58 protein-coding genes (2 of these 58 cut by a window edge) are annotated in these 55,706 nt (G+C 57.6%); 31 read left to right on the top strand and 27 right to left on the bottom strand.

Features of this window, described 5'->3' with window-relative positions; genetic code table 11:
- The 7 genes in view from G5168_RS06495 to G5168_RS06465 are tightly spaced (at most 14 nt apart) and all read left to right on the top strand, a layout consistent with a single transcriptional unit that may run on beyond the window.
- Positions 1-1,049, top strand: partial view of an NAD(P)/FAD-dependent oxidoreductase gene (locus tag G5168_RS06495; RefSeq protein ID WP_216951914.1) — the 3' portion only. It extends 211 nt beyond the left edge of the window; 1,049 of the gene's 1,260 nt are visible here — the last part of the coding sequence; its start codon lies beyond the left edge, outside the window; its stop codon occupies positions 1,047-1,049.
- A complete protein-coding gene (locus G5168_RS06490; protein WP_421252008.1) occupies positions 1,046-1,828 on the top strand; it encodes a DUF1365 domain-containing protein in 783 nt (260 codons plus the stop codon). The genes G5168_RS06495 and G5168_RS06490 overlap by 4 nt, the downstream gene beginning before the upstream one ends.
- On the top strand, positions 1,828-3,084 hold the full coding sequence (locus G5168_RS06485) for a class I SAM-dependent methyltransferase (protein WP_421249724.1): 1,257 nt from the start codon (positions 1,828-1,830) through the stop codon (positions 3,082-3,084). The genes G5168_RS06490 and G5168_RS06485 overlap by 1 nt, the downstream gene beginning before the upstream one ends.
- A 2-nt stretch (positions 3,085-3,086) precedes the next feature.
- Positions 3,087-3,563 carry a DUF2878 domain-containing protein gene (locus tag G5168_RS06480; RefSeq protein ID WP_421236219.1) on the top strand — a complete coding sequence of 159 codons (477 nt, stop codon included), beginning with the start codon at positions 3,087-3,089 and terminating at the stop codon, positions 3,561-3,563.
- Positions 3,560-3,781 carry a TIGR02450 family Trp-rich protein gene (locus G5168_RS06475; RefSeq protein ID WP_421231403.1) on the top strand — a complete coding sequence of 74 codons (222 nt, stop codon included), beginning with the start codon at positions 3,560-3,562 and terminating at the stop codon, positions 3,779-3,781. Before G5168_RS06480 ends, G5168_RS06475 begins: the two co-directional genes overlap by 4 nt.
- Positions 3,738-4,280: a chalcone isomerase family protein gene (locus G5168_RS06470; protein WP_421252007.1), complete on the top strand. Its 543-nt coding sequence runs from the start codon at positions 3,738-3,740 to the stop codon at positions 4,278-4,280. The genes G5168_RS06475 and G5168_RS06470 overlap by 44 nt, the downstream gene beginning before the upstream one ends.
- A gap of 14 nt (positions 4,281-4,294) precedes the next feature.
- A complete protein-coding gene (locus tag G5168_RS06465) occupies positions 4,295-4,840 on the top strand; it encodes a DUF3833 domain-containing protein (RefSeq protein ID WP_421231401.1) in 546 nt (181 codons plus the stop codon).
- A gap of 66 nt (positions 4,841-4,906) precedes the next feature.
- On the opposite strand, the gene nqrM is transcribed toward G5168_RS06465, so the two are convergent.
- The 9 genes from nqrM to G5168_RS06420 all read right to left on the bottom strand — a co-directional run bounded on the left by nqrM (position 4,907) and on the right by G5168_RS06420 (position 12,769).
- Positions 4,907-5,131, bottom strand: a complete 225-nt coding sequence (gene nqrM, locus G5168_RS06460) for a (Na+)-NQR maturation NqrM (RefSeq protein WP_216951909.1) — start codon at positions 5,129-5,131, stop codon at positions 4,907-4,909.
- A gap of 9 nt (positions 5,132-5,140) precedes the next feature.
- Positions 5,141-6,181, bottom strand: coding sequence for an FAD:protein FMN transferase (locus tag G5168_RS06455; protein ID WP_216951908.1), 1,041 nt, complete (start codon positions 6,179-6,181; stop codon positions 5,141-5,143).
- 3 nt (positions 6,182-6,184) lie between these two features.
- Complete coding sequence (gene nqrF / locus G5168_RS06450; RefSeq protein WP_216951907.1) at positions 6,185-7,408, bottom strand: NADH:ubiquinone reductase (Na(+)-transporting) subunit F; 1,224 nt, start codon at positions 7,406-7,408, stop codon at positions 6,185-6,187.
- Positions 7,409-7,440: 32 nt separating this feature from the next.
- A complete protein-coding gene (gene nqrE / locus G5168_RS06445; RefSeq protein WP_227341212.1) occupies positions 7,441-8,037 on the bottom strand; it encodes an NADH:ubiquinone reductase (Na(+)-transporting) subunit E in 597 nt (198 codons plus the stop codon).
- A 3-nt stretch (positions 8,038-8,040) separates the two neighbouring features.
- A complete protein-coding gene (locus G5168_RS06440) occupies positions 8,041-8,673 on the bottom strand; it encodes an NADH:ubiquinone reductase (Na(+)-transporting) subunit D (RefSeq protein WP_033114212.1) in 633 nt (210 codons plus the stop codon).
- Positions 8,666-9,454 (bottom strand): Na(+)-translocating NADH-quinone reductase subunit C, encoded by a 789-nt coding sequence (locus G5168_RS06435; RefSeq protein WP_421172778.1) that lies wholly within the window; start codon positions 9,452-9,454, stop codon positions 8,666-8,668. Before G5168_RS06435 ends, G5168_RS06440 begins: the two co-directional genes overlap by 8 nt.
- Entirely contained in the window at positions 9,444-10,673 is a 1,230-nt protein-coding gene (locus G5168_RS06430; protein WP_005338642.1) for an NADH:ubiquinone reductase (Na(+)-transporting) subunit B, read from the bottom strand. The genes G5168_RS06435 and G5168_RS06430 overlap by 11 nt, the downstream gene beginning before the upstream one ends.
- A gap of 3 nt (positions 10,674-10,676) precedes the next feature.
- Entirely contained in the window at positions 10,677-12,020 is a 1,344-nt protein-coding gene (locus G5168_RS06425; RefSeq protein ID WP_421252006.1) for a Na(+)-translocating NADH-quinone reductase subunit A, read from the bottom strand.
- Between the two features lie 434 nt (positions 12,021-12,454).
- Positions 12,455-12,769, bottom strand: coding sequence for a BolA family protein (locus G5168_RS06420; RefSeq protein WP_421172780.1), 315 nt, complete (start codon positions 12,767-12,769; stop codon positions 12,455-12,457).
- Positions 12,770-12,973: 204 nt separating this feature from the next.
- On the opposite strand from G5168_RS06420, the gene G5168_RS06415 reads away from it, so the two are divergent.
- The 5 genes from G5168_RS06415 to G5168_RS06395 all read left to right on the top strand — a co-directional run bounded on the left by G5168_RS06415 (position 12,974) and on the right by G5168_RS06395 (position 17,850).
- The gene (locus tag G5168_RS06415; protein WP_421172781.1) at positions 12,974-14,107 is read left to right on the top strand and encodes a methyltransferase; all 1,134 of its coding nucleotides are present in this window, start codon (positions 12,974-12,976) and stop codon (positions 14,105-14,107) included.
- A 17-nt stretch (positions 14,108-14,124) separates the two neighbouring features.
- Positions 14,125-14,709: a YajG family lipoprotein gene (locus G5168_RS06410; protein WP_005349692.1), complete on the top strand. Its 585-nt coding sequence runs from the start codon at positions 14,125-14,127 to the stop codon at positions 14,707-14,709.
- Between the two features lie 2 nt (positions 14,710-14,711).
- The gene (locus G5168_RS06405; RefSeq protein ID WP_335830618.1) at positions 14,712-15,299 is read left to right on the top strand and encodes a peptidylprolyl isomerase; all 588 of its coding nucleotides are present in this window, start codon (positions 14,712-14,714) and stop codon (positions 15,297-15,299) included.
- 172 nt (positions 15,300-15,471) lie between these two features.
- Positions 15,472-16,851 carry an AmpG family muropeptide MFS transporter gene (locus G5168_RS06400; protein WP_421172782.1) on the top strand — a complete coding sequence of 460 codons (1,380 nt, stop codon included), beginning with the start codon at positions 15,472-15,474 and terminating at the stop codon, positions 16,849-16,851.
- A gap of 156 nt (positions 16,852-17,007) precedes the next feature.
- Positions 17,008-17,850, top strand: coding sequence for an outer membrane protein OmpK (locus G5168_RS06395; protein WP_216951901.1), 843 nt, complete (start codon positions 17,008-17,010; stop codon positions 17,848-17,850).
- Positions 17,851-17,947: 97 nt separating this feature from the next.
- Here the strand turns inward: G5168_RS06395 and G5168_RS06390 are convergent, their stop codons facing one another.
- On the bottom strand, positions 17,948-18,430 hold the full coding sequence (locus tag G5168_RS06390; RefSeq protein WP_216951900.1) for a YajQ family cyclic di-GMP-binding protein: 483 nt from the start codon (positions 18,428-18,430) through the stop codon (positions 17,948-17,950).
- 201 nt (positions 18,431-18,631) lie between these two features.
- Between G5168_RS06390 and G5168_RS06385 the strand changes: the two genes are divergently transcribed.
- Together G5168_RS06385 and G5168_RS06380 are read left to right on the top strand one after the other, a co-directional pair.
- On the top strand, positions 18,632-19,585 hold the full coding sequence (locus G5168_RS06385; protein ID WP_421252005.1) for a ketopantoate reductase family protein: 954 nt from the start codon (positions 18,632-18,634) through the stop codon (positions 19,583-19,585).
- 37 nt (positions 19,586-19,622) lie between these two features.
- Positions 19,623-20,183: a DJ-1 family glyoxalase III gene (locus tag G5168_RS06380; RefSeq protein ID WP_421252004.1), complete on the top strand. Its 561-nt coding sequence runs from the start codon at positions 19,623-19,625 to the stop codon at positions 20,181-20,183.
- 111 nt (positions 20,184-20,294) lie between these two features.
- Here G5168_RS06380 and G5168_RS06375 read toward each other — a convergent pair whose 3' ends face one another.
- Positions 20,295-20,501, bottom strand: coding sequence for a hypothetical protein (locus tag G5168_RS06375; RefSeq protein ID WP_245131523.1), 207 nt, complete (start codon positions 20,499-20,501; stop codon positions 20,295-20,297).
- A 131-nt stretch (positions 20,502-20,632) separates the two neighbouring features.
- On the opposite strand from G5168_RS06375, the gene dinB reads away from it, so the two are divergent.
- The 6 genes from dinB (at position 20,633) to rlmM (ending at position 27,248) form a co-directional block, all read left to right on the top strand.
- Entirely contained in the window at positions 20,633-21,688 is a 1,056-nt protein-coding gene (dinB, locus tag G5168_RS06370) for a DNA polymerase IV (protein WP_421231409.1), read from the top strand.
- Positions 21,689-21,754: 66 nt separating this feature from the next.
- Positions 21,755-23,896 (top strand): methyl-accepting chemotaxis protein, encoded by a 2,142-nt coding sequence (locus tag G5168_RS06365; protein ID WP_421252003.1) that lies wholly within the window; start codon positions 21,755-21,757, stop codon positions 23,894-23,896.
- Positions 23,897-24,180: 284 nt separating this feature from the next.
- Positions 24,181-25,101 carry a transcriptional regulator GcvA gene (locus G5168_RS06360; protein ID WP_005338622.1) on the top strand — a complete coding sequence of 307 codons (921 nt, stop codon included), beginning with the start codon at positions 24,181-24,183 and terminating at the stop codon, positions 25,099-25,101.
- Complete coding sequence (locus G5168_RS06355; RefSeq protein WP_227341196.1) at positions 25,094-25,723, top strand: alpha/beta family hydrolase; 630 nt, start codon at positions 25,094-25,096, stop codon at positions 25,721-25,723. Before G5168_RS06360 ends, G5168_RS06355 begins: the two co-directional genes overlap by 8 nt.
- 51 nt (positions 25,724-25,774) lie before the next feature.
- Positions 25,775-26,161: a DUF423 domain-containing protein gene (locus G5168_RS06350; protein WP_421252002.1), complete on the top strand. Its 387-nt coding sequence runs from the start codon at positions 25,775-25,777 to the stop codon at positions 26,159-26,161.
- On the top strand, positions 26,154-27,248 hold the full coding sequence (gene rlmM, locus G5168_RS06345; RefSeq protein ID WP_139405780.1) for a 23S rRNA (cytidine(2498)-2'-O)-methyltransferase RlmM: 1,095 nt from the start codon (positions 26,154-26,156) through the stop codon (positions 27,246-27,248). The genes G5168_RS06350 and rlmM overlap by 8 nt, the downstream gene beginning before the upstream one ends.
- A gap of 82 nt (positions 27,249-27,330) precedes the next feature.
- Here the strand turns inward: rlmM and G5168_RS06340 are convergent, their stop codons facing one another.
- From G5168_RS06340 to queF, 7 genes are all read right to left on the bottom strand, one after another.
- The gene (locus G5168_RS06340) at positions 27,331-27,789 is read right to left on the bottom strand and encodes a hypothetical protein (protein WP_043819010.1); all 459 of its coding nucleotides are present in this window, start codon (positions 27,787-27,789) and stop codon (positions 27,331-27,333) included.
- 117 nt (positions 27,790-27,906) lie between these two features.
- Positions 27,907-28,914, bottom strand: coding sequence for an isocitrate dehydrogenase (locus tag G5168_RS06335; protein ID WP_421231396.1), 1,008 nt, complete (start codon positions 28,912-28,914; stop codon positions 27,907-27,909).
- Positions 28,915-29,073: 159 nt separating this feature from the next.
- Positions 29,074-29,874 (bottom strand): flap endonuclease Xni, encoded by an 801-nt coding sequence (gene xni / locus G5168_RS06330; RefSeq protein ID WP_216958970.1) that lies wholly within the window; start codon positions 29,872-29,874, stop codon positions 29,074-29,076.
- A 135-nt stretch (positions 29,875-30,009) separates the two neighbouring features.
- Complete coding sequence (gene ppnN / locus G5168_RS06325; protein WP_019445906.1) at positions 30,010-31,365, bottom strand: nucleotide 5'-monophosphate nucleosidase PpnN; 1,356 nt, start codon at positions 31,363-31,365, stop codon at positions 30,010-30,012.
- Between the two features lie 148 nt (positions 31,366-31,513).
- The gene (locus tag G5168_RS06320) at positions 31,514-33,127 is read right to left on the bottom strand and encodes a GGDEF domain-containing protein (RefSeq protein WP_216951894.1); all 1,614 of its coding nucleotides are present in this window, start codon (positions 33,125-33,127) and stop codon (positions 31,514-31,516) included.
- A 79-nt stretch (positions 33,128-33,206) separates the two neighbouring features.
- On the bottom strand, positions 33,207-35,489 hold the full coding sequence (locus G5168_RS06315) for a hypothetical protein (RefSeq protein ID WP_421252001.1): 2,283 nt from the start codon (positions 35,487-35,489) through the stop codon (positions 33,207-33,209).
- 177 nt (positions 35,490-35,666) lie between these two features.
- Positions 35,667-36,515 carry an NADPH-dependent 7-cyano-7-deazaguanine reductase QueF gene (queF, locus tag G5168_RS06310; RefSeq protein WP_421252000.1) on the bottom strand — a complete coding sequence of 283 codons (849 nt, stop codon included), beginning with the start codon at positions 36,513-36,515 and terminating at the stop codon, positions 35,667-35,669.
- A 204-nt stretch (positions 36,516-36,719) separates the two neighbouring features.
- On the opposite strand from queF, the gene G5168_RS06305 reads away from it, so the two are divergent.
- A complete protein-coding gene (locus G5168_RS06305; protein ID WP_421251999.1) occupies positions 36,720-37,268 on the top strand; it encodes a SecY-interacting protein Syd in 549 nt (182 codons plus the stop codon).
- Between the two features lie 92 nt (positions 37,269-37,360).
- On the opposite strand, the gene G5168_RS06300 is transcribed toward G5168_RS06305, so the two are convergent.
- The 5 genes from G5168_RS06300 to G5168_RS06280 form a co-directional block, all read right to left on the bottom strand.
- Positions 37,361-38,146, bottom strand: a complete 786-nt coding sequence (locus G5168_RS06300) for a Zn-ribbon-containing protein (protein WP_421251998.1) — start codon at positions 38,144-38,146, stop codon at positions 37,361-37,363.
- 3 nt (positions 38,147-38,149) lie between these two features.
- Positions 38,150-38,446, bottom strand: coding sequence for a hypothetical protein (locus G5168_RS06295; RefSeq protein WP_064338557.1), 297 nt, complete (start codon positions 38,444-38,446; stop codon positions 38,150-38,152).
- 83 nt (positions 38,447-38,529) lie between these two features.
- Entirely contained in the window at positions 38,530-38,766 is a 237-nt protein-coding gene (locus tag G5168_RS06290) for a DUF2789 family protein (RefSeq protein ID WP_139473975.1), read from the bottom strand.
- A 74-nt stretch (positions 38,767-38,840) separates the two neighbouring features.
- A complete protein-coding gene (locus tag G5168_RS06285; RefSeq protein WP_100654341.1) occupies positions 38,841-39,140 on the bottom strand; it encodes a DUF3301 domain-containing protein in 300 nt (99 codons plus the stop codon).
- A gap of 111 nt (positions 39,141-39,251) precedes the next feature.
- Positions 39,252-40,292 carry a DUF3549 family protein gene (locus G5168_RS06280; protein WP_421251997.1) on the bottom strand — a complete coding sequence of 347 codons (1,041 nt, stop codon included), beginning with the start codon at positions 40,290-40,292 and terminating at the stop codon, positions 39,252-39,254.
- Positions 40,293-40,568: 276 nt separating this feature from the next.
- On the opposite strand from G5168_RS06280, the gene G5168_RS06275 reads away from it, so the two are divergent.
- The 6 genes from G5168_RS06275 to ptsG all read left to right on the top strand — a co-directional run bounded on the left by G5168_RS06275 (position 40,569) and on the right by ptsG (position 46,972).
- Entirely contained in the window at positions 40,569-40,904 is a 336-nt protein-coding gene (locus G5168_RS06275) for a YqcC family protein (protein ID WP_005338596.1), read from the top strand.
- On the top strand, positions 40,901-41,674 hold the full coding sequence (gene truC / locus G5168_RS06270; RefSeq protein ID WP_019445213.1) for a tRNA pseudouridine(65) synthase TruC: 774 nt from the start codon (positions 40,901-40,903) through the stop codon (positions 41,672-41,674). The genes G5168_RS06275 and truC overlap by 4 nt, the downstream gene beginning before the upstream one ends.
- A gap of 90 nt (positions 41,675-41,764) precedes the next feature.
- On the top strand, positions 41,765-42,205 hold the full coding sequence (locus G5168_RS06265; protein WP_421251996.1) for a flavodoxin: 441 nt from the start codon (positions 41,765-41,767) through the stop codon (positions 42,203-42,205).
- A gap of 530 nt (positions 42,206-42,735) precedes the next feature.
- Positions 42,736-44,055 (top strand): maltoporin, encoded by a 1,320-nt coding sequence (locus G5168_RS06260; RefSeq protein ID WP_302054505.1) that lies wholly within the window; start codon positions 42,736-42,738, stop codon positions 44,053-44,055.
- 91 nt (positions 44,056-44,146) lie between these two features.
- The gene (locus G5168_RS06255) at positions 44,147-45,118 is read left to right on the top strand and encodes a MalM family protein (RefSeq protein ID WP_266134125.1); all 972 of its coding nucleotides are present in this window, start codon (positions 44,147-44,149) and stop codon (positions 45,116-45,118) included.
- 423 nt (positions 45,119-45,541) lie between these two features.
- The gene (ptsG, locus tag G5168_RS06250) at positions 45,542-46,972 is read left to right on the top strand and encodes a PTS glucose transporter subunit IIBC (protein ID WP_005338586.1); all 1,431 of its coding nucleotides are present in this window, start codon (positions 45,542-45,544) and stop codon (positions 46,970-46,972) included.
- A gap of 270 nt (positions 46,973-47,242) precedes the next feature.
- Here the strand turns inward: ptsG and G5168_RS06245 are convergent, their stop codons facing one another.
- The 4 genes from G5168_RS06245 to map form a co-directional block, all read right to left on the bottom strand.
- The gene (locus tag G5168_RS06245; protein ID WP_005343775.1) at positions 47,243-47,626 is read right to left on the bottom strand and encodes a DUF3461 family protein; all 384 of its coding nucleotides are present in this window, start codon (positions 47,624-47,626) and stop codon (positions 47,243-47,245) included.
- Positions 47,627-47,753: 127 nt separating this feature from the next.
- Entirely contained in the window at positions 47,754-48,581 is an 828-nt protein-coding gene (gene dapD, locus G5168_RS06240) for a 2,3,4,5-tetrahydropyridine-2,6-dicarboxylate N-succinyltransferase (protein WP_005338581.1), read from the bottom strand.
- A gap of 174 nt (positions 48,582-48,755) precedes the next feature.
- Positions 48,756-51,392: a bifunctional uridylyltransferase/uridylyl-removing protein GlnD gene (glnD, locus tag G5168_RS06235; RefSeq protein WP_421251995.1), complete on the bottom strand. Its 2,637-nt coding sequence runs from the start codon at positions 51,390-51,392 to the stop codon at positions 48,756-48,758.
- A gap of 84 nt (positions 51,393-51,476) precedes the next feature.
- Complete coding sequence (gene map / locus G5168_RS06230; protein ID WP_216951883.1) at positions 51,477-52,265, bottom strand: type I methionyl aminopeptidase; 789 nt, start codon at positions 52,263-52,265, stop codon at positions 51,477-51,479.
- A gap of 371 nt (positions 52,266-52,636) precedes the next feature.
- Here map and rpsB point away from each other — a divergent pair, with 371 nt between their 5' ends.
- From rpsB to frr, 4 genes are all read left to right on the top strand, one after another.
- Complete coding sequence (rpsB, locus tag G5168_RS06225; RefSeq protein WP_204385178.1) at positions 52,637-53,365, top strand: 30S ribosomal protein S2; 729 nt, start codon at positions 52,637-52,639, stop codon at positions 53,363-53,365.
- Between the two features lie 104 nt (positions 53,366-53,469).
- Complete coding sequence (gene tsf, locus G5168_RS06220) at positions 53,470-54,351, top strand: translation elongation factor Ts (protein ID WP_005343781.1); 882 nt, start codon at positions 53,470-53,472, stop codon at positions 54,349-54,351.
- Between the two features lie 71 nt (positions 54,352-54,422).
- Entirely contained in the window at positions 54,423-55,157 is a 735-nt protein-coding gene (gene pyrH, locus G5168_RS06215) for a UMP kinase (protein ID WP_005343782.1), read from the top strand.
- Between the two features lie 48 nt (positions 55,158-55,205).
- Positions 55,206-55,706, top strand: the 5' portion of a protein-coding gene (gene frr, locus G5168_RS06210) for a ribosome recycling factor (protein ID WP_421172796.1). The gene runs 57 nt beyond the window's last position; only the first 501 of its 558 coding nucleotides appear in the window; it begins with the start codon at positions 55,206-55,208; its stop codon lies beyond the right edge, outside the window.

Here is a 55,706-nt window from a genome sequence, read left to right as displayed (position 1 = left end):
AGTTGCTGGCGCGGATTGGCATGGCGCGCCAACCGGCCGAGATGAGCTTCTCGGTAAAGAGCCCGGAGGGGCTGGAGTACAACGGCCACAATCTCGATACCCTGTTTGCCCAGCGCAGCAATCTGCTGAGTCCGCGCTTCTATGGCTTTGTCGCCGAGATCTTGCGGTTCAACCGGGAGGCGCGGGCCTGGCTGGCGGATGGTCAGCATCAGGGGGCTGGCCCCGAGCTGACGCTGGGGGATTTTTTGCTGGCGGGGGAGTTTAGCGACTACTTCGCCCGCCACTACATCTTGCCGATGGGGGCGGCGATCTGGTCATCGACCCTGGCCGATATGCGCGCCTTCCCCCTTGGCTTCTTCCTGCGCTTTTTTGCCAACCACGGCCTGCTGGATGTGGCCAATCGCCCCCAGTGGTACGTGATCCCGGGTGGCTCGCGGGAATATATCGGCCCCCTTACCGCGGGTTGGCAGTCGCAGATCCGACTCGCCTGTCCGGTGCAGAGCGTACGGCGGGACGCGGATGGCGTTGTGATCCAGAGCAGTTACGGCGAGGAGCGGTTTGACGAGGTGATCTTCGCCTGCCACAGCGATCAGGCGCTGGCGCTGCTGGCGGATCCCGGCGAGCGGGAGCAGGCCATCCTCGGCGACATGCCCTATCAGGCCAACGATGTCTGGCTCCATACCGATGCTCGCTGCCTGCCCACCCGTCGCAAGGCATGGGCCAGCTGGAACTATCAGCTCGATGGCAACGATGAGACACGGCCGCTGGTGAGCTACAACATGAACATCCTGCAGGGGGTGAACTCGCCGGAGCCCTTCTGCGTCAGCCTCAACCCCAAGGGCAAGGTGGATGAGAGCAAGGTGCTGCGCCGCTTCGTCTACCACCATCCGGTGTTCAATCAGGCCTCTATCGCCGCCCAGCAGCGGCGTGCGGAGATCTGCGGCCAGCAGCACACCCACTTCTGCGGTGCCTACTGGTACAACGGCTTCCACGAGGATGGGGTGCGCAGCGCGCTGGATGTCGCCAGGCGCTTCGGGGCCGAGCTATGAATGGCGCCACCGTGGCCACCGAACATGAGGGAGCCGACGAACTGGCTGGTGTTACCAGCGCCATCTGGCAGGGTTCGGTGCGCCACCGCCGTTTCGCGCCGCGGCCCCACGCCTTCTCCTACAGCCTCTTTATGCTGGGACTGGATCTCGACGAGCTGCCGCAGCTCGATCAGGGGCGCTGGTTCGGGGTGGAGCGCTCGGGGCTGCTCTCGTTTCACCGCCATGACTATCTCAAGGGCAGCGAGGGGAGCCTCAAGCAGGCGGTGTGGCAGAAGGTGAGCGAACTGGGGGGCGATGCCGACCCCGAGGGGCGGGTGCTGCTGCTCGGCAATGTGCGTTGTCTGGGCTTCTACTTCAGTCCGGTCAACTTCTACTTCTGCTACCGGCAGGGCGAGGCGCGCTATCTGCTGGCGGAGGTGTCGAACACCCCCTGGAACGAGCGTCACTACTACCTGCTGGATCTGGCGGCGCTGGCGCCCCATGACAAGGATTTTCACGTCTCCCCCTTTATGGGGCTGGCGATGCGTTATCACTGGCGGATCAGGCCGCCCGCGCAGGAGACACTGATCCATATCGAGAGTCATCCCGTATCCGGTGAAGCCAAGCTGTTTGACGCAACCCTGGCGCTCACTCGCGAACCCTTGTCGCGCAAGGGGCTGGTGGCCCTGCTGGCCCGCTGGCCCTGGATGACCATGAAGGTACTGCTCGGGATCTACTGGCAGGCCCTGCGTCTTTTTATCAAACGAACCCCGATTTTTACCCATCCGGAGAGCCGCTAATGGAACTTGCTCAATCAACCCTCTCTGCCTCTTTCATCGACAAGGGGGCAAGGCAACTGCTGCTCAATCTGCTGGGTCGCCTCGAACATGGCCAGCTGCTGCTGCGGGATGGCGGTGAGCGCCACAGCTTTGGCGTGGCGGGCACCGATCTGCATGCCGAACTGGTGGTGCAGGATCCGGCCTTCTATCGTCGCTTGTTGCTGGGAGGCAGCATCGCCGCTGGGGAAACCTGGGTGGAGGGGCTCTGGACCAGCCCGGATCCGGTGGCGCTGGTGCGGCTGCTGGCCCGCAACCTGACCCTGCTCGACTCCCTTGAGCGGCGCCTCGGCTGGCTCAGTTTCCCGTTCAATAAGGTGCGCCACTGGCTTAATCGCAATACCCTGACCGGCTCGCGCTCCAACATTGCCGCCCACTACGATCTCGGCAATACCCTCTATCAGGGGTTTCTCGACAGCCATATGCAGTACTCGAGCGCCATCTACCCGAGCGCCGACGCCACTCTGGAAGAGGGGCAGCAGGCCAAGCTGCGTACCATCTGCGAGCGGTTGGAGCTGGGCCCTGACGATCATCTGCTGGAGATCGGCACCGGCTGGGGCGGCCTCGCCGTCTATGCCGCCCACCACTATGGCTGCCGGGTGACCACCACGACTATCTCCCGGGCCCAGCATGACTACGCCAAGGAGTGGATTGCGCGGGAGGGGCTGGGGGATCGCATCACCTTGCTGCTGGAGGATTACCGCAAACTGGAGGGGACGTATGACAAGCTGGTCTCCATCGAGATGATCGAGGCGGTGGGGCACGCCTTCCTGCCCGACTATTTCCGCCAGCTGTCGCGGCTGCTCAAGCCCGGTGGCCGTCTGCTCATTCAGGCCATCACCATCGCCGATCAGCGCCATGCCCAGTACTTGCGCGGGGTCGATTTTATCCAGCGTTACATCTTCCCCGGTGGCTGCCTGCCGAGCGTCTCCCAGATGGCGGGGTTGCTGGCGCGTGAGACCGACATGCAGCTGGTGCGGTTGCACGATCACGGTCATCACTATGCCCGTACACTGGCTCACTGGTGCGAGCGGTTTCTGGCGTTGGCACCCGAGCTGCCCAAGCTCGGTTACAGCCAGGATTTCATCCGGCTGTGGCACTTCTACTTTGCCTATTGCGAGGGGGGATTCTGGGAGCGCAGCATCAGTCTGGTGCAGCTGGAGGCCGCCAAGCCGGGGCCCGCTGGCTGGTCGGGTGATGTGCCAGTAAGCGGTCACTGACCATGTGGCAGTGGGCTCACCTGCTGGGGTTCAACCTCTACTGGTTGCTGGCGGTGAAGTGGCAGCAGCCGGGCCCGCTGCTGGCAATGTTGCTGCTGCACTTTCTCTTCTCACCCAGCCGCCAGCGTGACTGGCGGCTGCTTCCCATCGCGGTCGTCGGCTGTCTGCTGGATGCCCTGCTCTGGCAGCTCGGCCTGTTCCGGTTCCCGTCCGGTTTTCCCCTCTGGCTGGTGCTGCTCTGGCTCGGTTTTGCCCTGACGCTGGCCCACGGTATGCGCTGGCTGCTGAGCTTGCCTCGCTGGCAGCAGGCGCTGTTTGGCGTATTTGGCGGCACCTCCTCCTATGTGGCGGGGGCCGCCATGGGGGCAGTAAACTTACCCTGGGGCATCTGGATCAGCACGGCGCTGCTGGCAGTGATCTGGATGTGGTGGTTACCCGTACTCCTGTGGGTAATGGTCAAGCTGGAGGGTGAGTCATGACAAACACCTTTTCGACCGACTCGTTGCTTTTTTCCAAATGGACCAAAGAGGGCCAGCATGAGCTCGCTGATCGCTTCTATCTGGTGGTTGCCTGCCAGCGGAACGCGAAAGGGGAGCTGATGCAGGTGGTGATGCAGGATATCAACACCCTGCAGGAACAGGAGATGGACTGGCATGAACTGGAAGACCCCAACCACTGGCATATGGGGTGGAATTAACCCGCTGATGCTGGCGTTTGCGCTCTTTGCTGCAACCGCAGTGCAGGCTTCTGCCGCCCCCTGGCAGCAGTTGCGCCCGGTCGGGCAGGGGGAGATGAACTGGGTCTGGTTCAAGCTCTACGATGCCACCCTCTACAGCGCGAGCGGGCGCTATCAGCCCGGTCACTATCCACAGGCTCTGACTCTCACCTATGCCCGATCCATCGAGCGGGAAGATCTGCTGAGCGCCACCGCCGCCGAGTGGCAGCGGCTAGGTCTTGGCACTGACGCCGAGCGTCAGCGCTGGCTCGGCCAGCTCGCTGCACTCTGGCCCGATGTGCAGGCAGGCGACAAGCTCACCTTCTATGTCGACAAGGAGGGGGCAGGCCACTTCTGGTGGCAGGAAAAACCCCTCGGCACTCTGGCCGATCCGCAATTCTCGGCCGCTTTTCTCGCCATCTGGCTGGCTGACAACAGCCGCGATCCCGCCCTGACACGCCGCCTGCGTGGCCAACCCTGAACATGGAGTTTCCAATGTTTTTCTATCGTGCATACCGCTGGTTGCTGTTGCTCCCTTTTTTGCTGCTGAGCGGCTGTGGTGCCAGTCTCGATGACTATCGGGGGCAGGGGCCAAGCTGGGATCTCGCCCGTTTCTTCAACGGTAAATTAGTGGCTCACGGCCTGGTAACCGACCGCAGCGGCGAAGTGACCAGTCGCTTTCGGGTCGAGATGGTGGGTCGTTGGAAGGATGGCAAGGGAGAGCTGTTCGAGCAGTTCTACTTTGATGATGGCCGCCAGCAGACCCGTACCTGGTATCTGAGCAAGGGGGTTGACGGTCACTGGCGAGGTACTGCTTCCGATGTGGTGGGGGAGGCGATGGGTAAAAGCCAAGGGTTTGCCCTCAACTGGCATTATCAGCTTGATCTGGCGCTGCCGGATGGCGAGGTAGTGCGGGTGAGCTTCGATGACTGGATGTATCTGCTGGACGAAGATCGTCTGATCAATCGTGCCGAGATCAGCAAGTTCGGTATCCATCTTGGCGAGGTGATCCTCTATATCGAACGTCAGCCTGACCGTTAACGCAAGATAACGCCCAGTAAAAAGCGCGCCGATGGCGCGCTTTTGTTTATCGAACAATCAGAGTCATCAGATGATGCGGTTCTCTTCCAGCATCTTGCGACGGGCCTCTTCCTTGGCCATCTTCTTCTTGCGATTGTCGCAGGGCTCGGGGCAGTCGCACTCTTTCTCGATGCCAACGCTTCCCAGACCGCCACAGGAGCCGGAGATGGATTTTTTCTGGAAGATATAGCCGATAGCCATGGCGGCTATCACCAGCATGAATACCCCGAAGGTGATCAGAAAAACCTGCATCTATCCTCCCTATTTCCTGACCAGATACTGTTTGAACGCATCGGAGTAGGCCTCTTCAAAGCCGTTGTCCGTCTTGGTGATCACGAAGATCGCCAGGCCGCGCTCTTTGGCATAGGCCAGGCTCTTCTCCGGTCCCATTACCATGAATACGGTCGCCAGCCCGTCTGCGGTCATGCAGGAGGGGTGGATCACGGTGACCGACACCATGCGGTGCTGGATTGGCTTGCCGGTGCGTGGATCTATGGTGTGGGAGAAGCGCTGGCCATCCATCTCATAGTAGTTGCGATATTCGCCCGAAGTGGCCACTCCGTTGTCACCCGGAACGATCACCTCCTGCACCGAACCGGCATTGGCTGTCGGCTTTTCGATGGCAACGCGCCAGGGGTGTCCCTTGCCGTTGACGCCATTGATCCGCAGCTCGCCGCCGATCTCCACCAGATAGTTGCGCGCACCCAGAGACTCCAGATACTCGGCCACCTTGTCGACACCAAAGCCCTTGGCAATGGCGGAGAGATCAACGTAAAGATCCGGGATGTCCTTTTGCAGGGTGTCGGCATCGACCGAAGTGATGACGTGCAGGTTGCCCAGGCCGGTCTTCTGACGGGTCTGGGTGATCAGCTCCTCTGATGGCATCTTGGTCGGCCGTTTGTCCGGACCGAAGCCCCACAGATTGACCAAGGGGCCGACGGTGACGTCCAGCGCCCCCTGGCTCTCACGGCCAATATGAATGGCTTCTGTAATGACCCGCGCGGTGTCCCGCGATACCACTACCGGTGTCGAACTGTGGTGCTGATTGAAGCGCGACAGTTCGGAATCGGGGCGATAGGTGGACATCTGATCGTTGACTCGCTCCAGCAGTACATCGACCTCGGCCTGAAACTTGGCTGCATCGCTGATGACGTTGTCCGCCACCTTGATGGAGTAGTAAGTGCCCATGGTGCTGCCGGTGATATGGATCTCCGGTTTCGACTGGACCGTGCTTTCCTGACCGCACCCTGTCAAGAAAAAGGCTAGCCCGAAGGCTAGCCAGGTCTTTACAACGCTGTTCATGGATTAACCACCAAAGTCATCCAGCAGGATGTTTTCGTCCTCAACGCCCAGATCTTTGAGCATGTTGATGACGGCTGCGTTCATCACGGGAGGTCCACACATGTAGAACTCGCAATCTTCCGGCGCTTCGTGGTTCTTGAGATAGTTCTCGTAGAGCACGTTGTGGATGAAGCCGGTGTAGCCATCCCAGTTGTCTTCCGGTTGCGGATCGGACAGGGCTACGTTCCAGGTGAAGTTCTCGTTCTCGGCCGCCAGCATGTCGAAGTCTTCGACATAGAACATCTCGCGTTTGGAACGGGCACCGTACCAGAAGCTCATCTTGCGCTTGGACTTCAGGCGACGCAGCTGGTCGAAGATATGGGAACGCATCGGCGCCATACCTGCACCACCACCGATGAATACCATTTCGGCATCGGTATCCTTGGCGAAGAACTCACCGAACGGACCGGAGATAGTCACCTTGTCGCCAGCCTTCAGGCTGAAGATGTAGGAGGACATCTGTCCCGGAGGGGCAGTCCAGTTGCTCGGGGGCGGGGTCGCGATACGCACGTTCAGCATGATGATGCCGAACTCTTCCGGATAGTTTGCCATGGAGTAGGCACGGATGATCGGCTCATCGACCTTGGACTCCAGCTCAAAAATCTTGAAGCGATCCCAGTCACCGCGATACTCCTCGGGAATATCGAAGTTCTTGTAGTAGACATGGTGAGCCGGCGCTTCGATCTGGATATAACCACCGGCGCGGAACGGTACGCTCTCGCCATCGGGGATCTGCAGCTTGAGCTCCTTGATGAAGGTGGCCTTGTTATCGTTGGAGATAACAGTACATTCCCACTTCTTCACCCCGAAGATCTCTTCCGGCAGTTCGATGTCCATGTCGCCACGCACGGTGACCTGGCAGGCAAGACGCTCGCCGTGACGGGCTTCACCCTTGCTGATGTGATCCAGTTCGGTCGGCAGGATGTCGCCGCCACCGGATTTCACCCGTACCTTGCACTGGCCGCAGGAGCCACCGCCGCCACAGGCGGAAGAGACGAAGATACCGTTGCCGGCGAGTACGCCGAGCAGCTTGCCACCGGCCGGGCTGGTCACAGCCTTGGCCGGGTCACCATTGATGCTGATTGTCACGTCGCCCGCGGTCACCAGCTTGGACTTGGCGAACAGAATGACTGCCACCAGTGCCAGCAGGATCACGGTAAACATGACCACACCCAAAATAATTTCCATCTATCGTTCCTTTCTGATTGCAGGAAAGCCGATTACAGGGAGATACCAGAGAAGGACATGAAGCCCAGCGCCATCAGACCGGCGGTGATGAAGGTGATGCCCAGACCACGCAGGCCTTCCGGAACATCGGAGTACTTCATCTTCTCGCGGATACCCGCCAGCGCAACGATCGCCAGCATCCAGCCTGCCCCTGAGCCCACGCCGTAGACCACAGACTCCACGAAGGTGTAGTCACGCTGCACCATGAAGGAGACGCCACCGAAGATGGCGCAGTTCACGGTGATGAGCGGCAGGAAGATGCCCAGCGCGTTGTAGAGAGCCGGGAAGTACTTGTCCAGCGCCATCTCCAGGATCTGTACCAGCGCTGCGATCACCCCGATAAAGGTGATGAAGCTCAGGAAGCTCAGATCTAGGTCAGGGGAGAGAGCTCCGGCCTTCAGCACGTAGTTGTAGATCAGGTTGTTGACCGGTACGGCGATGGTTTGCACCACGATAACGGCAATACCCAGACCCATGGAGGTCTTGACCTTCTTGGATACCGCCAGGAAGGTACACATCCCCAGGAAGAAGGAGAGTGCCAGGTTTTCGATGAAGATCGATTTAATCAACAGACTCAGATAGTGTTCCATACCTTAATCCTTCGCCTCCACCTGCTTGGGATCCTTGGTGCGCACGCCCCAGATGATCAGACCAATGATGAAGAATGCACTCGGCGGCAGCAGCAGGAGGCCGTTGGGTACATACCAGCCACCGTTGTTCACTAGCGGCAGCAGCTCGATGCCAAACCAGGTGCCGGAGCCCAGCAGTTCACGCACGGTCGCGACACTCAGCAGAATGGCGCCATAGCCCAGACCGTTACCGATACCATCTAGGAAGGAGGGGAGCGGCGCGCTCTTCATGGCGTAGGCTTCGGCGCGGCCCATCACGATACAGTTGGTAATGATGAGACCGACGAAGACTGACAGCTGCTTGGAGATGTCATAGGCATACGCCTTGAGCACCTGGTCAACCACGATAACCAGCGAGGCGATGATCGCCATCTGGGCAATGATCCGCACGCTGTTCGGGATCTGGTTGCGGATCAGGGAGATGAACAGGTTTGAGAAGGCGGTGACCGCCATGACCGCAAGGGTCATTACAAACGCTGTCTTCATCTGGCTGGTAACCGCCAGTGCGGAACAGACACCCAGCACCTGCAAGGCGATGGGGTTGTTGCCCAGCACTGGAGTCAACAGCAACTTCTTCATTTCGCTCTTGTCAGCCATTGTTGATTTCTCCTGCACGAACCTTGGCCAGGAAAGGACCGAAGCCCTTGGGACCCATCCAGAAGTCAAAGGTATGCTGTACACCGTTACCGGTCAGGGTAGCACCGGAGAGACCGTCGATCTCGTGCTCGGAGCCCGCCGGAGCGTGACCCTTGATGACGCGCAGCGCCGGCATGCCATCCTGATCGAACAGCTTCTTGCCGACAAACAGCTCGCGCCAGGCCGGATTTTCGATCTCGCCACCCAGACCCGGGGTTTCACCGTGGTCATAGTAGGTGATGCCCTTGATGGTCTGGCCATCAGCGGCAACGGCGACGAAGGCATACATGGTCGACCACAGACCCTGACCGTAGATGGGCAGGATGATGCTGTCGATCTTGCCTTCGGCATCCTTGGCGAAGAATACCGGGATCTGCTTGGAGATCTGACGCAGGCTGGCCTTGTCGTCAGCGGCGGCAAGACGGATGCTGCGGGCCGGATCTTTGGCTGCCTGCTTGGTGTCGAAGTTGTCGGCATCGCCGTCAACAAAGTCACCGGTCGCCAGATCCACCAGACGCGCTTCGATCTTCTCGCCATACAGTTTGGCCAGGTCGCGCTTGGCCACTTCGCTCACATCCACACCGGCTACGGCGAGAATGTTGCTCTGCTTGTCCAGCGCCTTGTTTTCCTGCTGGGTAGAACGCAGGCCCACAGCGGCAACGGATACCACGATGGAACAGGCCAGACACAGGCCGGTGACCACGCTGACGGTGCCGAGGGTTGAATCTTTATTAAACGCCACGAGCAATCCTCCGCTTGATGTTTGCCTGAGCGACGAAGTGGTCAAACAGGGGAGCAAACAGGTTCGCAAACAGAATGGCCAGCATCATGCCTTCCGGGAACGCTGGGTTGACCACGCGAACCAGCACGACCATTACGCCGATCAGGGCGCCATACCACCACTTGCCTTTGTTGGTAAAGGCTGCGGAGACAGGGTCGGTCGCCATGAAGGCCATACCGAAGGCGAAGCCACCCAGTACCAGATGCCAGTGCCACGGCATGTTGAACATGGGGTTGGTATCGGAACCGATGACGTTGAACAGCAGGGAGGTGGCGATCATACCGATCATCACGCCGGCGATGATGCGCCAGGAGGCGATGCGCATGTAGACGATCATGGCGGCACCCAGCAGGATCATCAGGGTAGAGACTTCACCGATGGAACCCGGCAGGTTACCCAGGAAAGCGTCCATCCAGCTGATAGCCTGGCCGGTAGCACCGTTGATCAGCGCCATCTGGCCGCCTTGGGCCCACTGGCTCAGGGCTGTTGCGCCGGAGAAGCCGTCAACGGCAACCCACACGGCGTCACCGGAGATCTGGCCCGGGTAGGCGAAGAACAGGAACGCACGACCAGCGAGCGCCGGGTTCAGGAAGTTCTTGCCGGTACCACCGAACACCTCTTTGGCCATCACCACACCGAAGGTGATACCCAGCGCAGCTTGCCACAGGGGCAGCTCGGGCGGCACGATCAGGGCAAACAGGATGGAGGTCACGAAGAAGCCTTCGTTGATCTCGTGTTTGCGCACCATGGCGAACAGCACTTCCCAGAAACCACCGACAAAGAAGACGGTGATGTAGATCGGGAAGAAGTGGGTGGCGCCAATCAGCATCTTGCTGCCGATACCGGCAACAGCCGGATCGAGGGAGGCGCCCAGCATGGTAGCCAGGGCATATTGCCAGCTGCTGGCACCAGCAGCCGAACCCATGTGGGCAATGGCGGCAATCGCCTGGTTACCAACGTTGTACATGCCCCAGAACATGGCCGGGAACACGGCCAGCCACACCATGATCATCATGCGCTTCAGATCGAGCGCATCACGAACGTGGGAGGCGTTGCGGGTAACGCTACCCGGGGTGTAGAACAGGGTGTACGCCGCTTCGAACAGGGCATAGTACTTGGCGTACTTTCCACCCGGTTCGAAGTGGTGTTCCATATTTTCAAGAAGTTGCTTGAAACTCATCGCTTAACCTTCCAGTTCAATCTTGGTCAGGCACTCACGCAAGATCGGGCCGTACTCTGTCTTGCCAGGGCAGACAAAGGTACAGAGCGCCAAATCTTCCTCATCCAGCTCCAGGCAGCCCAGTGCTTGCGCACCGTCGGTATCGCCGGAGACCATGTCCCGCAGCAGCAGGGTCGGCAGGATGTCGAGTGGCATCACCCGCTCATAGTTGCCGATAGGCACCATGGAACGGTCACTACCGTTGGTAGTGGTGGTGAAGTTGATCAGCTTGCCCTTCATCAGATGAGAGAGGGTGGTACGGGTGATAGAGAACTTGTTGGCGCTGGGGTTGATCCAGCCCAGGAACTCTTTCTCGCGACCTTCACCCAGCACGCAAACCTGATTGTGGTAGCGGCCCAGGTAGTCGTGAACACCTTCGGCTTTGGCACCACTCAGGATAGAACCGGAGATGATACGGTTTTCGTCGGCACGCAGCTCATTGTTGGTGAGCTGGCTGATGCAGGCGCCCAGACGGGTACGCAGCAGACGCGGCTTGAGCACGTTCGGGCCAGCCAGCGCGATCACCTTGTCAGTGAAGATCTGACCGGTGGTGAACAGCTTGCCGAATGCGATCACATCCTGATAGTTGATGTGCCACTGCACCTTGGTGCTGCTGACCGGATCCAGGAAGTGGATATGGGTACCCGGCAGACCGGCAGGGTGCGGACCGACGAAGATCTCTTCCTTGACCTGAGCCAAAGAGGAGTGAGGCAGACTGCCTTCGCCTTTACAGACGTAGACGGCGCCGTCGGTCAGGCGGGTCAATACGGCCAGACCATCGAGGAAGGCCTGCGGCTGTTCCTTGATAATCAGCTCGGCATCGGCTGCCAGCGGGTTGGTGTCCATTGCAGTCACAAAGATGGCGCGCGGGGCAGACGCTACCGCGGGGACTTTGCTGAACGGACGGGTACGCAACGCAGTCCACTGACCTGATGCGACCAGGATCTCTTGCACCTTGCTGCGCTCGAGCTTGGCCAGCTCGGCAGAGGCAAAATGCTCAAACGTCACCTGTTCATCGGAACCGTCGAGGTCGATGACCACAGACTGGAGAACACGTTTGGCACCACGGTTGATCTCTGAAACCACACCGGTGGCAGGAGCTGTGAATTTAACGCCCGGATTCTTCTTGTCTTCAAAAAGATCCTGACCTTTGATGACGCGATCACCTACTTTGACGAACATAGTAGGTCGCATCCCCACAAACTCCTCGCCCAGTGTCGCAACACGGGTGATGGCGGGGCCATCGTAGATTACTTGCTCTGGCGCACCCAGCACGGGGATGTCCAGTCCTCTTTTGATTGTAATCATACTTACTTGCACTACCGTTACGGGAGAGGTTGGTTAGCGCCGAGAAATACATCACGACGGGTGGTTGAATGAGTCGATGTTGTGGTTGTGCCAGGTGGGCAGGCTCAACAATTATTCAACATGCAGGCTCACTCAAAAGCGCTTGAGTTTACCACTTAAGGTGCATTTTCTGCCATGCCAAATGGGCAAAATCCCCGTGCCATCACAAAATTAACCTGCAATGAATAAGCCCCTGACACCTTGTAAGTAGTGGTTTTAAAGGTTTTTTTATTTCGATACCTCGATGGGGGTATTTGCCGTTGCCTCCACTATCAGCAAAAAGCCTTGATGTCGAAATATACCCCCTTGGATGTAGCCTTTTCGGGGCCAATGGGGGAAATATGTTTAATTTTTGTTGGCAGGTTCTCGAGGGGAATCCTGTGGTACAACCGGTTTCAGGAGAGTGACGGTTTGCCAACGCAGCTCGGGGTGCGCGGGGCGCGGCCTTTTTCCTGCCACTCGGTCTCTGTGTAGGTATGCAGTGCCAGTGCATGAACGGCACCGGCCAGCTCGTCGGCCAGCACCGAATTGACCTGACGATGACGGGCCAGCAGCCGCTGCCCTGCAAATTGCTCGCTGACGATCACCACCTTGAAGTGGCTCTCAGATCCCGGTTCCACACGGTGCATGTGGCTCTCGTTGATCACCTCCAGCACGGAGGGAGAGAGGGCGGCGGTCAGCTTGGCTTCAATCAGTTGTTGGATGGTCATCGGATCGGCTTCCAGAGTGAATGTCTGGCCATTCTATCGGCAGTCGCGGGATGGAATAAGCCCCCGTAAGAGGGAAATCACCCGTCAGTTGTCCCCTTGATGCGCATCGAACTGGTGAAATTCCTGCTCCTCGCTAGAATAGCGCCACTTTGCGTCGCCCCTGGCGCCTGTATACACGAATCAAGCCGAGGTTGGACTCTTCCTATGCAAACCCTTCTCGACACTCCCCATTGCCAGCTCACGCTCTACCGCTATCCGCGCCAGAGTCAGGAGACCCTGCAAGCCTGGGATGCGGCTGACGAATACCTGATCAACACCCTGGTGGAGTCTCCCCTCGAGCAGGCGGGCCCCGTCATCATCATGAATGACGGTTTTGGCGCGCTCGCCGCCTATCTGCATCCGCACTCCCCCTGCTGCGTCACCGACTCCTACATCAGTGAGCGGGCGACCCTGGCCAATTTGGCCGAAAACGGACTGGATGCGGGTGGTATCCGCTTGCAGGATGCGCTGGCACCGCTGCCCGATGCCCCAGCACTTGTGGTGATCAAGGTCTCCAAATATCAGGCTCTATTGGAGCAGCAGCTGCTGGCATTGCGTGCGGTGGTGACACCGGCAACCCGCGTTATTGCTGCCGGCAAGGCGAAGGATATTCATACCTCCACCCTCAAGTTGTTCGAGAAGTATTTGGGGCCTACCCGTACCTCGCTGGCCTGGAAGAAGGCGCGCCTCATTCACTGCGAGCCGCAGGCAGAACGTCCCGCGCTGGCCAACCCCTTCCCGACTGTCTGGCCGCTGGAGGGGAGTGGCATGCTCATCCACAACCATGCCAACGTCTTCTCGCGCACCAGTCTCGATATCGGTGCCCGCTTTATGCTGGACAACCTGCCCATCCACAGTGCCCGCAAGGTGATCGATCTGGGCTGTGGCAACGGGGTGCTGGGTCTGTCGCTGCTCGCCAAAGACAGCGAGGTGGAGGTGACCTTTATCGATGAATCCTATATGGCAGTCGCCTCGGCACAGCTCAACGTCGAGCACAATCTGCCTGATGCACTGCCGCGTGCCCGCTTTATGGTCAATAACTGTCTCGACGGGGTGGCGGTCGGCTCGGCGGATCGGATCCTCTGCAACCCTCCTTTCCATCAGCTACAGGCGATCACCGATCATATCGCCTGGCAGATGTTCAGCGATGCGCACCGGGTGTTGCCTCAAGGGGGTGAACTCTGGATAGTAGGCAACCGTCATCTGGACTATCACAACAAACTCAAGCGCTTGTTTGCCAACGCACAAGTCGTTGCGTCGAACAGCAAATTCGTTATTTTGAAAGCCATCAAACGCTAAAGCCAAAGGAAACCATGATGAAAAAGTCACTCTTGCTGCTGGCCGCCCTGATGCTGGGCGGGTGTGCCACTCATTGGCCGGAGACAGCGCTGCTCAATCCGCAGGTGATCCCCGCCAACCAGCAATACTACTCTGGCAATCGCATCACCATGGAAGGGGTAGACAAGCGTGAGGCTGCCTACGTCTTCTCCATCAAACATAAAGAGAAAGCGCCCGTGCTGGTCAACAGCGAGCGTCCGCTCAACCTGCTGATGGCCGAGCGGCTGGCCGAAGGTCTGCGCAGCCAGGGTCTGGAAGTGGGCAACAGTGGCACCACCAACCTGACGCTGGTGATTTCCAACGCCGCAGTCAATGTGGAAGAGAAGACCTTTACCTATGTCACCAAATCCCGCGTCAGCCTGCAGGTGATCGCCGATTTTCAGGGCAACCGTCTGACCAAGCAGTTCAACATGTCCTCCAGCAAGGAGAGCCCGAGCGAGCCAAGCATGGCCGACCTGGAGTCTACACTGAACCTGCAACTGGGTAGCGTGCTGCAGCAGATCATGGCGGATGACGCGCTGCGCGGTTACCTGAAAGGTCAACCGAACGGTGCAGGGGTCTGATGATGAAAAAACTCTGGTTGCTGGCCATGCTGATCGCCCCGCTGGCGTTCGCAGGCCCGAAAGTCAGAATGGAGACCAACCACGGCAATATCGTGGTGGAGCTGGCTCCTAAGCAGGCGCCCCAGACGGTGAAGAACTTCCTGCGCTACGTGGCTGATGGCAGCTATGACGGCAGTATCTTCCACCGGGTGATCCAGGATTTCGTGGTGCAGGGTGGGGGTTACAACCAGCAGTTCCAGCAGCTGCCGACTTATGAGCCGGTGGTCAACGAGTCGCGTGGCGGTCTGCCCAACAAGCGTGGCTCCATCGCCATGGCTCGCACCCAGGCGGTCGACAGCGCTACTCGCCAGTTCTACTTCAATCTGGTCGACAACAATAACCTCAACGCCGGTGGCGCCGCGGGTTATACCGTGTTCGGTCAGGTGGTGCAGGGGATGGAGGTGCTGGACAAGTTGGCCCAGGTACAGACCGGTTACAGCCCCATTTTGCGTGCCAATGATGTGCCGACCAGTCCCATCATTCTGAAGAAGGTGTTCTTGCTGGCAGAAACTCCGGCAGACAAGAAAGTCGACAAGAAAGCGGGCAAGTAACTCTCGCCGGACGCGGTTCGTCACCTCGCCTCGTCAGATCACAATACAAGGCTCATCCCGTTCGGGATGGGCCTTTTCTCTATCCGGGCTTCTTTTGCCTATCTCTTTGCTTGCCTTGGCTATCTGCCATCAACCTGCCAAAATGACGCACTTTTCCAAAGTCGTCAGGTAGTTGAACATGATCCGCAAACCAAGCTGGAGAGAGTCCCTCGCCGTCTATCTCGAATTTCGGGTGTTTATTCTCTTTGCCATGGGTTTTTCATCGGGTCTGCCGCTGTTGCTGGTATTTGGCACCCTCTCATTCTGGTTGCGCGAGGCCGATGTCAGCCTGACCGATATCGGTTACATGAGCTGGGTGGCGCTGGCCTACGGCTTTAAATGGTTGTGGTCGCCGCTGGTGGATCGTATGCCATTGCCACTGCTCTCTACCCTGTTGGGGCGTCGTCGTAGCTGGATGTTCTTCTCCCAGCTATTGATCGCGGCTGCGTTGGTAGGGATGGCGTTTTGTGATCCCAAGAGCGGGTTGACTCATTTGGCCTTGTTCGCCCTGCTGGTGGCCTTTGCCTCGGCGACTCAGGATATCGTCATCGACGCCTATCGCATCGAATCCGCGCCCGAGCGACTGCAGGCTGCGATGGCGGCCTCCTACATGACTGGCTACCGGTTGGCGATGATCATCGCCGGTGCCGGCGCATTGGCGCTGGCAGCCTGGTTTGGCAGCAACAGCGGCTATGACTATCGTGGCTGGCAGATCACCTATCTGGTGATGGCCGGTCTGATGTCACTCGGGGTGATTACCACGCTGTTCTGCCATGAACCTGATATCGATCTGGCCGGTCAGGGCAGACAACAGGCAGAGCGCAAGGCACTGCTGCAGGAAAAGGGGTGGCCCGCCCCCTTGGCAAGTGCCGGAGCCTGGGGTTATGAGGCGGTCTGGAGTCCGTTTGCCGACTTCTTTCGCCGTTATGGTCGCTCGGCGCTGCTTATCCTGTTGCTTATCGCCTGTTACCGGATTGCGGATGTGGTGATGGGGGTGATGTCCAACAGCTTCTATGTGGATATGCAGTTCAGCAAGACCGAAGTCGCCACTATCACCAAGGTGTTTGGCGTTATCATGACGCTGGTGGGGGCGGCACTGGGGGGCGTGCTGGTGATGCGCTTTGGCACGCTGCGGATCCTGTTTCTCGGGGCGCTGCTCACCGCCAGCACCAATCTGCTGTTTGCCCTGCTCCATCAGGTTGGTCACAACCTGGAGCTGCTGACCCTGATCATTTCGCTCGATAACCTCAGCGCCGGCATCGCCACTGCGGCATTTGTCACCTATTTGTCCAGCCTGACCAATGTGGCATTTTCGGCGACGCAATACGCACTGTTCAGCTCGGTGATGTTGCTGCTGCCCAAGTTGCTAGCCGGTTTTTCGGGACAGGTGGTGGAGCAGATTGGCTACAGTGCTTTCTTCGTCGGCACCAGTCTGTTGGGCTTGCCTGTGTTGTTGTTGATTGTGCTGGTCGCCCGCAAGGGGGGTGAGTTGTTCTCAGATGCTGACAAATAGCAAGCGTTTGCGTAGAATCGGGGGTGATTAGATTCACACTTCCGGATAAAGTTCCCGAGAAGTTGTTTCACCCCCAATTTTATTTGATTAGAATTCATCTCGCTCCTTGTGGGCAGGCTACGGAAAACCTCAACTAACGCACAAGAGACCAATAAAATGGCCAAATTTACCAAGACTCTGATCGCTACCGGTCTGCTGGCTGCTGCCGCAACTCCAGCCTTTGCTGCTGACTACAGCGGTGATATCCACAAGAATGACTACAAGTGGATGCAGTTCAACGTAATGCACACCATCGACCAGCGCCCTTTCACTACCGGTGAAGAGGACTACAACGATACCTATTTTGAGATGGAGTTCGGTGGTCGCTCCGGCCTGTTTGACCTGTACGGTTACGTCGACGTATTCGATATTTTCGACTCCCGTCACAGCAATAAACACCATGGTCAGAACCTGTTCATGAAGTTCGCGCCGCGTATGTCTCTGGATGCGCTGACCGGTAAAGATCTCTCCTTTGGTCCTGTGCAAGAGCTTTATATTGCCAACCTGAACAACGTTGGTGACAAGCAGATGGAAAACCAGCTGGGTCTGGGTGCCGATGTGATGGTTCCCTGGTTTGGCAAGGTTGGCATGAACCTGTATGCACGTCACGCAACCGAGAACCAGTTCTTCACCGAAGAAGAAGGTGAGTGGAACGGTTATCAGTTCTCCATGAACTGGTTCAAGCCTTTCTATACCTTCGGCAATGGCAGCTTCGTTTCCTACCAGGGTTATCTGGATTATCAATTCGGCCTGGATACCCATGACCGTGCTGACCGTACCAGCGACAACCTGGCCACCTTCCACGGTATCTACTGGCACTCCGATCGCTACGCGGTTGGTTATGGCCTGAAGTATTTCATGGATGCCTACGGTACCAAAGATGGCTCCAAAGCTTACGACGGTACCCCGTGGAAGAGCACCGGCTTCAGCCACTACTTCTCTGTTACCTACAAGTTCTAATACAACTTGGGGTACAAAAAACCGGAGCATTGGCTCCGGTTTTTTTATGCTCGGACGATTAAAGAAGAGGAGAAGGGAGAGCCCTTCTCTCCCATCATCAGTCGCGGAAATTCTGAAACTGCATCGGTTGGCCCAGGTCGGCGCCACGGACCAGTGCCATGGTCTCTTGCAGATCGTCACGCTTCTTGCCGGTGACACGTACTTCATCACCCTGGATGGCGACCTGTACCTTGATCTTGGAGTCCTTGATCAGCTTGACCAGCTTCTTGGCGATCTCTTTCTCGATCCCCTGTTTGAACTTGACGGTCAGGTGGAAGCGTTTGCCGGAGTGAACGGAGTCACCCACTTCCATGGAGCTGTTTTCGATGTTGCGCTTGAGCAGGGCACCGCGCAGGATTTCGACCATCTGCTTGAGCTGGAAATCGGCATCGGCTTCCAGCTTTACCTCTTCCTTGTTCAACTCGAAGCTGGCTTCTACCCCACGAAAATCGAAACGGGTGGCCAGTTCACGATTGGCGTTGTCGACAGCGTTCAACACCTCGTTCATTTTGACTTCAGAGACAATATCGAATGACGGCATAGCCGAAGCTCCTCATGTTGCGTTATTGGGGGCCAAATCTACCAGAAATACGGCAAATTTGCTGATTTTGATGGGAGTGCTCTGCTAGAATCCCCTGCGCACAGGAAGGTTGGACCCGTTAGTGTCCGTTCGCGCTATTTTTCATTTATTCCCGGTAACAGGTTGAGAGGATTGCAACCCTTACCCTGACAGAGTCACATCATGCCAAGCGGATTAAAAAATTCCCGACAACCCGTTATGCCACCTGTAGCGCCCAAGTGGACACTGCTCGGGTGCGGAGCTCTCGGCGGCGTTTTTGCCTCCTTGCTGACCCAGAGCGGTCAATCCACCCGAGTCTTGTTGCGTGAGCATCATCAATCTACCCTGCACCCCGGATTTGACTTTACTTCGCTGGAGGGGCAGGTACAGCTGCTCAATATCGAACGTGCATTTGCCAGCCAGCCGGGAAAAATCCAGCGTCTGTTGGTGATGACCAAGGCCAGTCAGGTGGTTGGCGCCCTGGCTCCACTGGCTGGCAATCTGGATGCTGGCGTGCCGATCGTACTGCTGCACAACGGGATGGGGATTGCCGAGAAGGTGGTCCAGATGTTCCCGCATAACCCGGTGATTGCCGGGGTGACCAGCCATGGTGCCATGAAGGCGGGCCATTTCGTGTTCCGTCATACCGGCAAGGGGGAAACCTGGTTGGGGCCATTTAACGAGGCGGCCAAGGCTCATGCATCACTGGCAGATGAGTTGGCGCAGGCATTGGGTCAGGCGGGTTGGGATGAGCAGATAGTGGCACGCCAGTGGCAAAAGCTGGCCATCAACTGTGCCATCAATCCCCTGACGGCCCTCTACAAGCTGAAAAATGGCGAGCTAGCTGGCCCCCGTTTTGCCGATGCCCTGCAGCAGATCTGCGTGGAGGTGGCGGATGTGATGTGCGCCGAAGGAGTTGCAACAACGGCAGAGGAGTTGCAGCGTCGGGTGATGACAGTGGTGGAACTGACAGCTGACAATTACTCCTCCATGCATCAGGATATGGAGCTGGGACGCGAGACCGAGATTGAGGCCATCACCGGCTTCCTGTTGGCCAAGGCTGCCCGGCATGGCATTGCCGTACCGGTCAATCAGGGTCTCTATCAGGCGATTAAAGAGAAGAGTCAGGCCGTCTGATCTTTTACATGGCAGAGCAAGCTGCAAGGAGGCGAACGTGAGTGTACTGGTGCTGGTGGCCCCCGGGTCGGAAGAGATAGAGACGGTCGCGATTGTCGATACCCTGGTGCGCGCCAGCATCGAGGTGGTGCTGGCCTCTTGTTGCCCAGCCGGATCGCGGCAGGTGAAGGCATCGCGCGGGGTACAGCTGGTGGCTGATTGTCATATCGACGAGCTGACCCGTCGGGACTTTGAAGCCATCGTGGTACCCGGTGGTTTGCCCGGCAGCGAAGTGATCCGCGATACCCCGCTGGCCATCGAACGGCTCAAAGAGCAGGCCGCTCTTGGTCGCTGGCGCGCAGCCATCTGCGCCGCCCCTGTGGTGGTGTTGCAACATCACGCTCTGCTGGATGATGCCATCGTCACCTGTCATCCCGGCTTTCAGTCCCGACTACCGACATCGCAACTGTCACATGAGCGGGTCGTCAGGGATGAGGCTCATCGCCTTATCACCAGCCAGGGGCCGGGCAGTGCCATCGAGTTTGCGCTTGAACTGGTTCGGGTGCTGCGTGGGGATGATGTGGCTACCGCCGTGGTTGGCCCTATGGTGCTGCCTTGAGCGCACTCTGTTGCTGAATCAAACTAGCCATGCTTTGAAAACCGGGCCCCGGTCATCTTGATCGGGGCCCGTTTGTTATCTGCCGTTGTCGGTCACGCCATCTTGTCCGGCTCAGTAGTCGTATTGTGAACACTGTTTCTTGCTGTATTCCTCACGCCAGCGTGCCAGCTCTTCCTGAGTGCCCAGCGTGTCTCCTTTCTTGATGGCCTGTTCCAGTATCTCAATCCGGTCGAACAGCCAGCGGCACTCCGCCGTCGGGTTGTTCTTGCCGATGCCGGTCAGCGGCAGCACACAGAGTCCCAGCCAGAGATATTTCATTCCGAACGCTCCTTGTCATTGTGGTGGTGAGGGTCTCTTTAGAGTCTATCGTTTTAGCCGTAACGAGAGAGATAGAGCTGTGGTTATCCTTGGGGTAAGATGATGCCATGTCTGTTTATTTATACAGTGGTATGCGCAAGATCATCCATATCGACATGGACTGCTTTTTTGCCGCGGTGGAGATGCGGGATAACCCCGCATTGCGGGAAGTTCCGCTTGCGATAGGGGGGGCCTCCGAGCGGCGCGGCGTCATCTCGACCTGCAACTATGTGGCGCGCCGGTTCGGTGTGCGCTCCGCCATGCCGAGCGCACTGGCGAAAAAACTCTGCCCGCCGCTGGTACTGATCCCTGGGCGAATGGCGGTATACAAGGATATCTCCCGTCAGCTCAGGGCAATTTTCCTGCGCTATACCGATCAGGTTGAACCACTGTCGCTGGACGAGGCTTACCTCGACGTGACCCACAGTCGTTGCTGTGGCGGCAGCGCCACCCTGATGGCGCAAGAGATCCGGCAAGCCATCGTCACCGAACTGGGATTGACCGCCTCGGCTGGAGTGGCCCCCAACAAGTTTCTCGCCAAGCTCGCCTCGGAGCAGCGCAAGCCTGATGGTCTGTTTGTCATTCGTCCCGATGAAGTAGCCGAATTTGTTTGCCAGTTGCCCCTCGGCAAACTGCCCGGGGTGGGGCGCAAGACTGCCGAGCGGCTGGAGGCGCAGGGGCTATACACCTGCGAAGATGCCCGAGCCTTGTCGGCAGAGGAGTTGTGCCGTCGCTTTGGCAAGCTGGGGGAGATGCTGACGACCCGTATCTGGGGGCTGGATGAACAGCCGGTGCAGGCGCACCGGATCCGCAAAACCATCGGGGTGGAGACCACCCTGGCAAGCGATCTCTGTGACGAAGAGGCCTGTCTGAAGGTATTGCAGCAACTGCTGCCTGAGCTGGAACGGCGATTTCAGCTGGCGTGTCCTGCCGAGCAGGTGATGGGCCAGGGGATTAAACTCAAGTTTGCCGACTTCCATCAGACTACCGTCTATCGCAGCCAGGGGGGCTATCAGGCCGCATTGTTCACACCACTGCTCAAGGAAGGGCTGCTGCGGGCGCAAGGGCGTTCGATACGTCTGCTGGGACTGGTAGTCGGGCTACCGAAGGAGGGAGAAGTAAACCAACTCTCGCTGGATTTGCTATGAGATGGTTAAGTTTTTGTTTATAAAGTCGATAATCTACCTGTATCTGCATGAAGTAGGAATATTGGCATGAATGCTCTTTCTGTCCAGGGACGGATTACCCTGATCGCCGGTTGCTGTCTGCTGGTCACGGCCGCTGCGCTGGTCACCTCCTCTATTTATAACGCGAGCAAGATGCAGTCCCAGGTGCGGCAAGCCACCATGCATGAGGCACAGCTGTCAGCCGAAAACAGGATGAAAGCGATGGGGTCAGAGCAGGCCGCCAAGGTGACCAGCTATCTTGATGAAGCCTATTTTCGTGCCAGTCTGCTGGCCGAGAGCGTGCTGTTCCAGCGCAAGAATGCGGCCGACAACTTCGTTCATTCGGAGGCGCTGCGCGGGGCTATCAATCAGCAATTGCACGATGCGGCAGCCTCATCGACCAACCTGCTCGGCGTCTATGCGGTATTTGAGCCCGATCAGCTGGATGGGGAGGACAGCAACTATCAGGGCTCTACGGAACTGGGCTCAAATGACAAGGGGCGTTTTTCCAGTTACTGGGCCTATGACAACGGCAAGATAGAGCCGGAAGTGCAGAATGAGGATGTACTGGCCGATGAGAGCCCGACCGAGGCTGGTGGCATCGAAAACGAGTGGTATCGCTGCAGCATTCGCACCCGTGCCCTCTGCCTGCTGGAGCCCTATCTGGACGATGTGGGCGATAAACAGATATTGATGACCTCGGTGACGGTCCCGCTACTGGAGCAGGAGACCTTGCTGGGGATGGTCGGGGTCGATATCTCGCTGGCCACTTTGCAGAGTCTGGTCAGTACCATGGACAAGGAGCTCTATGACGGCAAGGGCAGAATCTTGCTGGTCAGTCACGAGGGGCGTGTGGCGGGAGCCGATGAGTTCGATGTGACCATGGGGCGTGGGCTGGATCAGAAGTATCAGGGGCTGGCCAGCGAGCTGAAAGGCTGGCTCAGTCAGGGTCAGGAGCTGACTCGCTGGAGCAGCGATGGCACCTTGTTGCAGACCTTTGTCCCGGTATCCATGCGTGGCACCGACCGTAAATGGGGCATCTACATTGAATTGCCACGGGCCGTAGTGCTGGCCTCGGCCCAGCAACTGCAAGATGAGCTGGCCAGTGAGGCCAATCGCAGCGTAGTCTCGCAGCTGTCAATCGGGGTGCTGATCTCGCTGGTGGCCCTGAGTTTTATCTGGTTGATGGCGCGCCAGATTGTGGCGCCCATCCGCGCCGTGGTTGCCCGCCTCAAGGATATCGCCAGCGGTGAGGGGGATTTGACCCAGCGTATCGAGATCCAGCGGCAAGACGAGATCGGCGAGCTGGCCACCTGGTTCAACAGCTTCCTCAACAAGCTGCAATCCACCATCAGTCAGGTGATTGATACCGTCTCCGGCACCCGCAACAGTGCCGAGCGCGCCGCGCAAGTGGCTGAGCGCACCAGCAGCGGCATGCAGGCCCAGTATCAGGAGATCGATCTGGTGGCGACGGCATTTGAAGAGCTGAGTGCCACGGCGTTGCAGGTCTCCGGTAATGCCGGCTCGGCGGTGGCGGCCGCCAACACCACTGATAGCGCGGCGCAAGAGGGCAAATATGTCGTTGCCGACACCCAGGAGGCGATGCGCAAGCTGATGACCATCATCAACGATGCCCAGCCGGTAGCCGAGCATCTCTCGGCCAACAGCGGCAACATCAATGACATCCTAATCGTAATCCAGGGGATTGCCGAGCAGACCAACCTGTTGGCACTCAATGCGGCCATTGAAGCGGCGCGAGCCGGTGAACAGGGCCGTGGTTTTGCCGTGGTGGCAGACGAGGTACGCAATCTGGCCGGTCGCACCCAGAATGCCATCGTCGAGATCCAGACCCTGATCAGCCAACTGCAATCCGGTACCGGCGCCGTGGTCAAGGCTATCCGCGATGGTCATGGTCAGGCTGACGAGACGCTCGCCAAGGTGGATCTCTCGGTGCAGGTGCTGGAGCAGATTATCCAGTCGGTCTCCACCATCCATCAGATGAACGAGCAGATTGCCCGGGCGGCGCAGGAGCAGAGCCGGGTGGCGGACGAGATAAACCGCAACGTCAGCAACATTCGCGATGTGAGCCACACCATTCGGGCCGAGGCGGCGACCTCCGCCGAAAATGGTCGCGAGCTCTCTGCGCTGGCGGATAAACAGCTGCAGCTGGTGGGGCAGTTCAAGGTATAGAAGGGATGAAAAAAGGCGCCATCCAGCTGGAGGCGCCAAACACATTCAGATGACAGACTGGGTCAAACCGGTGAGATTTGAGCCCCTCTTCCCGCAGAGGAAGAAACACAACACCACAATCACAGTCGAAAGGCTCACTAAAAACACATGTAAACCAGCACGTAGTAGAAAATGTGAGCCATATGACGACTGATTGCTGGGCGAATTATGTTTATTCACTGGTCGACCCGCAACCGACAAATTATAATGCGCCCCATTAGAAAAACTCATCGTCGGCTGGTGTCATGTCTCGTCGTTTACCCCCGCTCAATGCCCTCAAGGCCTTTGAAGCTGCGGCTCGTCACTTAAGCTTTACCCGCGCAGCAGAAGAGTTGTTTGTGACTCAGGCTGCCATCAGTCACCAGATCAAGGCGCTGGAGGAGTATCTTGGCATCAAGTTGTTCCGCCGCAAAAACCGCTCCTTGTTGCTGACCGAAGAGGGGCAGGGCTATTTTCTGGATATCAAGGACATCTTTGCCTCCATCTCGGAAGCGACCGACAAGCTGCTGGCCCGCAGTGCCAAGGGGGCGTTGACTGTCAGTTTGCAGCCGAGTTTCGCCATCCAGTGGTTGGTGCCGCGGTTGGTCAAGTTCAGCGAGCGCCACCCCGATATCGATGTACGGATCAAGGCGGTTGATCTCGATGAAGGGTCGCTTACCGACGATGTGGATGTTGCCATCTATTACGGGCGCGGCAACTGGCCGGGTCTGCGCTCGGACAAGCTGCATACCGAATACCTGATCCCGGTCTGTTCTCCCTTGCTGCTGACCGGGCCCAAACCGCTGCGTACGCCGCAAGATTTGACTCTTCATACCCTGCTGCACGATACCTCCCGCCGCGACTGGAAGGCGTGGTTCCGCCAGCTCGACATCGATGCGCCCAACGTCAATCAGGGCCCCATCTTCAGCCACTCCACCATGGTGATCCAGGCGGCGATCCACGGTCAGGGAGTGGCACTTGGTCACAGCGTGCTGGCTCAGCCCGAGATTGAGGCTGGTCGCCTCATCTGTCCGTTCGAGCAGGTGTTGGTGAGTAAGAATGCTTTCTATCTGGTGTGCCAGGAGCAGCAGTCGGATCAGGGCAAGATCGTTGCCTTCCGCGACTGGATGCTGGAGCTGGTGGAGCAGGAAGAGGCGCGTCGCAGGGCAAGGCTCGCCGATGCATGAGGTGATCCGCGAGGGGGCAGTTGATGCCCCCGTTCGCATTTTGCTGGCCCACGGGGCAGGTGCAGGGATGGATCACCCCTTTCTTGCCGAGTTGTCACGCCTGCTGGCCGGGCCGGATATCGAAGTGGTGCGCTTCAACTTTCCCTACATGACCAAGCGAGCACAGGATGGCAAGCGCCGCCCGCCTGACAGGGCGCCTGTGCTGCTCGCTCATTGGCGCGACATGATCCGTGAGTTTGCCCATCCACGGCTGTTTCTGGCGGGCAAGTCGATGGGCGGGCGGATGGCGGCGGAACTGTATAGCGAAGGCGAGGGTGAGATGAATGCTGCAGGATTGCTCATTCTCGGGTATCCTTTCCACCCTCCGGCCAAGCCCGACAGCTGGCGAGGCGAGGTACTCAAGCACATTGCAGTACCAACCCTGCTGTTGCAGGGGGAGCGCGATACCTTCGGTAGTCGCGCCGAACTGGCCGATTTCCCCTTCTCACCCGCCGTATCGGTCCATTGGTTGACCGATGGTGATCATGGTTTCAAACCGCGTAAAGCCAGTGGCGTGAGTGAGCAGGAGAATATGCAGCATGCAGCGGCGGCCATCAGCCATTTTGTGGCCCGGCATGGATAGCACGAGAGGGTTGGCTTTATTGCCAGCCTCGATGAGAGAGGGAGAGTGAGGATGCAGATCCATCGACATTGGCTGATACTGGCCGGTCTCTTCGGGTTGACGGCCACCATGCTGGGGGCTTATGGCGCCCATGGATTGGCGGCGACCGGCATTACGCCCGAGCGTCTGGCGGCATTCACTACCGCCGTGCAATATCAGTTTTTTCACGCATTGGCCCTGCTGGTTCTGGGCTGGTGTGGTGTGCGCAGCAGGGTGATCCACCTGGCTGGCACCGCTTTTGTGCTGGGGATCATCGGATTCTCCGGCAGTATTTACGCCATGGTGCTGCTTGGCAGCAAGGGGCTGGGGTTGATTACCCCGGCCGGTGGCCTCTGTTTTATGTTGGGATGGACGGCCCTGATCTGGGCTGGCTGTCGTCTTGGAGGAAAAAATGAATAATCTGCTGCTTTATTGCCGCCCCGGTTTTGAGAAAGAGGCGGCTGCAGAGATCACCGAGCGTGCCGGTAACATGCAGTGCTACGGTTTCGCCCGGGTCAAGGACGACAGCGGTTATGTGATCTTCGAACTGTATGACGAGGAGCAGGCGGACCTGCTGGCTCGCAAGCTGCCATTCCGGGAGCTCATCTTCATCCGCCAGATGCTGGTGGTCACCCATGAGCTGAAGGAGCTGGATGTCGCGGACAGGATCTCCCCGATCCTTGAGGCGGTGAGTGACTACACCATTTGCGGTGATCTGCGGGTCGAAACCGCGGACACCAACGAAGCGAAAGAGCTGTCGGCCTTCTGCCGCAAGTTCACCGTGCCGCTTCGTCAGGCGCTGCGCAGCAACGAGATCCTGACCAAGAAGGAGACGCCAAACCGTCCGGTGTTCCACGCCTTCTTCATGGCCAATGATCATGTCTTGCTGGGCTACTCCTATTCGTTCAACAACTCCGGATTCCACATGGGGATCCCGCGCCTGCGCTTCCCGGCCGATGCGCCGAGCCGCTCCAGCCTCAAGCTGGAGGAGGCGTTTTACGTGTTCGTGCCGCGGGAAGAGTGGGATGTGCGTCTCTGCTCAGGCATGAAGGCGGTGGATCTGGGTGCCTGTCCGGGTGGCTGGACCTATCAGCTGGTGCGTCGTGGCATGATGGTGACGGCGGTCGACAACGGCATGATGGCCCAATCCCTGATGGATACCGGTCAGGTCAAGCATATCCGGGATGACGGTTTCGTCTGGCGTCCGAGCAAGAAGAACACCTACTGGCTGGTGTGCGACATGGTCGATAAACCGGCGCGGGTCGTTCACATGATTGCAGACTGGTTCCGTGAGGGCGACTGCCAGGAGGCGATGTTCAACCTCAAGCTGCCGATGAAGAAGCGTTATGCTGAATCGGTACACAATATCGAGGTGTTGCGCGAAATGCTCAAGGAGATCGACAACGCGTTCGTGATCCAGGCCAAGCAGCTCTATCACGATCGAGAAGAGATCACCGTGCATGTTTACAACAAGTACTGGGTCTCCAAACTCGAGCCCAAGGCGTGATGTAGCAGTTCTGCCTGTACGATAAATACCAAGGCCGACAGGGAAAGCTGTCGGCCTTTTGCTATTCGGCTGCCGGAAAATATCAGAAACGGTAATCGAGGCGCAGGGAGGATTCGTCGTCGGTCACCTTGATCTCTATCTGCAGCGGGATGGTTTTGTCTACCGGATTGAACTGCATCTTTATCCCGTCTCCTCTCAGCCTGAGGGCGGTGTTCATTCCGCCAGCCTTGAACTTGACCTTGGGTCTGAAGCGTTCGACCGACAGACTGACGCTCTTTTCCGGGGTCAGATTAAGCTGCGGGTAGGAGGTGATCTTTTGATTACCAAAGTTGTCGGTGGAGACTTCAATACCAAATGACAGGGGTTTGGGTGCCTTGAGCAGGTCGTTGGTATCCAGGCTTGAACGCCATACCTCGGTGGCAGTCCGTTTTTCCTGCTGTGGCAGTTTGGCAGTTTGGGTCTGTTGATCCTGTTCGAAGGCACTTGCAGTACCACACACCAGCATCAGACCCGAAACCAGATAGCACCCGTATCCCTTCATGAAAAACACTCCCTGTTCTTCTTCTCTATTGAACATAGTTGCTGTTTAGGGAGTGGCAAAGGATTCGGAAATATAAAAAAGGGAGCCGAAGCTCCCTTTTAAAATCAATTAATTAACTCACAGGCGATCGATGATGGCCTGGGTGAATTCGCTGGTGGAAGCCGTGCCACCCAGATCGCGGGTGACCCGATCACCGGATTCGATGGTGGCTCGTACTGCCTCGCGGATCCGCTCTGCCTTATCCTGCATGCCGAGGTACTCCAGCATCTGAATGGAGGCGAGGATCACCGAGGTCGGGTTGGCGATATTCTTGCCAGCTATGTCAGGCGCAGAACCGTGGACCGCTTCGAAGATGGCCGCGCCATCGCCGATGTTGGCGCCGGGCGCCATGCCGAGACCGCCAACCAGACCGGCGCAGAGATCCGAGAGGATGTCGCCGAACAGGTTGGTAGTGACCATGACATCGAAACGCTCCGGATACATCACCAAATTCATGCAGGCGGCATCGACGATCATCTCTTCGCTCTGGATATCCGGGTAGTGGCTGGCGATTTCACGTGCCACTTCGAGGAACAGGCCGGAGGTCGACTTGAGGATGTTCGCCTTGTGGATGATGGTGACCTTCTTGCGACCTTCCTGACGGGCCAGCTCGAAGGCGAACTTGACGATGCGCTCGGCCCCTTCGCGGGTGATGATGCTCATCGCCTCGGCGCTCTTGTTGTCATCACTGCGCTTCTGGCCTACACCCGAGTACATCCCTTCGGTGTTTTCACGCACTGTGATGATGTCGATGTTGTCGTAACGGCTTCTGGTGCCCTTGAAGGAGATGACCGGGCGCACGTTGGCGTAGAGGTTGAACTTCTTGCGCAGGGAGACGTTGATGGAGGTAAAACCGCCGCCGACCGGTGTGGTCAATGGCCCTTTCAGGCTCACCTTGTTCTTCTCAATCAGATCCAGGGTGGATTGGGGCAGCAGCTCGCCATGCTTCTCGAGGGCAACCAGACCCGCATCAGCGTATTCGTACTCAAAGTCACAACCCGCATGGGTCAGGATCTGGATGGCTGATTCAATGATGCTGGGGCCGATGCCGTCGCCGGGGATCACGGTAATTTTTCTTTTGGACATGAGAGGGTTCCACTTCCAGGGTATAGGGGAGGATGGGGCTGTTTTATAGCATTTACTCAGCAAACCAACCACATTCCTTTACATTCTACTCACTTTCATCAACAGCGAGGGTGAGTCTCGTCATGGTTCGCCCCCTTGCCTGCATTTTTGTTCGGCCATTTAGTCCGGCTGGGGCGGGTAGCGGATGTCCCGCAGGTTGAATCCCAGTGGAATATCCCGCTGCAAGCGCACCAGCCGCTGGGCCAGCAGGGCCTCATCCTGATGCTGGCGCAGCTTGAGCAGTGGCTTGGCGGCATCCTCTTGCTGACAGGCTTCGAGCATGGCTGCCAGATTGCCATATTGCTGCAACAGCTGGGTGGCGGTCTTGGGGCCGATCCCCGGAACCCCCTTGATATTGGAACCGCTGATACCGGTCAGGGCCCAGAAGTCGACCAGCTGAGCAGGGGCTACCCCATATTGCTGCTGGACGAAGGCGGCATCCAGCCAGCGTTTGTTGAAGTAGTCGCGTACCCGGATCTGCGGGCAGATCAGTTGGCAGAAGCCCTTGTCGGTGGAGATGATGGTCGCCTGATGGCCATGGCTGGCGATGCCGCTGGCCAGGGTGGCGATAAGGTCATCCGCTTCATCGGTCTCGGAGAGCAGGGCATCGACACCGCACTCCCAAAAGGCATCCTGCAGGGTCGCCAACCCCTCACGCAGTTCAGGGGGCATGGGGGTTCGCCCCTCCTTGTAGGCCGGATAGACCTCTTTGCGCCAGCTATGCACCTCGCCATCAAACACGGCAATGACATGGGTTGGCTCGCTATTGGCCAGCAGCTTGCGGCAGGTATTGATAAGGTTGGCGCGAGTTGCAACCAGCGCCTGGGCAGGGGTCAGTGCCTGCTGGGCCTGTACCGCGTGCAGACGGCGAATGAGATTGAGGGCATCGATGATGAGCAGGTGTGGCCGGATAGCTGACATGGGGCACTCTTGGCGGTAGGGACGCCCCATTGTAACAAACCGCTCGCCTTATGGGGGATTGATGGCAGTCGGGAAGGCATTGAGCCAATAAAGAGGGGCGCCGATGCGCCCCTCTGTCGATGATGTATCTGTACCCTAGCGGACGATTTCGTAGCAGGGCACATACTGGCTGCCCGGCAGCTTCATCCGCTGCTGCTTGACGAAACTCTCCAGCAGCTTGTCCATCAGGTGCATCAGCTCCTTGTCGCCGTGCAGCTTGAAGGGGCCTTTCTTCTCGATGGCGCGAATGCCCCCTTCCTTGACGTTGCCGGCGACGATACCGGAGAAGGCACGACGCAGGTTGGCGGCCAGCAACTGGGGCGGCTGGTTGCGGTGCAGATCCAGACTGGCCATGCTGGCGTGATCCGGTTCGAAGGGGAGCTGGAACTCCGGCTCAATCTTGAGGGACCAGTTGAAGGAGTAGGCATCACCGACCGATTTGCGGTATTCGCGGATTTTCGGCATCGCCTCCTTCATCACTCGGGCCACTTCCGGTGCATCGCCAACAATGATCCGGTAGAGCTTGGTCGCCGGTTCACCGAGGGTCGCCTTGATGAAGTCGTCGATGGCTCGGAAGTAGTCGGCACTCTCTTTCGGGCCGGTCAGGATGATGGGCATGGGTTGTCGTTCGTTGGCCGGATGCATCATGATGCCGAGCAGATAGAGCAGCTCTTCGGCGGTGCCGACCCCGCCCGGGAAGATGATGATGCCATGGCCCAGACGCACGAATGCTTCCAGCCGTTTCTCGATATCCGGCAGGATCACCAGCTCGTTGACGATGGGGTTGGGCGGCTCGGCCGCAATGATGGAGGGCTCTGTGAGGCCGATGTAGCGCCCGTTGCGCACCCGCTGTTTGGCATGGCCGACGGCGGCCCCCTTCATCGGGCCCTCCATGGCTCCCGGGCCGCAACCGGTACAGATGTTCAGCTCACGCAAGCCCAGCTCGCTGCCCACGGCGCGGGTGTACTGGTACTCGATCTCGTTGATGGAGTGGCCACCCCAGCAGACGATCAGGTTGGGATCGGCGCCAGGCAGGATCACCTTGGCGTTGCGCAGGATGGCGAACACCACGTTGGAGATATGAGTCGAATTGGTGAGGTTGACCAGCCGGTTCGATTCAAGCTGGTTGGAGACATAGAGAATGTCGCGCAGCACCGAGAAGAGGTGCTCCTGAATACCACGAATGATCTCGCCATCGACGAACGCGTGCTCGGGGGCGTTGAACAGTTCCAGCTTGACCCCGCGCTCGCGCCGGATCACATGAATGTCGAATGATTTGAAGCGCTCCAGGATCTCCTTGGAGCTGTCGGTATGGCTACCGGAATTGAGCACTGCCAGCGAGCAGTTGCGAAACAGTTGATAGATATCGCTGGAGGCAGTCTGCTTGAGGCGATCCACCTCAAGCTGTGACAGCAAATCCATGCTGCCGACGGGATTGATGTGCGTAATCATAGGTTCCCCTTTACTCACTTGTTATCGTTGTGTTTTTTCCCTGGGGAGAAAAGGGATGCCATGTTGCATCCCCTGAGTTTGATAGTAGTGGCAACGGAGGGGGGAGGGAAATAGGGCGACGACTGTTCGCTGTTTTTTTAGTCACCACTCAGGCCAGTGTCACTTGATCCCGACCTGCGTTCTTGGAGTGGTAGAGCGCTCTGTCCGCCCGTTCGAACACATCGGAGGGGTTGTCACCATCCTTGAACAGGGTTGCGCCGATGGAGATGGTGATCTCCACCTTGGCATCGCGAAAACGGAACGGGATGCTCTTGATGGTCTGGCGCAGGGTTTCCAGCGGCTTCTGGAACTTGTCCGGGTTGATATTGGGCAGCAGCACCACGAACTCTTCGCCGCCGAAACGGGCGATGAAGTCAGTGTCACGCAGGGCGCTCTGCAGCGCTTTGGCAACAACCTTCAACGCCTTGTCGCCGGCCATGTGGCCATAATTGTCATTGATGTTCTTGAAGTGATCGATGTCGATGATCGCCATGCAGAGCGGAGTGCGGTAGCGAAGCCAGCGCTTGAACTCCTGCTCCAGCCGCTCGTCGAGGGCGGCCCGGTTGTGTACCTGAGTCAGGCTGTCGAGGAACAGCTTGTGCTTCTGAATGGTCAGCCGCTTCTTGTATTCGGCGGTCTCATCCTTCATCAAGCGCAGCTTGGACTCCATGGTGGAGAGGCGGGTGAGCAGGTGACGTTCCCGTGCTGCGGTACTTTCCCGTTCTTGCAGCAGCAGATTGATGGCGCCCATATGGCCGGAGATGGCACGCTTGAGCGCATCGATGGAGTTATGGCTGGCCAGGGAGTGGTCGATCGCCTGCAGTTCGCAGACCAGAGCTTCGCGGGTTTCACGGGTTTCATTTTGTAGCGCACGCCCCTCATCGAGGGATTCGGTAAAGCCGACATGCACTGCTGACAGGCTCTCGTTGAGGGAGCTGAGAAAGGCGCGGGAGGCTTTGCGCTCCTCGCGGGTGCCTTCGATGATAAGTTCGATGACCTGCATACAGGTCTCTGCCAGCATGGCAGGATTGATGCCGATCAGCAGTTGACGGCGGATATCCCCGAGGCTCTCGCCAATTGAACCGGCGAAATCAAGTTCGGTGATCAGCCGCTGCAGTTCGTCTGCGATACGCGCATGATCTTTGAGGTCAAACGGCTCAACATCAGGTTGGGGTTCACAACCGGGCTCGCTCTCTTGCTGTTGGGGCGCTGAAGAGCCGGACAGTGGCTGGCTTGGCAGCAGCTGGATCTTGATCGCCTGCTGATAGAATTCAAGCAGGCGGATCACCTTCTTTTGATGATCGGCAATACCATAGCCGGCGGGGCTTTTCAGAAATTCCTTGAGGGATTTTCGGGTCTCTTCCGGGAAGCCCTTGATGGTTTTTAGCTGTTTTGAGCCAAGATCAATGGCTGCCTGGGTCAGGGTGAGCGACTCTTCCAGTGCATTGCTGTGCTGCTGCAGCAACTTCTCGATGGCAAGTAGCTCTGCATCCAGCGAGGTGAATGCGGGATTGCTATCCAGTCTCTGCTTGAGCTTGGCGAAGCGATTGTCCAGCTCACGATCGAAGCCGCGGCAAGAGAGCATCAGCTTGTTGATAAACTGGATGCCACGAGCTCGCTCTGCATCGGAAAAGGAGAGAACGCCGTCGAGCTCCAGCTGTTTTTGCTGGAGGGATTCCCTGAGCCTGGCCAATTGTCCTGCTACGGCAGCGATGTCATTCATTATCAGGTCGCCCTGTTGTCATTATTGTTTTTGGTGTTGGATAGCAACAGTGGCCGAACCCGAGGTTGAGTGTCGTCTGTTATCTATTATTTGCCGGCTGGCCTTCAGCCGCTTGCATCCTTGCGAGGCTGGGCCAGTTAACCCATTGCTTTTCATGAGAAGAATTGACTTTTACCAGCCCCTTGTCAATTGCCATCAAGCCGCATTGCCACACATCCCCATTAAAAAATGCAGCCTGCTGGCAATCGATGGCGGCGAGCTCCAACCAGGCGTTTTGCCGGTATTTTTCACTGAGCTGAATGGCTCCCGAAAGGGCGAGATAGCTGAGGTCGAACAGGCCATTGTGATCGAGCGCGGTCGCAGCCTTGGGCAGGAAGGGGTGGCTGACAATCCCCAGGCTTATCTGGCGATCAAGCTCGTATTGGCAAGGGAAGGCGGCGATTGCGGTTAGCAGGTCTCCCGCAAGTTGATGCAGGTTGGTCACGTGGCGCTGTGGCACCACATACAGCATGTGCCCTTCCCGCAAGTCATAGATACGGCCATCTTGCGGGGTCAGGGTATCCATATAGATGCCGAACGCCTGCTCGATTTCACGGCTGACCTGATAGCCGTGGCGCTCGAGGGTGTTGACCATAAAGGGCACCCTGAACAACAGGTAGTGCAGCTTGTCATCGAATTCGCTGTGCTCTTCGCTCAGATACCAGCGCTCCGATTTCAGCTGGCGTTTTGCCATCTCTCGTGGCCAGCGATTCATCAGCCGCTGCCAGTTGGCAAGTCCGGAACGGGGTTCGATCAGCAGGGCCTCGCCAGTGCGTTTCAGTTGCAGACGGGCGGTACGCAATTTGAGCCAGAGGGTGAAGAAGAGGTAGATGAAGAGCGCCAGCAGCAGGCTGGTGGTAATGCTCGACCAGAGATAGCGCTCCTGCTGGTGCTGGCTGTTGTTAAGCTGCTGCTCCAGCTCCTTGATGTGTTGTACCCGTTCAACCTGGACATAGTTGTCGCGGATCGCAGCCTGCTCCTGATCAATTTCCTGCTGGCGAACCTCTTCTCCCAAACGATGGAAGCGCTTGTAACTGTCGAGGGCTTGGTGCAGGTATCCCTTCTGTTCATACGCAAGTGACAACAGGCGGAATACTTCGTACTGGCGGCGAGTGTCGCCTACCTGATTGGCCAGTGCCCGGGCATTTTCCAGCTGCAGGATGGCGATGGCCGCCTCCTGCTTCTTCAGATAGAGCTCGCCGAGCAACAGCAGGGTATCGATCAGCGGCTCTTTGGCATCGCCCAACTCGTGGGACTGCCGGGATGCATTGAGGTAGTTGCCGGCCAGCGAGAGGTTACCGCTTTGCAGATAGGTTTTGCCTATCTCGTACTTGAGCAGAGAGGCCTGCGGCCGACTGCTTCCCTCATCGAGCAAATCCAGCGCATTGAAGAAGTAGACCAGCGCCATATTGAGGTCGCCCTGATCACGGTTGAGTCGGGCCAGCACGATAAGTGAGTCGCATAGCAGTGACGGATTGCCGATGGAGTGAAAATAGTTGGCCGCTTCATTGGCATATTGCAGCGCTTTCTGGGGCTCCTGCTCTTGCTGATAGAGTTTGACTATCTGGTTGGAGAGCAAGCCGAGAAAGAGCGGGTCGTTGAGATTCTTGGCCTGCTGCTGAGCATCGATATATTCACCCAATGCCAGCTGGGGTTGTTGCAGCACACGATAAAGGTCGCCGCTGATGGCGCTGACCCAGGCGCTGGCAAGAGGATTGGTGGCTTTGGCAGCCCAGATCCTTGCATCCGCCAGATGGGTCTTGGCGTCTTCAAGATGCTGATTTTCAATCTCGTAGCTGGTGCGTTGCAGGCGGCTATAGATCTGTAACTGGCTCTGTTTGAGGTCGGGACGGGCCAGCTGTTCGTCCAATTGTTCCAGCAGGATACGGCTGTTGTTCTGGCCATCTTGCCTTAGCCCCTGGCTACGGATTTTGAGATAGAGGGCGTGGGCCTTGAGTTCGGGTTGGCGCTCTCTCTCCGCCAGCTCCATCGCCTTGTCGAGGGTTTGCTGGGTAGCTTGATATTGGCCAAGCTGGATTCGGCACTCCCCTTCAAGCAGGTGTGCTCCGATGGTTTGCGAAACGGTGCTGTAGCTGAGCAGAGGCTCGCGATAGCCGAACTCCTGACGATTACTGATGATTTGCTGGGGATTATTGGCCGCACGCGTCAGAAAGGCGGAGGTGATCTGAACACATCTGGCAGGGTCGGTCAGCACCAGTGATTGGGCCTGTTGCAGATCCAGGGATAGTTGCTCCTTGTCCAGATCCAGATTTGGAGCGGACAGAGAAGACATCATCATAGCCAGAAAAAACAGTTGATTCATTGGATTAAGGACGGCGCAGAGGTGTTGGCATGTTATCCAAGCCCACCCCTGCGAGTCCAGCGTTTACTGATGGTGTGCTCAGGCTCCTTTGTAGCCGGATGCATCAAGGCGCCAGCAGGGTTGAGATAGCAGGGCGCTCGGGTGTGATACCGGGAAGCCCTTTATCAACGTCTGCTCTTATTGACGGATCAGACGCAGGTTGGTTGGCACGGCTTCGAAATCGGAGCGGAACGGGTTGATGTCGAGGCCGCCGCGGCGGGTATAGCGTGCATAGACGGTCAACTGCTCAGGCTGGCAATAGTGCTTGAGGTCGATAAAGATCCGCTCGATGCACTGCTCGTGGAACTCGTTGTGTTGGCGGAACGAGATGAGGTAGCGCAGCAGCTTCTCCCGATCGAGTTTCGGCCCCTTGTAGCGGATTACCACGGAGCCCCAGTCGGGCTGGCTGGTGACCAGGCAGTTGGATTTGAGCAGGTGGCTGTGCAGAGTCTCTTCAACCTGCTCGCTGGCGGCCGCCCCTTGCAGCAGGGACGCATCAAACTCGTAATTGTCTACCTCGATATCCTGCTCATCAATGCACTCGCCGGGCAGCAGGGCAATCTGGTGCGGCGCCTTGTCGAGGGGGAACAGGGTCACCTTGACGGTCTCACCGGCACAGGCACTCAGATCCTTGGTCAGCATGGCGGCGACTGCCTCGATAGAGTCGCAACGGGTCTGGTTGAAGGAGTTGAGGTAGAGCTTGAAGGATTTGGATTCGATCAGGTTCGCACTGGTGGCCGGAATGGCCACTTCACCCACCGCCACCATCGGCTTGCCCTTGGCATTGAGCCAGGAGAGCTCATAGAGGGTCCAGACATCGCAACCGCTAAAGGGCAGGTCATCGCCCAGCTTGAGATCATCCCGGTTCAGGCTACGTGGAACCGGCTGCAGCAGGGAGGGGGTGTACTGGCTAATGTAATCGGATTGCTGGCCCAGGCTCAGGCCGGTCAGGGCGCTGGCCCCGGCGTATCTATCTTGTTTGCTCACAGGGTTGCTCACGTAATGTGCTCATGATGAGTGGAATGAAACGGGCCATTGCAGGGCCGGATGGTTGCAGCCGCTTGGCTTGGGCGTCGGCCTCTCTGTATCCCGGGTTCTGTTTCCCGGGTCACTAGGTCGGCTGGCAACCTTGTCTGTTACCGGGTTTGGTGGTGCAATAGCGGACTTTGCCAGCAATTGTGGGGATTTTCGATGTCGGATCAAGTTTTGTCTGCCCTGGAGCACTTTTTTGCCCGCTGGCAACGGGATGGCGAGGCCAGACGAGGCCTGCCCCTGTGCGAGTGGGAGGCGGACTGGCGTTCCCCCTGCCAGCTTGGTGAGCCCGCCGATGGCCGGGTGGCCTGGCGCCCTCACCAGCGCTCCGAGCCGGCCGATTTTACAGCCATGGCCGATGCCCTCGAGCTGACGATTCATCCGAGCGCCATTGTACTGTTCGGGCACTGGTTAAGCCGCCCCATCCCCTGCCTTTTCAAGGGGCTGCGCCTTGAACTGATCCTGCCGTGGAACGACGCGGATCTCGACCTGCTCAAGGAGAACCTCATCGGCCACCTGCTGATGCTGCGCAAGCTAAAACGAACCCCCTCCATCTTCATTGCCACCACCCGCAACGAGATGACGCTCATCTCCCTTGATAACGAGAGTGGTCAGGTGTGGCTGGAGTGGCTCGATTCCGGCCGCCGTCTGACGTTGGCGCCCTCCTTGCCGGCGTTTCTGGAACGGCTTGAGACGTTGCCGCAATAGCACCTGCTCGAGCCAAGGTTACCCATCGGAACGAAAAGAGCCTTGCCATGCGGCAAGGCTCTTTTTTATGGCATCGCGTACAGGGAACGCGCTTAATCCTTGAAATCCCAGGAGAGGTTGGAGACCAGACGGCAGCTGTCGCACTTGAAGTCGAAGATCTCGTGCTGCGGCTCTGTCAGCGCCCACTCACCGCCACAGCTGGGGCAGGGGTGCGCCTTCTCCTCGGCGGCGCTCAGCCCGCCCACCCGATAGAGGTAGTAGTAGGTGGGGATGCCGCTCAGCACTTCCAGCCGTTTGGCCAGATCGCTGCCGCGCCGGTAGAGGCGGCTGCCCACTTCGCCGATTTCGTGCAGCGCCGCATGTTCGGCGATGGAGCCGTTCATCTGCAACTGATCGCACGCCTCCCAATCCTCCTGCCACTTGATGATCTGTTTCTGATCGCCGTTGGCGACTGCGGGCAGTTGGTAGAGCGGAATGGGGGCGAAGTGGTCGCCACAGCGCAGCGGCGAGCAGGTGTGCAGGAAGCTGGTGTAGAGCAGCATCCAGCTCGGCCGCTCGCCCTGCTGGCCGCAAGGATCTGTGCTGTCGGAGAGCAGATCCGCCCCCTGCAGCTGGAGTTTGGGCGCCAGCAGCCCGGCCTGATTGAGCTGCTGCTCGGCCAGTTTGACCTGCTCGCTCTGGTTGTCGGGGTGCAGGCTATCCTGCTCTGGGCAGACCACCCGACTGACGAAATAGCCCTCATGCATGCTGGTGGGGAACTCCCGCCCGAGGATCTGGCCCTGATAACGCAGCATGTCGAGGTAGTTGACGATGGCCCGCTCGGCGTCGCCAAGGGAGGTATCGCGGTAACACTCAAAGCAGAGTTCGACGATATACATGGTTCAGCCTTGCCCCTGCTGGAGGAGCAGGTCGGTCAGGCGATCCACCTTCTGTTCGATGCGTGCGAGCTGTTCGGCGAGTTGCTGCAGGGTGAGCTCCGGCGCTGGCTGGGGCTCGGCCTCTGGCAGGAGCTCACTCTCGGCGGTCGCGATGGGCTGCTGCTTCCACTGGCTCAGCACTTTCAGCAGCTCGGCCATCGGCACGGGCTGGGTGAGGCGGGCCTTGATCATGGCAGTGGTGGGCGTTAGGCCCTTGGCGGCCAGCTCGTTGGCAATTCGGATGATCTCGTGGGCGGACATAAGCATGCTCTGGGTGAGAAGGAGGGATCGATATCGGGGCGGGATCTTAACCAAAGCCGGCAGGGGAGGAAAGGGGCGGGCGGCTAGCGGGGCTGGCGCAACATCACATCGAGCTGGTCGATCGCTTCACACCAGTCGGAGTCGTTCCACAGGGCATCGCGCAGAAAGCTTGCCTGGGCGGCGTTCCAGAAATCGGCCTCCGGCAACAGGGTTTCATTGTCGAGGTGATGGTCGTGCACAAAGCGGTGCAAGCTCAGCTCGTCGTTGGCCATCCCGAGCTGGGCAAACAGGGCTGGCAGATCGTGGACAAGGGGTTCCATCTCGTCTCTCCCTTTGTTTAATCCCTGAGATTATAGACAGGCACAGCCATCGGGCGCAGAGACGAGATTGGAGATCAGGCTGAGGGGATGCGATGGGGTGGCAGATCAACGCCTACGATGTGCAGCCCCTGCATCTTGAGGGTGCCCTGATAGTGGCTCTCGCCATCGCTGGAGAATTCAAACTGATAGTGGGTCAGCAGCCGCAGGGGATTGCGGGCCAGCTCCCGCCGATGGCGAGCCAGTGACAGCAGTTGCAGGTCATGGTGCTGGCAGTAGCGGCGCATGTATTGCCAGGCCACTTCTGCCTGTTGGCGTTGCAGCCAGAACAGGCCGGCAATCGCAATCAGCAACAAAATTCCGAGCATCTCTCCCATAGGCGGGCTTCCTTATCGTGATGTCGATAACCGGGAGTCCTGCTCGGCACTCCCGATCTCCTTTTCTATTTCCCGCCGTGTTGCCTAGTGGCGTGAGGGGGAGGCGAGGGATCAGGCCGAGGCAAACAGACGGCCGATGGCCTTGCCCAGCTCATCGCTGCGGTCGGGGTCGCGCAGTCTGGCCAGCATATCATTGCGCAGGGCCGGTAAAGTGACCAACTCGGCAAAAACCTGATTGAAGAACTGGGTCGGTTGCAGTGCCAGTTGTTCCAGATAGTTGCTGAGCAGATTGGCATCTTTCAGATCGGGCCAGAGCCGGCCGGCGATGGCGAGCAGCAGCGCAGGGCTCGGCTGGGTTTGCAGCAAGGTCAGCAGCTTGTTGGTGCGCAAAGAGCTGCCGGGACAGGAGGCCATGGCGCGGCAGAGGTAGGCCAGGGTCTCAGGGTTGGGGGCGGCGCACTCCTGCTCCTTGCCGATCCGCTCGAGCAGGGCCCCTTGTACTGCAGGCGGCAGCGGGGCGTTTTCAAGGCTCTGGCAGAGGGCATAGAGCGGTTCCTGCGGCAGTTTGGGCAGCGCCTTGCAGATCAGCGCCAGATTGCGTTCATCATGCAGCCGCTCGGCCAGATCGGCAAAGCCCTGCAGCCCCAGAGTCTGCCAACCAGTGTCGTTGGGGGCGGCCAGATAGTGGCAGAGGGCATCGTAATAGGCGGAAGGGGCCTGCTCCAGCTGGCGCGCCAGCTTGGCATGCAGACTGGCCATTTTTGCCTCCGCCGGGCGGAAGGTGTAGGGATTGTCGGCCAAGCGCTGGGCTTTTTCCTCGTCCAGATCGCCGGTGAGCTTGTAGCCCAGGGTCTCCACCACCTGATCCATGAACAGCTTGGGGCCGTTTGACATCAGCAGGCCGCGCTCATCGAGGGCAAACTTGAGGAACCAGAGGTAGTGGCGAGACTCGCTTGGCTGGAAGAAGTGTACACCGAGCCAGGCGTGCTGTTGCAGCGGCCAGGGATAGGGCTCCTGCTGCTGTTCGATGCGCACAAAGGTGTCGCTTGCCAGTGGCCGCACCTGGCGGCCCATGTCAAACAGCTGGAACTGGGTGCCAGCCTGAGTCAGAAATTCGGTCAAGGTATTGATGGCAGTAGGCGTCACAGACATGGTGAGATCCGGCTAATGGTGATGCGGGCCGATTATAAGGCCCTTGCCGAGGATAGCCAGTGGCAGCAGACGTGCGCTGCGGCAGATATCAACATGGCAGCCATGCGGGGGGAGGTGTATAGTATCGCCCTTTTTTAAAGGCGGTAGGCCGCGCTGGCTGCTGTGTATGTCGACGAGCTGGCTGAACCGCCGGTGCTACGTGACTGAATGTATCGGCATCCTGGCTGACCCTGTCGGGTCGGCGGATCAATCTGTGGTTATAAGGAAGAGAGCGAGATGAATCAATATTTGCTGGTAGCTGGCCTGTTGGGGGAACTCACCGCCGAGTTGCAGCGCCTTGAGCGCTGGCAAGCTGACCATCCCGGTGACGAAGCCCTGGCAAGCACCCTGCCTTTTTGTGTCGATACCCTGAGCTTTGATCAGTGGCTGCAGTTCGTGCTGATCCCGCGCATGGAGCAGCTGGTGATGTTGCAGGCTCCGCTGCCAACTAGCGTTTCCCTCTATCCCATGGCCAGCGAAGTCTACAAAGAAGATCTGGCCGAGGCAGAAGCGCTGCTGCGCCTGATCGCCCGCTTCGATCTGCTGCTTTCCGGCAAAGTGATCGAACAATGATGCCTGCGCAAACTCGAGAAGAGAGTGACCTGAAGCTGACCCTGCTCTATCAGGATGAGTGGCTGGTGGCGGTCAACAAGCCGTCCGGTCTGCTGGTGCACCGCAGCTGGCTCGACAAGGGCGAGACCCGTTTTGCCATGCAGATGACCCGGGATCTCATCGGCGGTCGCCATGTCTATCCGGTGCATCGCCTCGACCGTCCCACCTCAGGCGTGCTGCTGTTTGCGCTCGATCCGGTGATTGCCCGCGCGCTGACCGAAGCCTTTACCCAGCGTCAGGTGCACAAGGAGTATCTGGCATTGGTGCGCGGCTGGGCGCCCGAGCAGGGGGTGATCGACTATCCCCTCAAGGAGCAGCTGGACAAGATTGCCGATGCCATGAGCAACCCGGATCGCCCGGCGCAGGATGCCGTCACCACCTTCCGGCGCCTGCATCAGGTCGAGCTGCCCCACGCGGTCTCCAAGAAGCACCCCACCAGTCGTTACAGTCTGGTCAGATTGTTCCCGAAGACCGGCCGCAAGCATCAGCTGCGCCGCCATATGGATCACCTGTTCCACCCCATCGTCGGGGATACCACCCACGGGGATGGGCGCCACAACCGTTTCTTTCGCGAGCACTTTGGCTGCGAACGGCTGCTGCTGGTGGCCCGCACCCTGAGCTTTACCCATCCTGTGCTCAAGGTGCCGATGCGGATCCAGGCTCCGCTCGGTCAGGATGTGCTGCGCCTGTTTGCCGAGCTGGGCTGGCCCGCCAGCGAGAGCGACTACTAAGCGCCTGATCCTCAGCCTTGAACCGGTGGCATCTGACGCCAGCTTGCTGATAGAGTTGCTCAAAAGAGTGACTCACGCGGGGAGCGGAGAATGGCGCAGATCGATATCGTGATAGGAACTGTCTACGGCGCAGCCATGCTGGTGGCCGAGACCTTGGCAGATGAGTTGGAACGCAAGGGGCATTACTGCACCCTGCACGAAGAAGCACGGCTGGTGGACATCGACCCCGGCCGTTTTTTATTGCTGGTCAGTGCCACCACAGGGCAGGGGGACATTCCTCCCAATCTGCAGCCCTTTGCCAGCGAGCTGGCTGACAAGGCGCCCTGGCTCAAGGGACTGCGTTATGCCCTGATTGCCATGGGGGACAGCAGCTATGACCATTTTTGTGGCGCGGGCCGTCGGCTGGACGGATTGCTGCAAGAGTTGGGGGCCACGCGAGTGATTTCCCCGCTGGAGCTGGATGCCACCGTGCACGATGAACCCGAACAGGTGGCACTCAGCTGGCTGAAAAAGTGGGATATTCAGCCCTGAATATTCTCTTGAATAGAGCCATATCAATCCCCTGAGCCTTAAGTAGCAGGGGATTGTTATTTGCACAAGAACCATTTCACTCTGCAACGCATATTTCCCCTGATGGCGGAGGGGTATTTTCCCCTTTTAGCATTCCATTGCCGTAATGGTTTCACGCGTACCGCAGACCCGTCATCCAAATAAAAGTTCCATCTTGAAAGCGATCTCAGTCATGTTTTTGTCATTCGAACGTAAAATAATGACTTTAGTTCTATCGCGAATTAATTAATGATAACGCTTTCAGGGTTGTTGTTGTTGTGAGTTTTTCTTGTTTTTCGGATTTTAATTGCGCGGTTGATGGCTTTTTTACTTGTTGTTGTTGTGGGGATCGTTTGCCGAGCGATTTGTCGCCATTTTGTGAGTCGCTTCATATTTGTCGTGAAATACGCTCCCTATAATCAACCTCGGTTATCACCAACAGGATTACATGGTGATAAGAAGTTGAATATTCAGGATCACACTCCTCACTGCGGGAAATAAGGAATATGACAATGAAAATGAAGTGGCTCCCGATTGCAGCAGCTGTTACTGCCGCCCTGGCTTCCCAAGCCGCCTTTGCCGTAGATTTCCACGGTTATTTCCGTTCCGGCGTCGGTGTTTCCGGCGACGGCGACATGGTTAAATACAACGTCAATAAAGTTGGCCGTCTTGGTAACGAAAATGATACCTACGGTGAAGTGCAACTGGGTCAGGAAGTATTCAACAAAGATGGCAAGACTTTCTATGTTGATTCCATGTTTGCCATGGCTTCCAACGGTTCAAACGACTGGGAAGGTACCGGTACTGTTTGTAACTTCGATGCCAAGCAGTGCAATGGTGATTCCGACTTCGCTCTGCGTCAGTTCAACGTACAAGCCAAAGGCTTGCTGAACTTTGCTCCTGAAGCAACCCTGTGGGCTGGTAAGCGTTACTATCAACGCCATGACATCCACATCTCCGACTTCTACTACTGGAACATCTCCGGTGCCGGTGCTGGTATCGAAGGCATCCAGGCTGGTCCGGGTAAAGTATCTTTCGCATGGGTACGCAACGATCGCAGCGCTGCCGATGTGTTTGGCCAGTACACCCAAACCGGAGTGGATGGCAACGGTAACCCGACCTATCAGAAGAATGAAGATCTGAACGTTAACACCTTGGATCTGCGTTATGCCGGCATCCCGCTGTGGACCGATGCGTCCTTGGAACTGGGCGTTGACTATGCTCTGGTCAATGAGACCAACGATCAGAAAGCACTGAAAAAGAATCCGCAAGATGGCGTGATGCTGACTGCTGAACTGACCGCTGGCATCCTCGGTGGTTTCAACAAAACCGTGCTGCAATACGGTACCGAAGGTTACTCCAAGACCATGGCTTTCTATGGCGATGGTTCCTGGTACGGCGCTGAAGCCAAAGACGGTGCTGACGGTTTCCGTATCATCAACTGGGGCGTTGTTCCGATGGGCAACTCCTGGGAGATGGGTCACCAGCTGGTTTACGGTGTAGGCAACGAAATGTGGGACGGCAACGACAAGTGGGAAACCATGTCTGTTGTTGTTCGCCCGATGTACAAGTGGGATGACTTCAACAAGACCATCTTTGAAGGCGGTTACTTCAAGGACAACAACAAGTCCACCAATGGCAGCGAAGACAAAGATGCCGGCTACAAGCTGACCCTGGCTCAAGCCTGGTCTGCTGGTTCCAGCTTCTGGGCCCGTCCGGAAATCCGTGTGTTCGCCTCCTACCTGGCTAACGACGAAGACAAGAAAGTCTTCGAAGGCAATACCTCCAAAGACACCTACCAGTTTGGTGTGCAAGCAGAAGCTTGGTGGTAAGCAAAAGTTTAAGTTAAGTTAGTGACTGCCCCCTTATGGGGGCAGTTTTGTTTCGCCGGATCACGGCCACCGGATTATGGAGATAAGAAAAATGAAACGGGTAAAGATGTCTATTGCAGCCGTAATCACTGCGCTATTAACCGGTTGTGCCGGCAACATGGTTGTTCCTCTGCAAGAACATGGCTCTATCTTGAGCGATGCAGATCAAGCCAAGCAAGCGTTGGCCAAAGCCTCCAGCTGCTGTGTGGCGTTTAAAGATTTCAGTTATGCCCCCTTGCCTGAAGGTGAGACCTTGCTGGCCATCGATGGCAAGCAACCCACTTTTCAGTTTGATGAGGGGATGAGTTACTTTGCGGCTTATCGCCTGCCGGCCAACACCGGTAATCTGGCGATCAGCCTGGCATCACAGGTGAGCAAAACCGTGATGGTGCCCAAAGTCATTATGCTGGATGCCGAGTTCAAGGTGACTCGCGTACTGGGTGAGTCTGTATTCAGTTATCAGCCTGCTCACCTGCTCGATAACGACCGTATCGAAGGGCGTCTCTTTGTTGACCGCAGCATGCCTGGCAACCCGGCCAGCGAAACATACATGATCGTCTATGCGCCTGCGGACCAACTCTCTGGCAGCACAACAATCCTTCATCCATCAAAAGCGTTTGCTCGTGCTAATGGTACCGTTGAGCCTGATATCAAGGATCCGGTGATCCCGCACTCTCCTTGGGGTTTGGTGCAGATCAAAGTCAAAGATATGGCCCGTGGAAGTGGTCTTGAAGCGGTATTCAAACCCGAATATGCCGATAAGGTGGCCATGAGCCAGGGTCAGCAGGTTGCCGCGATAGCGACGACTGCAGCCGTTACCACAACTGCAACAGCTGCGGTCGCAGCCAAACCTGCTCCTGCCATGTTGAGTGAAACAGAAGCCTTCTACCAGAGCCAGATCGAAAAAGCGGTCAAGGCGGGGGATATCGACAAGGCGATGAAGCTGGTGAACGAGGCCGAGCGGGCCGGTTCAACCAAGGCAAAAAGCGTGTTTATTGATGCGGTCAAGCGCTCGCAAAAATAGAGTAATACGACCGTTTGCTGGTCAGATATATTTGTTGAGGCCTCCCTTGTTGGAGGCCTTTTTAATCGGTAGACTGTAATAAATAAAAATCAAGCTGTTACGTTTAGTTACAATTGGTTTCCGTTCGGTATAATTGGCATTATTAAAATACAAAGTGAAACTGCTATTTATATGTCTTTGTAATAAAGTGATAATGCGGATTATTAACTTATATTAGAGGTGTTTTTTAGCCGCTAAACAAGTTGTGATCTTCCCTCCAAATTCAATATTCCCCCGCCTTCGAAAGCAGCAATTTATGACCCGCTGGGTTATATTCTGATGGTCAAAATAAACAAGCCCGACTCGAAGATATCTGAATGAATCAGTGCTTATTTCATCCAGATAGATCGTTCAGGGACGACAATCCATTCAGGAGCGCACACAATGTTCAAAAATGCTTTCTCTAATCTGCAAAAGGTTGGTAAGGCGCTGATGCTGCCAGTATCAGTCTTGCCAGTCGCAGGTATTCTGCTGGGGGTGGGTGCTGCCCACTTCAGCTGGATGCCGGAAATTGTCTCCCAATTGATGGAGCAAGCCGGTGGTTCTGTATTTGGCCAGATGGCCCTGCTGTTCGCAGTGGGTGTTGCTCTGGGCTTTACCAATAACGACGGTGTATCCGGTCTGTCAGCCATCGTTGGCTACGGCATCATGGTCGCAACCCTGAAGGTCATGGCACCTGTGATGGGTGTTGAAACCATCGAAACCGGCGTGCTGGGTGGTATCCTGGCCGGTGGTATTGCTGCCTGGGCCTTCAACCGTTTCTACAAGATCCAGCTGCCAGAGTACCTGGGCTTCTTCGCGGGCAAACGTGCCGTACCCATCATCACCGGTTTCCTCTCCATCGGTCTGGGTGTGATCCTGTCCGTGATTTGGCCGCCAGTGGGTGGCGCCATCGGTGCCTTCTCTGACTGGGCTGCCAACCAGAACCCGGTACTGGCCTTCGGTATCTACGGCGTGGTTGAGCGCTCCCTGATCCCGTTCGGTCTGCACCACATCTGGAACGTACCGTTCTTCTATCAGGCGGGTACCTGTGTCAACGGTGCTGGTGAAACTGTTCACGGTATCATGACCTGCTTCCTGACTGCTGATGATGCGTCCCGCGCTGCCGGTAACGGCTTTGGTCAGCTGGCTGGTGGCTACCTGTTCAAAATGTTCGGTCTGCCTGCTGCTGCGTTCGCCATTGCTCACGCTGCCAAGCCGGAAAACCGTGCCAAGATCGTTGGTATCATGGCCTCTGCAGCCCTGACCTCTTTCCTGACCGGTATCACCGAGCCGATTGAATTCTCCTTCCTGTTCATCGCTCCGGTTCTGTACGCCATCCACGCTGTACTGGCTGGTCTGGCTTATGTGCTGACCAACTCTCTGGGGATCGTACACGGTCACACCTTCTCCAACGGTTTCATCGACTTCGTGGTGCAATCACCGCGTGCCGACAACATGCTGCTGCTGGTTGGTCTGGGTCTGGTTTACGCGGCCATCTACTACGTCGTATTCAGCTTCGTTATCCGTGCCATGAACCTGAAAACCCCGGGTCGTGAAGACGAGACTGCTGAAGAGGCCGTTGGCCAAGGCAAAGACGAGATGTCTGCTGCTCTGGTTGCCGCCTTCGGTGGTAAAGAGAACATCGCTTCTCTGGATGCCTGCATCACCCGTCTGCGTGTTGGCGTAAAAGATGTTGCCAAAGTTGACCAGGCTGGTCTGAAGAAGCTGGGTGCAGCCGGTGTGGTTGTGGCTGGTTCCGGCGTTCAAGCCATCTTTGGTACCAAGTCTGACAACCTGAAAACCGACATGGACATCTGGATGAAGAGCAACTAATTCTGTTGCCTGAATATCAGCGTGTTTGAAGAGGGAGGCGAAAGCCTCCCTCTTGCTATTTGTGGTTGCTTGTAGCGTGTCTCGGGGCTTGGCAGGGGTTGTGTTTTCCAAGGGGCTATGTGTAACGGGTTGCTCAATGGTGGCCCAACAGCACAAGGTGGTGTGCTCCGCTCACCTTATCGCACGGCATTGCCAGATAACCCCATATCCCCATAAAGCCAGCCAATAAAAAGAGCGCCACCAGGGCGCTCTTTTGTCGAATCGGTGTGGCTAGAGTTTCTCGAGATCCCGCTCGATTTCGCTGATCTTGTTCTGCACCACTTTTTCCAGATGGCGCAGGTCGCGCAGGATCTTCTGTTTGATGTCCGGATCGGCCTGCAGATGGATACCTTGGGTCAGGCTGTCGAGTTCATCTACCACGTATTTGAGGTTGGCGTTGATCTCGGTGACATCCTTGTACTCGTGGGTACCGGAGTCGACCAGCATGGTCTTGCGCTGGCGGGGATACTTGAATTTGACACTCTTGGCGAAGAACTCGCCCTTCTGCTTTTTGAAGTAGATCTTGAGGATGTCGTGGTTGGCCTCCTGGCGCAGGGTATAGCTGTCCACTGAGGTGGGATCCTGGATCCCCAGGCTCTTGAGATTCTCGTACATCAGGCTTCCTCGGTTTGAAACGATCCTGTCCCATCCATCTTAACCGATGCCTCATGGCTTGCCTGTGACAAGGGCGCCAAAATCAAAAGGGCGCCATCAGGCGCCCTTTTCATCACAGCTATGCTGATTACTCGTCGATGGAGCGCAGCAGGGCGTTAATGCCGACTTTGGCGCGAGTCTTGGCATCGACCTTCTTGACGATCACCGCCGCGTAGAGGCTGTACTTGCCGCATTTGGAGGGCAGGGAGCCGGAGACGACCACGGAGCCAGCCGGTACGCGGCCGTAGTGGATTTCGCCAGTTTCACGGTCATAGATGCGGGTGGACTGGCCGATGAAGACGCCCATGGAGATGACGGAACCTTCCTCGACGATGACCCCTTCAACCACTTCGGAGCGGGCGCCGATAAAGCAGTTGTCTTCGATGATGGTCGGGTTGGCCTGCAGCGGTTCCAGTACGCCGCCGATGCCGACGCCGCCGGAGAGGTGGACGTTCTTACCGATCTGGGCGCAAGAGCCGACAGTAGCCCAGGTATCGACCATGGTACCTTCGTCAACGAAGGCGCCGATGTTGACATAGGAGGGCATCAGCACGGTATTGGGGGCGATAAAGGAGCCTTTGCGGGCGGTCGCCGGCGGCACCACGCGCACACCCGCTTCCTTGAACTGCTCGGCGGTATAGTTGGAGAACTTGAGGGGAACCTTGTCGTAGTACTGGGCATCGTCGCCCTTGATGATGCCGTTGTCGTTGATGCGGAAGTAGAGCAGTACCGCTTTCTTCAACCACTGATGGACAACCCACTCACCGGCAATCTTCTCGGCAACCCGTGCCTTGCCGGAGTCCAGCAGGTCGATGGCTTGCAGGATGGCGGACTTGGTGGCGCTATCCACGGAGCCCGGAGTAATGGTGTCGCGGCGCTCGAAGGCCGCTTCAATGATCTGTTGCAACTCGGTCATAACAGGTTTCCTTTAAAAAATTCTGTTTGTTGTATCACACTTTTCCGACTGTTTTTAAGGGGTTGACCGGAATTCTTCCGGCCAGCGGCCATTTCTTCATCCGGTGTGCGCCAACCAGTTGTTTGGCATGGCAAAAAACGCCCGACAACCAGCCTCTTTCGAATCACTCTTCGCTTAATCCAGTACCGACTGCTGGGGGTTGAGTTGGTGTACCAGTCGCTCTTCCAGCTGTTTTTGCTGCTCGGCGGTCAATGGCTCGCCATCGAGGCTGGTCAGGCTGAAAAAGTCCTCGACCCTCTCACCGAAAGTGGCAATTTTGGCGGCATGTAGCGACAGTCCGCACTGCTGGAAAACGGCACCGATCCGGGCCAGCAGGCCGGGAGTATCGAGGGCAGTCAGCTCCATCAGGGTGTGACGGCTCTCCCCTTTATGAGGCAGGAAGACTACCCGGGTCGGTACGCTGAACTGGCGGTGGCGCCGTGACAACGGCTTATTGCGCAGCACCAGCTTGCCAGGCTCCAGCAGCGCCTTCTCCAGCGCCTTCTTGATGGTGGCAGTGCGATTGGGGCTGATGGGCTCGCCGCTCGGCTCCAGCACCACGAAGGTATCGAGCACATAGTTGCTGCGCGAGTTCATGATCTGGGCGTCGTGGATGTTGAGGTTCTTCTGATCCAGTGCCGAGGCGACGGTGGCAAACAGATTCGGGGTATCGCGGCAGTAGATAAATACCTCGCTGCCGCCGCGGGTCGGGTGTTTGCCGATGATCACCAGCGGAGCAGGATTGTCGCCATGCTCGATGATGTGGCGGCAGTGCCAGGCGATCTGCTCCGGGCTATGACGCAGGAAGTAGTCGGCCTTGAAATCGGCCCAGAGCTGGTTGATTGCCTCTTCCGATACATCCCGTTGCGCCAGCAGTTGCTTGGCCTGACGCTGGTTTTCGCGAATGCGCAGCCGCATGTCGGGCGGGTTCTCCAGCCCCTGGCGCAGCGCCTTCTGGGTGGCGAAGTAGAGTTCCCGCAGCAGGGTGCCCTTCCAGTCGTTCCACAAGGTATCGTTGGTGGCGCAGATATCGGCCACGGTGAGGCAGTAGAGCAGGTCGAGATGCTGTTCGTCGCGCACCTTCTGGGCAAAATCGGTGACCACGTCGGTATCGTAGATATCGCGGCGCTGGGCGGTGACCGACATCAGCAGATGGTGGCGCACCAGCCAGGCGACCAGTCGGCTCTCGTAGCGATCGAGGCCGTGCAGCTGGCAGAACTCCAGCGCATCGACGGCGCCGAGCTCCGAGTGATCGCCGCGCCGCCCCTTGGCGATATCGTGGAACAGGGCGGCGATGCTGAGCAGCTCAGGTTTGCGCAGCCGGGTGAAGACCTCGTGGCAGAGCGGGTGGCTCTGGCGACTGGCCGGATTGGGGAACTGGTGAATGTTTTTGAGCAGCCGGTGGGTGTGCTCATCTACCGTGTAGGCGTGGAACATGTCGAACTGCATCTGGCCGACGATGAGGTTCCATTGCGGCAGATAGGCGGCGAGGATGCCGTATTTGTGCATCAGGGTGAGCGGCAGGCCGATGCCGTTGGGATGGCGCAGCAGCGCCATAAACAGGCGACGGCAGTCAGGCAAGTCCTGCAACCAGCAGTTGAGTTTGCGCCGCGCCTCGCGCAGCTGGCGCAGGGTGGCCGAGTGGATACCCGCAATCTCGGGATGCTGGGCCATCTGATAGAAGAGGCGCAGGATAGCGGCCGGTTCACGGCTGAACAGTTCCGCATCCACCGCATCGATGAGGCGGCCACGGAGCTGGAACTCGTCGGAGAGGCGGCGCACATCCATGGCGGTGTTGCCGAGGATGGCTTCGTCAAACAGCTGCAGCAGCATCTCGTTGAGCTCGGAGACCCGCCGCACCGTCTGATAGAAGCGTTTCATCATCTGTTCGACCGGAGTGTTGCCTTCCCCCTCGAACCCCAACATCTGGGCTACTGTGCGCTGGCGATCGAACAGCAGGCGGTTATCTCCCTTGTTGATGGCCATGTGCAGGGCAAAGCGCACCTTCCAGAGAAAATTCTGGCAGTCGAGCAGCTCACGATACTCGGCGCGGTTGAGAAAGCCGTGGCTGGTCATCTCGAACAAGGTGGTGGCGCCGAAGTGGCGACGGGCGACCCAGGCCAGGGTCTGAATGTCGCGCAGGCCGCCCGGATTGCACTTGAGATCCGGCTCCAGTTTGTAGGCGGTACCGAGAAACTGCTGGTGCCGCTCCGCCTGCTCTTGGCGCTTGGCACGAAAGAAGGCTTCACTTGGCCAGAAGTGCTGGGGGCCGGTGGCCTCTTTCAGTTGCCGAAAGCCCTCTTGGCGACCAGTGATGTAGCGGGCCTCGATGAGGTTGGTGGCGACCGTAATATCGGCGCGCCCCTGCTCGAGGCACTCCGCCACGTTGCGCACCGCCTGACCCACCTCCAGCTTGAGATCCCACAACAGGGTGATGAACTCGCCAATGCGTAGTCCCAACACTTCGTCCAGTTCGTCGCCGTCATAGAGGATCAGCAGGTCGATATCGGAGTGGGGGTGCAGCTCGCCGCGGCCATAGCCCCCCACCGCGATCAGGGTCAGGTCGCTCTTGTCGAAGCCAAACTTCTGCCACAGGCGGCAGAGCAACTGATCCATGTATTCGGAGCGGGTGGCAACCAGCTCGATGATGTTGTCACCGGCATCGAAACGGGCGTGCAGCCAGCCGAGAAAGCGGCTCAGGTACTCTTTGCAGTTATCGCGGGTGAGCTGATCATCGGGTAACAAATGGGGGGAAAGCAGGCTGGCGTCCATGGCATCTCACACACAAGTGGCAGGCATCTGGCTGAAACAGGCAGTAAAAACCCCGGCGCTTTTCACAAGGGCCGGGGTTCGATGTTAGCTGTGTTTGATGAAGCGGTCGATAGTGTCGTCCGGGCGCAGGGTCAGTACCTCGCAGCCATCCTCGGTCACCAGCAGGGTGTGTTCCCACTGGGCGGAGTCGCCGCCATCCTTGGTGGTCACGGTCCAGCCATCCTTCGGATTGACCTTGCAGTGATACTTCTTGCTGTTGACCATCGGCTCGATGGTGAAGCACATGCCTGCTTTCAGCTCCAGCTTGCCACTGTTGCGGTAGTGCAGGATCTGCGGCTCTTCGTGGAACTCGGCACCGATGCCGTGGCCGCAGTAGTCACGCACCACGGAGAAGCCGGCCTTCTCGACGATGGGCTGGATCACGGCGCCAATTTCGGTGATGCAGGCACCCGGACGCACCTTCTTGATGGCAGCGTAGAGGCTCTCTTGCGCAACCTTGCAGAGCTGGCGGCGCAGCGGGGTGGTTTCCCCCACGATGAACATGGCCGAGGTATCGCCGTGGTAGCCATCCTTGATAACGGTGATGTCGAGGTTGATGATGTCGCCATCACGCAGCTTCTTGTGGTTCGGGATGCCGTGGCAGATCACATCGTTCACCGAGGTACAGATGGATTTGGGGAAACCGTGATAGTTGAGCGGGGCCGGGATGGCCTGCTGCACGTCGACAATATAGTTGTGGCAGAGGGTGTTCAGTTCGTCAGTGGTGACGCCAGCTTTGACATGGGGCGCAATCATGACCAGCACATCGGCGGCCAATTGGCCGGCAACGCGCATCTTTTCAATCTCTTCCGGTGTCTTGATTTTAATGGACATGGGATCTCTCTTGGGACCTGATCGCGCATCTATCGATGTCCGGCAATCAGGTAATGAAAAATAGATGCGTTTGCAATCAGGCCAAAATTTTATCCGCAACCCCCGCGTACTTCCAGTGTGATTGTCATCACAGCGTCAAATGGCAGTCGCAACCTCCTCTGGCGGGATCCAGATTTACACCTGTTTAGAGTGTCGGCCGGTGGTGTCCTGAACAAAGTTATGGTATAAAGCGCGCCGGAATGGGGAACTTGCGTCCCGATTTCATCACCCTTACTTAAACAACACACACACATCGACACATATGCCGGGGTGCCTTAACGGGTCGGTTATATGGGATGTGTGGAGGCCTAACCCCAATATAGAGGTATAAAATGGCTAAAGTTTCTATGCGCGACATGCTGCAAGCCGGCGTTCACTTCGGTCACCAGACTCGTTACTGGAACCCGAAAATGAAATCCTACATCTTCGGTGCCCGCAGCAAAGTTCACATCATCAACCTGGAAAAAACCGTTCCGATGTTTGACGATGCCATGAACTTCATCAGCTCCGTAGCTGCCAAGAAAGGCAAGGTACTGTTCGTAGGTACCAAGCGTGCCGCGTCTGAAGCCGTAAAAGAAGCCGCTGAGCGTTGCGACCAGTTCTATGTTAACCACCGCTGGCTGGGCGGCATGTTGACCAACTGGAAAACCGTTCGTCAGTCCATCAAGCGCCTGAAAGATCTGGAAACCCAGAGCCAGGACGGTACCTTCGAGAAGCTGACCAAGAAAGAGGCGCTGATGCGTACTCGCGAAATGGAAAAGCTGGAGAAGAGCCTGGGTGGTATCAAGAACATGGGCGGCCTGCCTGACGTTCTGTTCGTTGTCGATGCCGACCACGAGCACATCGCTATCAAAGAAGCCAACAACCTGGGTATCCCGGTAGTTTCCATCGTTGATACCAACTCCAACCCGGACGGCGTTGATTACGTCATCCCGGGTAACGACGACGCTATCCGTGCCGTACAGCTGTACCTGAATGCTGCTGCTGACACCGTACTGGAAGCTCGCGAGCAGGACATCGTTGTTCAAGCCGAACAAGATGGCTTCGTTGAAGCTGAGTAATTGATAAGGTCTGCAAAGCCCTTATTAACCAAGCTGATGTAATTGGTTAGCAGGGGCCCTTGTGGCCCCTGTTTCTTGTCAATTCAAGACCGAGGATACTGGACATGGCAAACATTTCTGCCGCCCTGGTAAAAGAACTGCGCGAGCGCACCGCCGCTGGCATGATGGATTGCAAAAAAGCACTGGAAGAGGCCAACGGCGATATCGAGCTGGCCATCGAGAACATGCGTAAATCCGGTCAGGCCAAAGCCGCCAAGAAAGCTGGCCGTATCGCCGCTGAAGGTGTGATTTTCGCCCGTACCGAAGGCAACGTTGCCGTCATGATCGAGCTGAACTGCGAGACTGACTTCGTTTCCAAGGATGCCGGTTTCCTGGCCATGGGTCAGAAGATCGTCGAGATCGCAGCTACCCAGAAGATCGCAGACGTTGATGCGCTGAAAGCCGCTGATTTTGGCAACGGCGAATCCGTAGAGCTGACCATCACCAACCTGATCGCCAAGATCGGTGAGAACATGAACCTGCGTCGCGTGATGCTGGTTGAAGGTGACAACCTGGGCACCTACGTTCACGGTTCCCGCATCGGTGTTATCACCAAGCTGACCGGTGGTTCCGACGAACTGGCCAAAGATCTGGCCATGCACGTTGCAGCCAACAGCCCGCAATTCGTCAAGCCTGAAGATGTATCTGCTGAAGTCGTTGCCAAAGAGCGCGAAATCCAGATCGACATCGCCATCAACTCCGGCAAGCCGAAAGAGATCGCCGAGAAGATGGTTGAAGGTCGCATGAAGAAGTTCACCGGTGAGGTTTCCCTGACTGGTCAGCCGTTCGTGAAAGATCCTTCCATGACTGTTGCCGAGCTGCTGAAGAAAGAAGGCGCTGACGTTGTCTCCTTCACCCGTTTCGAAGTGGGCGAAGGCATCGAGAAGCAAGAGACCGATTTCGCTGCTGAAGTTGCAGCCCAAATCGCGGCCGCTCAAAAGGCCTAATCGAACCGGTTTTTCCGTTTCCCCAGACCGCGACTTATGTCGCGGTCTTTATATGACCAGGAATCAGTGACATGAGTACCAATCCCAAACCTGCATACAGACGTGTTCTTCTGAAGTTGAGTGGTGAAGCCCTGCAAGGATCCGAGGGTTTCGGCATTGATCCGGCAGTGCTGGAGCGGATGGCCCAAGAGATCAAAGAGCTGGTTGAGCTGGGTGTTCAGGTCGGTCTGGTCATCGGTGGCGGCAACCTGTTCCGTGGTGCCGGTCTTGCCAAGGCGGGCATGAACCGCGTGGTGGGCGACCACATGGGTATGCTGGCAACCGTGATGAACGGTCTGGCCATGCGTGATGCTCTGCATCGTGCTTATGTGAATGCCCGTCTGATGTCTGCCATTTCCCTGCAAGGGGTTTGTGATTCCTACAGCTGGGCCGAGGCAATCAGCCAGCTGCGTGCAGGCAAAGTGGTGATCTTCTCTGCCGGTACTGGCAACCCCTTCTTCACTACCGATTCTGCGGCTTGCCTGCGCGGGATCGAGATCGAAGCCGATGTAGTGCTCAAGGCCACCAAGGTTGATGGTGTATACAACGAAGATCCAGTCAAGAATCCGGATGCCGTGCTGTACCATGAATTGAGTTATGATGAAGTTCTTGAAAAAGAGCTCAAGGTGATGGATCTTGCTGCTTTTACTCTGGCACGTGACCATGATCTGCCGATCCGGGTGTTCAACATGAACAAGCCGGGCGCTTTGCGCCGGGTTATCATGGGTGAGCCGGAAGGTACCCTGATCCATTACGTCAGCAAATAATATAGATGCGAGCCGCATGGCGGCTCGTTCGCCAAAAGGAAAACCGCTGTGATCAACGAGATTAAAAACGACGCCAAGGAGCGTATGGGCAAGAGTGTCGAATCACTCAAGACCCAGATGTCCAAGATCCGTACTGGCCGTGCTCACCCGAGCCTGCTCGACGGCATCCAGGTTGAGTATTACGGTGCTGCCACTCCGCTGAAACAGTTGGCCAACGTCGTGGCAGAAGATGCTCGCACCCTCTCCATCTCCATTTTTGACCGCTCCATGATCCAGGCGGTAGAGAAGGCGATCCTGACCTCCGATCTGGGCCTGAACCCCTCCAGCAATGGCCAGACCCTGCGCGTGCCGCTGCCGCCGCTGACCGAAGAGCGCCGTCGCGACCTGACCAAGATCGTCCGTGCCGAAGCGGAAAACGCCCGTGTTGCCGTGCGCAACATTCGCCGCGATGCCAACGCCGACCTGAAAGCGCTGCTGAAGGACAAAGAGATCTCCGAAGACGACGACCGTCGCGCCCAGGAAGAGATCCAGAAACTGACTGACTCCTAC

This window comes from Aeromonas sp. 600724 (assembly GCF_049175135.1).
Classification (GTDB): Bacteria; Pseudomonadota; Gammaproteobacteria; order Enterobacterales; family Aeromonadaceae; genus Aeromonas; species Aeromonas veronii_A.
Note: the sequence above shows the minus strand (reverse complement) of the source record. Positions and strands in the feature narration are given on the sequence as shown.

What these genes read in the sequence shown, in the direction of transcription:
- G5168_RS06490 (WP_421252008.1), top strand. Translation starts at nt 1,046, where the DNA reads ATGAATGGCGCCACCGTGGCCACCGAACATGAGGGAGCCGACGAACTG.
- G5168_RS06485 (WP_421249724.1), top strand. Translation starts at nt 1,828, where the DNA reads ATGGAACTTGCTCAATCAACCCTCTCTGCCTCTTTCATCGACAAGGGG.
- G5168_RS06480 (WP_421236219.1), top strand. Translation starts at nt 3,087, where the DNA reads ATGTGGCAGTGGGCTCACCTGCTGGGGTTCAACCTCTACTGGTTGCTG.
- G5168_RS06475 (WP_421231403.1), top strand. Translation starts at nt 3,560, where the DNA reads ATGACAAACACCTTTTCGACCGACTCGTTGCTTTTTTCCAAATGGACC.
- G5168_RS06470 (WP_421252007.1), top strand. Translation starts at nt 3,738, where the DNA reads ATGAACTGGAAGACCCCAACCACTGGCATATGGGGTGGAATTAACCCG.
- G5168_RS06465 (WP_421231401.1), top strand. Translation starts at nt 4,295, where the DNA reads ATGTTTTTCTATCGTGCATACCGCTGGTTGCTGTTGCTCCCTTTTTTG.
- nqrM (WP_216951909.1), bottom strand. Translation starts at nt 5,131, where the DNA reads ATGCAGGTTTTTCTGATCACCTTCGGGGTATTCATGCTGGTGATAGCC.
- G5168_RS06455 (WP_216951908.1), bottom strand. Translation starts at nt 6,181, where the DNA reads ATGAACAGCGTTGTAAAGACCTGGCTAGCCTTCGGGCTAGCCTTTTTC.
- nqrF (WP_216951907.1), bottom strand. Translation starts at nt 7,408, where the DNA reads ATGGAAATTATTTTGGGTGTGGTCATGTTTACCGTGATCCTGCTGGCA.
- nqrE (WP_227341212.1), bottom strand. Translation starts at nt 8,037, where the DNA reads ATGGAACACTATCTGAGTCTGTTGATTAAATCGATCTTCATCGAAAAC.
- G5168_RS06440 (WP_033114212.1), bottom strand. Translation starts at nt 8,673, where the DNA reads ATGGCTGACAAGAGCGAAATGAAGAAGTTGCTGTTGACTCCAGTGCTG.
- G5168_RS06430 (WP_005338642.1), bottom strand. Translation starts at nt 10,673, where the DNA reads ATGAGTTTCAAGCAACTTCTTGAAAATATGGAACACCACTTCGAACCG.
- G5168_RS06425 (WP_421252006.1), bottom strand. Translation starts at nt 12,020, where the DNA reads ATGATTACAATCAAAAGAGGACTGGACATCCCCGTGCTGGGTGCGCCA.
- G5168_RS06420 (WP_421172780.1), bottom strand. Translation starts at nt 12,769, where the DNA reads ATGACCATCCAACAACTGATTGAAGCCAAGCTGACCGCCGCCCTCTCT.
- G5168_RS06415 (WP_421172781.1), top strand. Translation starts at nt 12,974, where the DNA reads ATGCAAACCCTTCTCGACACTCCCCATTGCCAGCTCACGCTCTACCGC.
- G5168_RS06410 (WP_005349692.1), top strand. Translation starts at nt 14,125, where the DNA reads ATGAAAAAGTCACTCTTGCTGCTGGCCGCCCTGATGCTGGGCGGGTGT.
- G5168_RS06405 (WP_335830618.1), top strand. Translation starts at nt 14,712, where the DNA reads ATGAAAAAACTCTGGTTGCTGGCCATGCTGATCGCCCCGCTGGCGTTC.
- G5168_RS06395 (WP_216951901.1), top strand. Translation starts at nt 17,008, where the DNA reads ATGGCCAAATTTACCAAGACTCTGATCGCTACCGGTCTGCTGGCTGCT.
- G5168_RS06390 (WP_216951900.1), bottom strand. Translation starts at nt 18,430, where the DNA reads ATGCCGTCATTCGATATTGTCTCTGAAGTCAAAATGAACGAGGTGTTG.
- G5168_RS06385 (WP_421252005.1), top strand. Translation starts at nt 18,632, where the DNA reads ATGCCAAGCGGATTAAAAAATTCCCGACAACCCGTTATGCCACCTGTA.
- G5168_RS06375 (WP_245131523.1), bottom strand. Translation starts at nt 20,501, where the DNA reads ATGAAATATCTCTGGCTGGGACTCTGTGTGCTGCCGCTGACCGGCATC.
- dinB (WP_421231409.1), top strand. Translation starts at nt 20,633, where the DNA reads ATGCGCAAGATCATCCATATCGACATGGACTGCTTTTTTGCCGCGGTG.
- G5168_RS06365 (WP_421252003.1), top strand. Translation starts at nt 21,755, where the DNA reads ATGAATGCTCTTTCTGTCCAGGGACGGATTACCCTGATCGCCGGTTGC.
- G5168_RS06360 (WP_005338622.1), top strand. Translation starts at nt 24,181, where the DNA reads ATGTCTCGTCGTTTACCCCCGCTCAATGCCCTCAAGGCCTTTGAAGCT.
- G5168_RS06355 (WP_227341196.1), top strand. Translation starts at nt 25,094, where the DNA reads ATGCATGAGGTGATCCGCGAGGGGGCAGTTGATGCCCCCGTTCGCATT.
- G5168_RS06350 (WP_421252002.1), top strand. Translation starts at nt 25,775, where the DNA reads ATGCAGATCCATCGACATTGGCTGATACTGGCCGGTCTCTTCGGGTTG.
- rlmM (WP_139405780.1), top strand. Translation starts at nt 26,154, where the DNA reads ATGAATAATCTGCTGCTTTATTGCCGCCCCGGTTTTGAGAAAGAGGCG.
- G5168_RS06340 (WP_043819010.1), bottom strand. Translation starts at nt 27,789, where the DNA reads ATGAAGGGATACGGGTGCTATCTGGTTTCGGGTCTGATGCTGGTGTGT.
- G5168_RS06335 (WP_421231396.1), bottom strand. Translation starts at nt 28,914, where the DNA reads ATGTCCAAAAGAAAAATTACCGTGATCCCCGGCGACGGCATCGGCCCC.
- xni (WP_216958970.1), bottom strand. Translation starts at nt 29,874, where the DNA reads ATGTCAGCTATCCGGCCACACCTGCTCATCATCGATGCCCTCAATCTC.
- ppnN (WP_019445906.1), bottom strand. Translation starts at nt 31,365, where the DNA reads ATGATTACGCACATCAATCCCGTCGGCAGCATGGATTTGCTGTCACAG.
- G5168_RS06320 (WP_216951894.1), bottom strand. Translation starts at nt 33,127, where the DNA reads ATGAATGACATCGCTGCCGTAGCAGGACAATTGGCCAGGCTCAGGGAA.
- G5168_RS06315 (WP_421252001.1), bottom strand. Translation starts at nt 35,489, where the DNA reads ATGAATCAACTGTTTTTTCTGGCTATGATGATGTCTTCTCTGTCCGCT.
- G5168_RS06305 (WP_421251999.1), top strand. Translation starts at nt 36,720, where the DNA reads ATGTCGGATCAAGTTTTGTCTGCCCTGGAGCACTTTTTTGCCCGCTGG.
- G5168_RS06300 (WP_421251998.1), bottom strand. Translation starts at nt 38,146, where the DNA reads ATGTATATCGTCGAACTCTGCTTTGAGTGTTACCGCGATACCTCCCTT.
- G5168_RS06295 (WP_064338557.1), bottom strand. Translation starts at nt 38,446, where the DNA reads ATGTCCGCCCACGAGATCATCCGAATTGCCAACGAGCTGGCCGCCAAG.
- G5168_RS06290 (WP_139473975.1), bottom strand. Translation starts at nt 38,766, where the DNA reads ATGGAACCCCTTGTCCACGATCTGCCAGCCCTGTTTGCCCAGCTCGGG.
- G5168_RS06285 (WP_100654341.1), bottom strand. Translation starts at nt 39,140, where the DNA reads ATGGGAGAGATGCTCGGAATTTTGTTGCTGATTGCGATTGCCGGCCTG.
- G5168_RS06280 (WP_421251997.1), bottom strand. Translation starts at nt 40,292, where the DNA reads ATGTCTGTGACGCCTACTGCCATCAATACCTTGACCGAATTTCTGACT.
- G5168_RS06275 (WP_005338596.1), top strand. Translation starts at nt 40,569, where the DNA reads ATGAATCAATATTTGCTGGTAGCTGGCCTGTTGGGGGAACTCACCGCC.
- truC (WP_019445213.1), top strand. Translation starts at nt 40,901, where the DNA reads ATGATGCCTGCGCAAACTCGAGAAGAGAGTGACCTGAAGCTGACCCTG.
- G5168_RS06265 (WP_421251996.1), top strand. Translation starts at nt 41,765, where the DNA reads ATGGCGCAGATCGATATCGTGATAGGAACTGTCTACGGCGCAGCCATG.
- G5168_RS06260 (WP_302054505.1), top strand. Translation starts at nt 42,736, where the DNA reads ATGAAAATGAAGTGGCTCCCGATTGCAGCAGCTGTTACTGCCGCCCTG.
- G5168_RS06255 (WP_266134125.1), top strand. Translation starts at nt 44,147, where the DNA reads ATGAAACGGGTAAAGATGTCTATTGCAGCCGTAATCACTGCGCTATTA.
- ptsG (WP_005338586.1), top strand. Translation starts at nt 45,542, where the DNA reads ATGTTCAAAAATGCTTTCTCTAATCTGCAAAAGGTTGGTAAGGCGCTG.
- G5168_RS06245 (WP_005343775.1), bottom strand. Translation starts at nt 47,626, where the DNA reads ATGTACGAGAATCTCAAGAGCCTGGGGATCCAGGATCCCACCTCAGTG.
- dapD (WP_005338581.1), bottom strand. Translation starts at nt 48,581, where the DNA reads ATGACCGAGTTGCAACAGATCATTGAAGCGGCCTTCGAGCGCCGCGAC.
- glnD (WP_421251995.1), bottom strand. Translation starts at nt 51,392, where the DNA reads ATGGACGCCAGCCTGCTTTCCCCCCATTTGTTACCCGATGATCAGCTC.
- map (WP_216951883.1), bottom strand. Translation starts at nt 52,265, where the DNA reads ATGTCCATTAAAATCAAGACACCGGAAGAGATTGAAAAGATGCGCGTT.
- rpsB (WP_204385178.1), top strand. Translation starts at nt 52,637, where the DNA reads ATGGCTAAAGTTTCTATGCGCGACATGCTGCAAGCCGGCGTTCACTTC.
- tsf (WP_005343781.1), top strand. Translation starts at nt 53,470, where the DNA reads ATGGCAAACATTTCTGCCGCCCTGGTAAAAGAACTGCGCGAGCGCACC.
- pyrH (WP_005343782.1), top strand. Translation starts at nt 54,423, where the DNA reads ATGAGTACCAATCCCAAACCTGCATACAGACGTGTTCTTCTGAAGTTG.